At 71.0% G+C, this 43273-nt stretch carries 33 protein-coding genes; 18 read left to right on the top strand and 15 right to left on the bottom strand.

The window, feature by feature from the left end; all coding sequences use genetic code 11:
* Positions 1–161 precede the first annotated feature (161 nt).
* The gene (locus G3I71_RS41050) at positions 162–848 is read right to left on the bottom strand and encodes a DUF3987 domain-containing protein (protein WP_343243233.1); all 687 of its coding nucleotides are present in this window, start codon (positions 846–848) and stop codon (positions 162–164) included.
* A gap of 115 nt (positions 849–963) precedes the next feature.
* Here G3I71_RS41050 and G3I71_RS51795 point away from each other — a divergent pair, with 115 nt between their 5' ends.
* On the top strand, positions 964–1635 hold the full coding sequence (locus tag G3I71_RS51795; RefSeq protein WP_343243232.1) for a DUF6313 family protein: 672 nt from the start codon (positions 964–966) through the stop codon (positions 1633–1635).
* 680 nt (positions 1636–2315) lie between these two features.
* Positions 2316–2741 (top strand): CPCC family cysteine-rich protein, encoded by a 426-nt coding sequence (locus G3I71_RS41045; protein ID WP_343243231.1) that lies wholly within the window; start codon positions 2316–2318, stop codon positions 2739–2741.
* A gap of 99 nt (positions 2742–2840) precedes the next feature.
* Here G3I71_RS41045 and G3I71_RS41040 read toward each other — a convergent pair whose 3' ends face one another.
* Positions 2841–4364: a serine/threonine-protein kinase gene (locus G3I71_RS41040; protein WP_164323299.1), complete on the bottom strand. Its 1524-nt coding sequence runs from the start codon at positions 4362–4364 to the stop codon at positions 2841–2843.
* Positions 4365–4495: 131 nt separating this feature from the next.
* On the opposite strand from G3I71_RS41040, the gene G3I71_RS41035 reads away from it, so the two are divergent.
* Positions 4496–5287, top strand: coding sequence for a Mut7-C RNAse domain-containing protein (locus G3I71_RS41035; protein WP_164323297.1), 792 nt, complete (start codon positions 4496–4498; stop codon positions 5285–5287).
* Between the two features lie 198 nt (positions 5288–5485).
* Positions 5486–6538 carry a lysylphosphatidylglycerol synthase domain-containing protein gene (locus G3I71_RS41030; protein WP_164323294.1) on the top strand — a complete coding sequence of 351 codons (1053 nt, stop codon included), beginning with the start codon at positions 5486–5488 and terminating at the stop codon, positions 6536–6538.
* 184 nt (positions 6539–6722) lie between these two features.
* Here G3I71_RS41030 and G3I71_RS41025 read toward each other — a convergent pair whose 3' ends face one another.
* The 7 genes from G3I71_RS41025 to G3I71_RS40995 form a co-directional block, all read right to left on the bottom strand.
* Positions 6723–7856 carry a class I SAM-dependent methyltransferase gene (locus G3I71_RS41025; RefSeq protein ID WP_239149655.1) on the bottom strand — a complete coding sequence of 378 codons (1134 nt, stop codon included), beginning with the start codon at positions 7854–7856 and terminating at the stop codon, positions 6723–6725.
* 16 nt (positions 7857–7872) lie between these two features.
* Positions 7873–9078: a glycosyltransferase gene (locus tag G3I71_RS41020; protein ID WP_164323292.1), complete on the bottom strand. Its 1206-nt coding sequence runs from the start codon at positions 9076–9078 to the stop codon at positions 7873–7875.
* Positions 9075–9902, bottom strand: a complete 828-nt coding sequence (locus G3I71_RS41015) for an alpha/beta fold hydrolase (RefSeq protein WP_164323290.1) — start codon at positions 9900–9902, stop codon at positions 9075–9077. Before G3I71_RS41015 ends, G3I71_RS41020 begins: the two co-directional genes overlap by 4 nt.
* Positions 9903–9904: 2 nt before the next feature.
* Complete coding sequence (locus G3I71_RS41010; RefSeq protein WP_164323288.1) at positions 9905–10228, bottom strand: acyl carrier protein; 324 nt, start codon at positions 10226–10228, stop codon at positions 9905–9907.
* Positions 10225–15252 (bottom strand): type I polyketide synthase, encoded by a 5028-nt coding sequence (locus G3I71_RS41005; RefSeq protein ID WP_164323286.1) that lies wholly within the window; start codon positions 15250–15252, stop codon positions 10225–10227. Before G3I71_RS41005 ends, G3I71_RS41010 begins: the two co-directional genes overlap by 4 nt.
* A gap of 5 nt (positions 15253–15257) precedes the next feature.
* Positions 15258–22745, bottom strand: coding sequence for a type I polyketide synthase (locus G3I71_RS41000; RefSeq protein ID WP_164323284.1), 7488 nt, complete (start codon positions 22743–22745; stop codon positions 15258–15260).
* Between the two features lie 550 nt (positions 22746–23295).
* Positions 23296–24777, bottom strand: coding sequence for an MFS transporter (locus G3I71_RS40995; protein WP_164323282.1), 1482 nt, complete (start codon positions 24775–24777; stop codon positions 23296–23298).
* Between the two features lie 191 nt (positions 24778–24968).
* Here G3I71_RS40995 and G3I71_RS40990 point away from each other — a divergent pair, with 191 nt between their 5' ends.
* The gene (locus tag G3I71_RS40990; RefSeq protein WP_164323305.1) at positions 24969–25469 is read left to right on the top strand and encodes a MarR family transcriptional regulator; all 501 of its coding nucleotides are present in this window, start codon (positions 24969–24971) and stop codon (positions 25467–25469) included.
* A gap of 111 nt (positions 25470–25580) precedes the next feature.
* Positions 25581–26879 (top strand): beta-ketoacyl synthase, encoded by a 1299-nt coding sequence (locus G3I71_RS40985; protein ID WP_164323280.1) that lies wholly within the window; start codon positions 25581–25583, stop codon positions 26877–26879.
* Positions 26880–26946: 67 nt separating this feature from the next.
* On the opposite strand, the gene G3I71_RS40980 is transcribed toward G3I71_RS40985, so the two are convergent.
* Positions 26947–27981, bottom strand: coding sequence for a Ku protein (locus G3I71_RS40980; protein ID WP_164323278.1), 1035 nt, complete (start codon positions 27979–27981; stop codon positions 26947–26949).
* A gap of 14 nt (positions 27982–27995) precedes the next feature.
* Between G3I71_RS40980 and ligD the strand changes: the two genes are divergently transcribed.
* The gene (ligD, locus tag G3I71_RS40975) at positions 27996–28865 is read left to right on the top strand and encodes a non-homologous end-joining DNA ligase (RefSeq protein WP_164323276.1); all 870 of its coding nucleotides are present in this window, start codon (positions 27996–27998) and stop codon (positions 28863–28865) included.
* On the opposite strand, the gene G3I71_RS40970 is transcribed toward ligD, so the two are convergent.
* The 4 genes from G3I71_RS40970 to G3I71_RS40955 form a co-directional block, all read right to left on the bottom strand.
* Positions 28789–29310, bottom strand: a complete 522-nt coding sequence (locus G3I71_RS40970) for an SDR family oxidoreductase (RefSeq protein WP_164323250.1) — start codon at positions 29308–29310, stop codon at positions 28789–28791. The two genes, ligD and G3I71_RS40970, sit on opposite strands and share 77 nt — an antisense overlap.
* A gap of 9 nt (positions 29311–29319) precedes the next feature.
* On the bottom strand, positions 29320–30231 hold the full coding sequence (locus G3I71_RS40965) for a methyltransferase domain-containing protein (protein WP_343243230.1): 912 nt from the start codon (positions 30229–30231) through the stop codon (positions 29320–29322).
* 109 nt (positions 30232–30340) lie between these two features.
* Positions 30341–30838 (bottom strand): hypothetical protein, encoded by a 498-nt coding sequence (locus G3I71_RS40960; RefSeq protein WP_164323274.1) that lies wholly within the window; start codon positions 30836–30838, stop codon positions 30341–30343.
* A gap of 185 nt (positions 30839–31023) precedes the next feature.
* On the bottom strand, positions 31024–31827 hold the full coding sequence (locus G3I71_RS40955; RefSeq protein WP_164323272.1) for a nuclease-related domain-containing protein: 804 nt from the start codon (positions 31825–31827) through the stop codon (positions 31024–31026).
* A gap of 123 nt (positions 31828–31950) precedes the next feature.
* On the opposite strand from G3I71_RS40955, the gene G3I71_RS40950 reads away from it, so the two are divergent.
* The 7 genes from G3I71_RS40950 (at position 31951) to G3I71_RS40920 (ending at position 38842) form a co-directional block, all read left to right on the top strand.
* Positions 31951–32457: a dual specificity protein phosphatase family protein gene (locus tag G3I71_RS40950; RefSeq protein ID WP_203732711.1), complete on the top strand. Its 507-nt coding sequence runs from the start codon at positions 31951–31953 to the stop codon at positions 32455–32457.
* A gap of 103 nt (positions 32458–32560) precedes the next feature.
* Positions 32561–33352 carry a hypothetical protein gene (locus G3I71_RS40945; RefSeq protein WP_164323268.1) on the top strand — a complete coding sequence of 264 codons (792 nt, stop codon included), beginning with the start codon at positions 32561–32563 and terminating at the stop codon, positions 33350–33352.
* A complete protein-coding gene (locus G3I71_RS40940) occupies positions 33349–34635 on the top strand; it encodes a HAMP domain-containing sensor histidine kinase (RefSeq protein ID WP_164323266.1) in 1287 nt (428 codons plus the stop codon). Before G3I71_RS40945 ends, G3I71_RS40940 begins: the two co-directional genes overlap by 4 nt.
* A 67-nt stretch (positions 34636–34702) precedes the next feature.
* Positions 34703–35269: an SH3 domain-containing protein gene (locus tag G3I71_RS40935; protein ID WP_164323264.1), complete on the top strand. Its 567-nt coding sequence runs from the start codon at positions 34703–34705 to the stop codon at positions 35267–35269.
* Positions 35270–35337: 68 nt separating this feature from the next.
* Entirely contained in the window at positions 35338–36759 is a 1422-nt protein-coding gene (locus tag G3I71_RS40930) for an FtsW/RodA/SpoVE family cell cycle protein (RefSeq protein ID WP_203732709.1), read from the top strand.
* 35 nt (positions 36760–36794) lie between these two features.
* Entirely contained in the window at positions 36795–38252 is a 1458-nt protein-coding gene (locus tag G3I71_RS40925; RefSeq protein WP_164323262.1) for a penicillin-binding transpeptidase domain-containing protein, read from the top strand.
* 44 nt (positions 38253–38296) lie between these two features.
* Complete coding sequence (locus G3I71_RS40920; RefSeq protein ID WP_164323260.1) at positions 38297–38842, top strand: DUF3291 domain-containing protein; 546 nt, start codon at positions 38297–38299, stop codon at positions 38840–38842.
* Here G3I71_RS40920 and G3I71_RS40915 read toward each other — a convergent pair.
* Entirely contained in the window at positions 38823–39680 is an 858-nt protein-coding gene (locus G3I71_RS40915) for a hypothetical protein (RefSeq protein ID WP_164323258.1), read from the bottom strand. The two genes, G3I71_RS40920 and G3I71_RS40915, sit on opposite strands and share 20 nt — an antisense overlap.
* A gap of 179 nt (positions 39681–39859) precedes the next feature.
* On the opposite strand from G3I71_RS40915, the gene G3I71_RS40910 reads away from it, so the two are divergent.
* The 4 genes from G3I71_RS40910 to G3I71_RS40895 all read left to right on the top strand — a co-directional run bounded on the left by G3I71_RS40910 (position 39860) and on the right by G3I71_RS40895 (position 43149).
* A complete protein-coding gene (locus tag G3I71_RS40910; RefSeq protein WP_164323256.1) occupies positions 39860–40804 on the top strand; it encodes a diiron oxygenase in 945 nt (314 codons plus the stop codon).
* Positions 40805–40849: 45 nt separating this feature from the next.
* Positions 40850–41503 carry a TetR/AcrR family transcriptional regulator gene (locus tag G3I71_RS40905; RefSeq protein ID WP_164323255.1) on the top strand — a complete coding sequence of 218 codons (654 nt, stop codon included), beginning with the start codon at positions 40850–40852 and terminating at the stop codon, positions 41501–41503.
* A 4-nt stretch (positions 41504–41507) separates the two neighbouring features.
* Positions 41508–41828, top strand: coding sequence for a hypothetical protein (locus G3I71_RS40900; protein WP_164323253.1), 321 nt, complete (start codon positions 41508–41510; stop codon positions 41826–41828).
* A 103-nt stretch (positions 41829–41931) separates the two neighbouring features.
* Positions 41932–43149, top strand: a complete 1218-nt coding sequence (locus G3I71_RS40895) for a C40 family peptidase (RefSeq protein WP_164323251.1) — start codon at positions 41932–41934, stop codon at positions 43147–43149.
* The last annotated feature ends 124 nt before the right edge of the window (positions 43150–43273 follow it).

Below are 43273 nucleotides of genomic sequence, written 5' to 3'. Positions count from 1 at the left end.
CTTGGCGATCTGACCGACCGAACGGTCACCGCGCCGGCACAGCTCGACGATCTCAGCCTTGAACTCCGGCGTGAACGAACGGCGAGGCCGAGGCTTCTTCTTCCCCATGCTCTCCATGATGGACATCCTCCCGGGGCAGAACCCCTGATCTCGAATGTCCGTCAAAGCGGATCAAGCCCAGTCATGACTTCGCGCTTGCTGATCTCGGTCCACTCGTTGGCGCGCAGCAGCTCGTAGACGATGCGGGCACGGTTGGCGGTGTGGTCGGCGCCCATGAGGTCGAAGACGACCAGGGCGTGACCGGTGAAGTAGTCCGAGAGCTTCACCGCGTCGCGCATGGTGTCGGCGGTGATGGGCTGGGTGTGCCCGTTCTCGGTGTGCGTGGCGAGATGGAGCAGCCCGGCGAGGCGGCAGGTCGCGCCGCCCAGCTTCGCGGCCCAGTTCCCGATGTGTCCGAGGTCCCCACCGCGCTTGCGCAGCCGCGGTTCCTGCCGCCGCTCGTAGGCGACCAGCACATCGTTCGCCTCAGGTGAGAGCTGTAGGAGCGCCGGGTCTGTCCAATCCGCGAGGGACATGGTCAGCGCGATGACGCGTTCCTCGTAGGTGTCGGCCACCTCGTCGGGGATGGTGTCAGGCAGGATCTTGCGGTGCCCCACGAGGGAAGTCGGCAGCGAGTACAGGAACCGGGCCAACAGGCCCCTGTCCCCTGCTCCTTTGATGCGGCCGATGTCTTCCAGGACGGACGGCTGCGGCTCACGCGTGCAGCCCTCCGCAATGGTCTCCCACTCAAGCCAGGGCGGCGCCTGCCTACAGCCTGAGAGTACGAAGAGATAACTGAGCGAGGACACGGTTCCGTCCCAAGTTGACGACTACGCTTGCCGACTCGCCCGCAACCTACGGCAGAATCTGGTACCTAGAGAATGCGCGTCACCACTGGGCGCACGCTGGCACACAGGGGGAGCCTTGCCCGTTGGGCCCGTCCCGATCCCGGGTTACTTAAAGTTGCCATCCGCAAGCACGTCCCTAGCCAGACGGCTACGGCGTATCTGGCGCTCAAGCAAGGCACTGAAGGGTGTCAGCCAATGGGTCCTCGACGTCGGACTCCCCATCGGCACCGTGGTGGGGGTCCTATACGTCTTTGCCGCACGCGCGGAAAGCCCTAGCGAGGTCTACCATGCCTTCGCCCTATTGAGCCCTCCCCATCATGTCCTCCTATGGATCGCATCGGTCATCGGCTGGCTCCTCGTCCCCGCCATCATTGGTGGCATAGCTGGCCATGTGATCGCGAAGCGGATCGACCGCTCAAAGGCAGTGGCCAGCAATGCCGCCTTCACACAACGGCGCTTGGCTCAGCGACTGTCGCCTCCAAGACTCATCGAAGATCTCCGCCCACACTTTCATGGGACGCACGCGCAACAGGGCTTCGTTGATGCCTGGGTACGCGTCGCCCATCGCAACGACTGGGATCGGGCGCAAGATCACTGGGAACTCTTCGTCAAGTACGTCATGTCAACGGAGGAGTACGCCCTCCTGGACAGACACGAATGTCTGCGACAGGCCCAGAACACAGCGAAGATGGCGCTTCGGTTCGCGGCCCTGACTGGTCAGTGCCTCATCTGCGAGAGGAGACGCTGACATGCCCGGAGAAGACGCGCTGGAGATCGTCCGGGCTTCCCTGGCGCTGGCCATGCCTACTGCAAGCACAGATGGTCTCACCCGGGCCGCGGAGGCGGTGCTCCTTTGGGGGTCAGAGGATGCTGCCGACCATCTTGACGACAGTTTGAGTCGCCGGATGCTTGTCGACCTTTTTGACGCTGCTCGGGCTCAACCCAGCAACTTTCCAGCAGCGGAACCGGAACAGTTTGCGCGGGGGTGGGACCACAGCGTCGAATCCGTCGCTCAGTATCGGACATGGGCACACACGGACGACATGGCGGGCCTCGACCGCCGGGCTCGGCCGCCCGAGCCCGGCGACCCCGTTGTGCCGCACCCAGGAAATTAAGCACGGCGGCCCCCAGCACTCAGGAGAACTCAGGGTTCGCGATCGGCAAGCGACCGCGGATTGAGTGAGCGGCGAGTGAAGAGCAGCTGTTTCGCTCAGGCGCCTGGAGTTTTCGCAGTTCAGGGCCCTCACTGAGCGCAAAGGGAGCATGCCCTCCAAAACCGTGTGCGCAGGTTCGAATCCTGCCGGGGGCACCTTGAATGAGGTGCCTAAAGACCCCGCCATCAGCGCTTCAGCTGAGAACGGGGTCTTCGCGTATGCGCAGGCGGATGCCGTCGAAAGCAGCTCATGACAGTGATCACGTTGTCATGACATGTTGATCTTGCGAGGCTTCGCGGCAGCTCGCCGGGGGTTTTCAGACCGCCAACGAGAGGTCTCCTTGTACGTCATGACGCGTCGCGCAACGATGTCAGTCATGCCGGCTGAAGGGCAGCGAGTTTCTCCGTCCGTATCTGACGCCGAGGGTTCCCCTGTCGAGTGTCCGTGCTGCTGCTACCGGACTCTGCACGAGCGCGCCAACTTCGAGATCTGCGTGGAGTGCGGCTGGGAGGACGACGGACAGAGTGGCAGGGACGCTCACATTGTCCGGGGTGGCCCCAACGGTCTGCTGAGCCTGGCGCAAGCCAGACTTGAGTACCTGGCCGCGGCGGAAGACCCCCTCCACGAGTCATCTGCCGCGTGCGGCGGAGAAGGCATGTGGTGGGCAGCGGCTCAGGAGCAGCTCCGGAATCTGCTTTGAGCAGTACGTCTCGGCGTACGTCAACCACCGCTCGGGTGAAGGACAGTTGGGGCAGTGCGGTGGCCGGGTCGGCCCTCGGGTACCGCCTCGGTGCGGGGCTCAGGTCCGGGGCCGGAAGTGCGCCTCCGTCGACTGCTCGCCGGTGATCGTGGCCACGCAGCGCAGGACGCGCAGACCGTCGGCGTACTGGGTCTGGGTGGGCGGGAGCACGTCGATGGTCCAGTCGGCGGGGTCGATCTTGAGCGCGTCACCCTGTCTGGACTTGGCCAGGACCTCGGGGGAGCAGAGTTTCCGTACGTCCGGGTGGTTCTCCAGCTCCCGTTGGTTGTCGGTCATCCCGGTGGACGGGAGCGGGGCTATCGCGAAGGTCTCCCACGGGTGCTCGACCACGCAGTCGGAGCGGTTCACGCTGACGATGCCGACGTTGACGACCATGCCGCCCCAGCATTCGGCGGTGGTCGTGCAGCGGCCGCCCAGGCCGGCCACGTCGGTCGCCGGGCAGTTCTCGGTCGTCGTCGGTACGCCGTAACCGGCGTTCGTGGCCTGGGTCGCCCCACCCGCGCCGGAGGCGGAAGCGGAAGCGGAAGCGGAAGATCCGGTGGTGGGTGCCTCTGTCGTCGACGGCGGCAGGTACTGGTACGCCACCGTCCCGCCCGTGCCGACGACGACCACCGCGACGGCCGCGACGGACAGCCGCACGCTCACCTTCGTCCGGCGCGGGGAGGTCGCGGACGGCGGGACGGTGGTGGGCAGGGCCGTGGAGAGGGGGGCGGGAGCGGGGGCGGAGGTGGCGCCCGCCGAGTCCGTCAGGTCCACGGCGGCCAGCGCGTCCCTGAGCGCCTCCGCGCTCGGCAGACGGTCGGCGGGGTCCGGGGCCATGGCATGGCGGAGGACCTCGGTGAAGCGCGGGTTCACACCGGGGAGGTCCGGCAGGGGCCAGGTGTGCCGGACGACGACCTCCGCGATGCCGAGGCTGCCCTCCGCCGGGAAGTGCGGGGGTCTGCCGTGCACGAGGGCGTAGATCGTGGCGGCGAGGGAGTACACGTCACCGGCGGGGGTCGGCTCGGCCAGCCGGAACGCCTCCGGCGGGGCGTACGCGGGTGTCAACGCCTCCCGGGTGACCGACAGTTCCTGGCCGGGGCGGGGCATCGCGGCCAGCCCGAAGTCGGCGAGGCCGACGTTTCCGTAACGGTCGATCATGATGTTGCCCGGTTTGATGTCGCGGTGCAGGACGCCGCCGGCGTGGGCCGCGGCCAGCGCGTCGGCGATGCGTACGCCGATGTCGCGCGCCTCGGCGGGCGAGAGCGGGCCCTGCCGGTGGAGCCGGTCGCCGAGCGAACCGCCGGGGCACAGCTCCAGTACCATGTACGGGCGGCCGTTCTCGAGCACCCCCGCGTCGTACACCGCGACCACGTGCGGGTGGCCCGACAGTTGACCGGCCGCGGTGACCTCGCGCAGGAACCGCTGCCGGTCGCGGTCGGAGGCCAGAACACGGCTGTCCATCTTGAGGGCGACCTCGCGGCCCACGGCCAGTTGGCGGGCCCGGTACACGGTGGCGAACCCGCCCTGCCCGAGAACCTCGACGACCTCGTAACCGGGCACGCCCGTACGTTCGAACTGCATGCTGCCGTACTCCCCCACCAGCGAGGCCGACCGCCCCGGTCGGGGTACCGGACCGGGGTGTTGAGAGCGCTGAGAGTAGTGCACCGGAAATCGGCGGGCGTGCCCGGCCGGGGCGGTGACATGCTGGCCGGGTGAGCAGACCGGAGATCGTCATCAGTTTCGCCCCTGAGCTGCTGCTCTTCGTCCCGTCCGCGCGACGCGCCGGGCCGACGACCGTGGTCACGGACGGATCGTCCTCGCTCGGGCACGTGGTGGAGTCGCTGGGCGTACCGCTCACCGAGGCCGGACGGCTGCTGGTCGACGGCCGGGAGGTGACGGTGTCCCATGTGCCGGGCGCGGGCGAGACGGTGGAGGTCGGCGCCGTCGTCCGGCCGCAGTCGGTGCCGGGCGCGCCGCTGCGGTTCCTGCTCGACGTCCATCTGGGCACGCTCGCACGCCGGTTGCGGCTCCTGGGTGTCGACGCGGCGTACGAGAGCGAGGACATCGGCGACCCGGCGCTGGCCACGTTGTCGGCGGCCGAGCAGCGGGTGCTGCTCTCCCGGGACCGGGGTCTGCTGCGGCGCCGGGAGCTGTGGGCGGGCGCGTACATCTACAGCGACCGTCCGGACGACCAGCTCCGGGACGTCCTCGACCGGTTCGCGCCCGCGCTCGCCCCGTGGACCCGGTGCACCGCCTGCAACGGAATGCTGGAGCAGGCCGACAAGCAGACGGTCGGCGACCGGCTGGAGGACGGGACCCGGCGTACGTACGACGTCTACGCACAGTGTGTGGTGTGCGAACGTCTGTACTGGCGAGGTGCGCATCACGCGCGGTTGGAGGCGATCGTCGAGGGCGCGCTGAGCGAGTTCGGCGGCGAGGCCGGAACCCACGGCCGCACGAAGGCGTTGAACACCCGTAGTGAAAAGGACGTATTGACAGGTTGACAGGAGGCGACGAGGGGAGACTGACAGAAAGCTTCAGGCATCACCTGCGTCGCCCGTCCGCCCGCACCCCTTCTCTTCCTGGACACCACCCCGTCACGCGGACCGGGAACGCTCCTGCCGTCCCCCTTGCTTCGCTCTTCAATTCCCCCCGTCCGCCCCCGCAGCGCGTGGGCGCAACGTGGAAGGACGACGCGCGCTGTGTCCTCATTGCCGATAGTCCCCATCGCCCCGCCCGCTCCGACGGTCCAGCCCCCTCCCCAGGGCACCGCGGACTGTCCCGTCGCGGCTTCCCGCGCCTCCTTCTGTTCCCGGTTCCCCGCCGCCCGGCACGCTCGCCGGGTCCTGTGTCTGCTGCCGCTCCTGCTCATCGGAGTCTGGGCGGCGGACAACTGGCAGGTCCTGCACGACGGGGCCCTGCAGCTCACCACCGCCGACCCCGGGTGGCTGGCGATCGGGGCCGCGTTCACGTTCCTGTGCTGGGTGTCCGCCGCCTTCGCCCGGCAGGGGGCGATCCCGGAGCGCCTGCCGCCCGGGCTGCTGCTGGCCTCGCAGTTCGCCGCCGGCGCCGCCAACAACGTGCTGCCCGCCGGTCTCGGCGCCCACGCCGTCACCCTGCGCTTCCTGACCGGCCGTGGCATCCCGCTGGCCCGGGCCACCGCGTCCCTCGCCCTGTACTCGCTGGTCAAACCGGTGGCGAAGCTCCTGTTGATCCTCGCGCTCCTGGCGACCTTCCCGACCTCCCTGGGCACCGCCGACCTCCTCCCCGACCAGGGGACGCTGCTGCCCATCGCCCTGGGCGTGACCGGCACGGTGGTCGTCGTGACGCTGGTTGTGACCTTCGTACGTCCGCTGCGGCGCCCCCTGCTCGACGGTCTGCGCACCGCCCTGATCGACGCACGGCGGCTGCACACCCGGCCCGTCCGGGTCGCCGCGCTGTGGGGCGGCGCCGCGGGATTCTCGCTGTGCCAGGCGGCGGTGCTGGCCTCCGTCGGGGCCTCGCTCGGGCTGCCGATCGCCTGGCCGGACGTGGTCTTCGCCTACCTCGCCGCGAGCGCCGCGGTCGGCGCCGTACCCGCGCCGGCCGGGATCGGTCCCGTCGACGCGGCCCTGGTGTTCACGCTGGCCGCGATGGGCGCCCCGTTGTCCCTGGCCGCCGCGACCGTCGTCGGCTTCCGCGTCCTGACGGTCTGGCTGCCGCTGCTGCCGGGCGCCCTCGTGCTGTCGATGCTGGTGCGCGCCAAGGTGCTGTGACGCGCAGCAAGTGGTGCGGTGCGCCCAGGTTCCGTGATGCGCCGACATGTGGTGGCGCACGTCGTGTTCGGTCGGGTTCGCCTCGCGATGTCCGCGCCGGTCGTCCTTGCCGACCTGCTTCTCTGCCGGCGGTCCGGGGGCCGGTGCCGTGGCCGCTGGTGTTGCGGGCCCCCGGAAGCACGCGTCAGTCCCGCCGGGCCACCAGACGGTACGCGTTGGAGACGCCCAGGCGGTGGGAGACCGGCCGGACGGCGAAGCGGTCCAGCAGGGTGCCCAGGATCAGCGCCGGGACGCCGGCCAGCAGCAGAGCTCCGCGAAGTATGCGGCGCAGCGCGTTCGGGGGCTGCGGCAGCCACGGGAAGTTGTCGCGCGGGGCGGCGTTGTCGAGGGCCAGCCAGACGGCGGCGAGCAGGTCGACGGGGTCGTGCGGCTCGGCGTGCTGCTCCAGGACGACGGTGAAGCCGAGGTCGGTGAGCCGTTGCCGGAGGTTGTCGACGGGGACGAAGTGCAGGTGCTGGGGCTGGAGCCAGGGCAGCCACCAGCGGCCGAGCAGCCGGGCGTAACGGCTGTCGGGGTCGGGGACCTCGATCACCAGGTGTCCGCCGGGGCGGATGGCCTGCCGCGCGGCCTCCAGTTCGAGCGGGGGCTCGGTGCTGTGCTCCAGGTAGTGGAACATGCTGACGACGTCGTAACGGGCGGCCAGTTCGGGGGCCAGCTCGGTGAAGCTCCCCCGGTAGCCGCGCTCGACACGGCCCGCCCGCTCGGCGAGTTCGGCGCCGTCGGTGAAGTCGAGCCCGTCGAAGGTGGTGCCCGCGTGGACGACCCGGGCCGACTCGCAGAAGTGGCCGTGACCGGTGCCGACGTCGAGCCAGTTCTTGGGCGCGTCGTCGAAGGGGAGCAGGGCACGGGCCCGCTGCTCGTACATTTTCGTGCGGCTCGCGAAGGTGTTGCCGAGCTGCTTCTCGCCGAGTCCGTCGTAGAAGTCGCGGTAGTAGAACTCCAGCCCGGCGGCGCTGAGTCGGGGGTTCTGGAAGGTGTGCCGGCAGTCCTGGCAGCGGTCGAGCACGAACCGTCCGGGCTTGTGCTGGAGCAGGTCGGTGGTCCGCAGCCGGGTCTCCAGCCGGGCCGAGCCGCACCAGGGGCAACTGGTGCGCGGGGGTTCGAAGAAGCGGTCGAGGCCGAAGGCCAGGTCGGCCTGATAGGTGGGCCGGAGGGCGGCCACCTGCTCGGTACGGGTCGGAGCGGCCGGTTCCGCCGGTGTGCTGGTCTCGTGCTCGTGCTCGTGCTCGTGCTCGTGCTCGTGCTCGTCGTCACTCATACCGTCTCCTTCTCCTTCATGCCGTCTCCTTGGCGGGCGCGCCGATGGCGAGTTGCTCAAGACGGGTGGCCGCCGCGGCGGCACCTCCGGCTGCCCGGAACGCGGTACGGATCCGGCTCGCCGCCAGGCGGTAGTCGGGCTCGTGCAGTACGGCGTCGATCGCGGCACCCAGTTTCGGCGCGGTGACCCGCCCGAACCGCACCCGGATACCCGCCCCGGCCGCCACTACCTGCCCGGCGACGACGGGTTGGTCGTCACGGATGGGCGCGACGACGAGCGGTACCCCGTGCCAGAGCGCTTCGCACACGGTGTTGTGCCCGCCGTGGCAGACCACGGCGTCGACCTGTTCGAGGAGCGGGAGTTGAGGCACGGAGGGGGTGATCAGAACGCCTTTGTCGTGCTCCCCGCCCAGGGTGCTTCCGAGTACGCCCGCCGGGTCGACGATCACCGTCTGCATCCGGTCCGCCCGCTCGCGTACGGCGGCCTGACACTCGGTCAGGAAGCGTTCACCGACGTCGGTGTTGGCCGTACCGAGGGTGACGAGGACCGTGGCGCGGGCCGGGTCGAGCCAGTCCCAGGGGAAACCGGACGGTGCGGGCCGGTCGGCGACGGACGGGCCGACGTAGCGGATCTGGTCGCCTGTGCGGGCATCCGGGCCGACGAACTCCGGTGTGCTGAAGGCGAGTACGAGGTGCGGGGAGAACCGTGGGTCCGCGGTGCCCGCCGGGTCGCCGACGCGGTTTCGGAGGCCCGTGAGCAGCTCGTCCAGCCACTCGGCGACCTTGGGCATGCCGGAGAGTACGTCGGTGAACTCGGCCGAGGTGGTCGCCGAGGTCGCCCATGGCAGCCCCAGGCGCTCGGCGACGAGGCCACCGGCGAGGGCCTGTTGGTCGGCGACGACGACGTCCGGCCCGAACTCCCCCACGGCGGCGGCGACTCCGGGAGCCATCTCCTCGGCGAGCGGGGCGAGGAACCTCTCCCAGAGGAACTTCAGCGCCTCGGGCCCCCGCAGGTCCGGCGGCCGTACGCCGTCACCGGAGCCGGGGACGGGCCCGGCGCACGGAAAGACGGTGGCGTCCTCCCCTGCGAGCCGGTACACAAGTCCCGGATCGGCACATGCCCACGCCAACTCGTGTCCACGTGCGGCGAGTTCGGCGGCGACACCGACGGCCGGGTTGATGTGTCCGACGAGCGGCGGCACGACGAACAGGAACCGGCTCACCGCGCTTCCGCCCCCGCCAGCTGCACCGGAGCGGTCGCCCCGAGGATGAGCGACAGGATGTGCCCGCCGACCGTCCCCGACGCCTCGACGAGCACGGAGTGTTCGTGCCCCGGCACGACGACGGTCCGGCAGTCGGGCAGCACGGACTCCATCCAGGGCGCCAGTTCGGCGAGGTCCGAGTCACCCCCGTACACGCCAAGCACTGGGCAGCGTACGGAACTTATCTCGGCGTCACTCAGTACGCGGCTGGCCGGGATGTCCTGGGCGAGGGTGGTCTCGCGGGCCAGTCGGGCGGCGCCCTTGGCGAGGCGGGCGGTGTTCTGGCTGCGGTTGGCGGTGATCCAGGCGATGGCCTCGGCCTCGTTGTGGGCGAGTTCGTGCATGACCCGGCCGAGGATGCTGTCGAGTTTGCCCGCCCAGGCGGCGGTGGCCGGCTCCGACTCGATGAGGGAGACACTGGCGGCGCGCTCGGGGTGGCGGGCCGCGTATCCGAACGCGACTGTCCCGCCGTAGGAGTTGCCGACGAGATGGACCGGGCCGGTCACCTCCAGACGGTCGAGGAGGGCCTCCAGGTCGTCGATGTTGTCGTCGAGGGTGTAGCCGGTGGCGGGGCGGGTTGAGCGGCCGTGGCCGCGCAGGTCGAACATGACGACGTCGATGCCGGAGGCGGCGAACGCCGGTGCCACGGTGAAGTAGTAGCTGGCCAGACTGTCGGTGAGCAGGCCGTGCACGAGTACGGCGGTCGCGGTGACCGGCCGTCCGCCGCGCGGGCCGATGCGCTGGGCGTGCAGCCTGAGGCCGCCGCCGATGTCTACGATCGCCATGGTCAGCCCGCCTCCGCCGCTTTGAGACTGGCGACGACGTGCTCGACGAGCCGTCCGACGGTGAGTTCGATGATCTCGTCGAAGTCCATGTCGGCCAGGAACTCGGCGAAGTTGACCCGGTTGCCGTACTTCTCCTCCAGCAGCCCCGCCAGGGTCACCAGGTCGATGCTCTCCAGCTCCAGGTCCCGGTTGAAGGTGGTGTCCATACGGATCTCGACGTCGTCGAGGCCGTACTCGTCGAGGAGGACCGCGAGCATGCCCCTGATGTCGGCGAGCACCGCCTCCTCGCCAACGGTTCCGGTCGTGTGCCCGTTGAGGCTGGTCATCGCTCCAACTCCCCTTCTTGTGCTGTGACTTCTTCGGCCGGTCCGGTTGTCCAGGCCACGACGTACTCCCTGTCGGGCAGTCCGGCGGGATTGCCCGTCTGCTCGCAGTGCACGGTGTAGGCGGGTGCGAGCCGTCCGGAGACCGTGAGCCGGTCGCCCGCGTCCGTGGTCTCACGTACCGCGAAGTCCCTTGGCCGGCCACCGAATCCGGTGCCCTCCGCCTTCGCGACGGCTTCCTTGGCGGCCCAGAAACGGGTGAACCAGAGCGCCTCGGACTCCCCGCCGGCGGCCGACCTGGCCCGGAGCAGGGCGAGTTCGGCCGGACCGAGGGCGGTGGCCAGGGTCGAGGCGTCCCGCTCGACGACCTCCTCGATGTCGATCCCGGGCCCTGTACCCGGACCTCCGCCGAGGACGGAACCGGGCCGGGTCCGCCGTACGATCGCCACCCCTGCCTCGGCCCGGTGGGCGAGCGAGATGTCCAGCGGGGGCAGGGTCCGGCCGTGCGTCCCGGTGACGTACGGCCGCCCGGTCGCGTCGTTGTGCACCTGGATCTCGGCCGGGAACACGTCCCCCTCGCCCTCCCGTTCCCAGAGCCACCGCCGCACGGCGTCCTTGGCGGCGATCCGGCCGAGCAGCCACTGCCGGCGACCGCGCGGCGCGTGCCGCTCGTACTGCGAACGCTCCTCCCCTCCGAGGGAGTTGCGCATGATGAGGTCGCGCGAGGCGAGGTCGGGCCAGCGTTCGTGTAGCAGAACCCAGCCGTCCGGCCGAGCCTGGGAGAGGGTGTTGCGCTCGGGGAAGCGTTCGACGGGCCTGGTCTGCGGGTCGTTGTCGAAGCGCCGGTCGTACCAGCCGCCGATCACGGCCCAGATCTGGCCACCGACGGTCAGTTGGACGTCGGCTTCGAGGACGGTGTCGGTGAGCGAGGTGATCCGGACGAAGCAGTCGACGTCTGTGCCGGGTTCGGGGTGCGGCCCGTAGAACCTCATCTCCCGCATTCCGACCGGGAACACGACCGTCCGCTCGGTACGCGTCGCCATGATCCAGTACCCGAGGATCTGGCCGACGTTGTCGAGGAGTGAGCCCGGCGCGGGCGGGGTCGTGATGACTCCCCGTACGTGCGCCTCGCCCAGCGCGGTGAGTTCGGTGACCCCCTGGAACGCCGGGCCGTGGAACATCCAGCGTTCGGCGTAGAGCTGGGCGGCGGTGTGGTCGGGGGTGCGTTCGGTGGTGGCGTCGACGGGCCAGGGGGTGGGGTGGGCTGCCGACTCCGGGTAGGCGGTGGCGAGTTCGACGGTGGCTCGGGCTCGGGGGCCGAAGGAGACGGCACGGTGGGTGGGGGTCGCGGGGACGGGGGTGACTGTCACGTCCACGTCGCGGGGTGGGGTGGCGGTGAGCCACTGGTCGAAACGGGCACCGTGGACGGCGACGGCGACAGCTCGGGTTCCGGGGTCGGTCTGCTCCGCCGCTCGCCGGGCCTCATCCATCATGTGCTGCACGATCGTCGTCGCCGGGACCACCGGCCACCGGTCGGCCACGTCCGGCCAGCCGGGGCGCTGCGGGAAGAAGCAGTGGTCGAGGAGGTACGGCATGGTGTCCGGGGATACGCGGACCGTGGTGCGCCAAGGGGGTGGGGTGGCCTCGGCGGGCGGTGTCGGGGGGAGCGGTCGGGTGGTGAGGGCGGTCGATCGGTGGTGCGGGAGCGGGGACAGAGACTCGGGGGTGGCGAAGCCCGGGGCGAGGCCGCCCGGATCCTGCGTGGTACTCCCGGCGTAGGCCGCGGCGGAACCCGGGCGGCGACGGCCCGCACCGATCAGCTCGGCGGCGGTGTCCGCCGTCTCCCGTAGCAGGGCGCCGAGTTCGGCGGCGGCAGGGAAGCGGCCCGCGAGCGCGTCCAGCGATGACGTCAGCGCGGCGGCGCCCGGGAGGCCGGCGGCAGCGGGTATCTCCGTGACGCCCAACACCCCGGCGGCACGCCTCCGTCGGTCCGTCACCGGCGCCGAGGCGGGAACCGGCGACGGGACGGCGCCCGGCAGCGCGGCGGCGGCCGGTGCCCCGGTGGCCGCAGGCCCCGCGAGGTTCAGCCCCGAACTCAGTTCGGCGCGCAGTCGCGTGAGCGTCGGTTCGCCGAGGGAGACGAGGGCGCCGCCCAGGTCGAGGCGGACGGGCGGGCGGTTGGACGGCCGATCCCCCCGCACGGAGTTACCGGGGAGGGCCGGGTCCGCGGAGCGGTCGGGGGGACCGGCAGCGTGGTGAGCGGAGTCGGCGGTGGCGTTACTGGTGGCGGAGCGCGGCAGTGCCGGTGCCGTCGGCCTCCCCGACACCCACAACGCTGTTGCCACGCGGCGGAGTTGGGCGAGCCCGTCACGGTGCGGGGAGTTGGCGGCGACGACCAGATGATCGCGCCCCGCCAGCGTGTCGCCGATGAGGGAGCCGAGCTGGCCGGTGCCGACCTGGATGAAGGTCCGGTGTCCGGCCGCGTACATGGCCTCGACCAGTTGCCGGAAACGCACCGGTTCCAGCAGATGCCGTACGAACAGCTCACGCACCGCCGGTTCGGCCGCCGGGAAGGGCGCCGCCGTCGTCCCCGACCAGACCGGAACCATGGGCGGCTGGAGCCGGAAGAGGCTCGCGGCCTGCTGGATCGGGGCCAGGTAGGGCGCCAGCATCGGTGTGTGGAAGCCGGATTGGAAGGGCAGCACCTGGCTGAGCACACCCCGGGCACGGAACGCCCGGACGAACTCCTCGACCGCGGGAGCAGGGCCGCACACCATCGACTGACTCGGCGCGTTGTCGTGCGAGAGCACGATCCCGGCGTCAGCCCAGCCCTCCTCGGCGAGCGCCGCGAGGACCCGTTCGGCGGACGTGCCGAGTGCCCCGAACGCCAGCCCCGGCACGGTCACCGTGTCGGGGTCGAAGGTCGCCATGAAGGCGCCGACCTCGTCGCCGTCGTACAGTCCGGCGGCCGTCATCGCCGTCCACTCGCCGACGCTGTGTCCGGCCACCGCGTCGGGGACGACGCCCATGCGGCGCAGCGCACGGTCGAGCAGCAGCCCGACCCCGACGACCCCGAATCCGTGCCGGCCCACGTCCCCGACCTCGGCCCGTTCGCCGGTCGGGAGCACACCGTCCAGACCGAAGTGTGCGGCGATGTCGTCGACGCGGGGCTCGAAGTCACCTTCGAGGCCTGGGAAGACGAAGGCCAGACCTCCCAATTCCCCTTCCGCATAAGCCCGTAGCGGTTCCGGCCGGAACCAGACGTCGCTACGGCCCTGCCATGCCCGCCCCTTGGCGATCGCCCGGCGCGCCAGCGTGAGCCGCTTCGCGGTCGGGTCGACGATGCCGAGCCGGGCGGGCCCGGCCTGCGGATGTGTACGGGTGGCGTCGAGACCGGCGGCGAGTACGGCCGTGTCGTCCGTGTCAAGCAGAGCGGCGAGGGCCTCGGGGGTGTCGGCGGCGAGCAGGAGGACGCGCTCGGGCTCGACGACGGTCACCGTCCGCCCGGACGAAGGCCCGGACGAAGACTCAGGGGAAGGCCGGGGGGAAGTCGCCTTCCGCGTACGCGCCCCGGGCGCCTCCTCCAGCACCACATGGGCGTTGATCCCGCCGAACCCGAACGCGTTGACCGCCGCCCGCCGTACCGGCTGCCCGTCCGTCGTCTCCCAGGGCACCGCCCGGTCCAGCGGGCGGAAACGGGTGGCCGCGAGGGCCGGGTGCGGGTCGTCGCAGTGGAGGGTGGGCAGGAGCATGCCGTGGTGGACGGCGAGGGCGGCCTTGACCAGGCCCGCGACCCCGGCGGCGGGCATGGTGTGCCCGATCATCGACTTCACGGAGCCGATCACCGCCGGACCGCTGCCGCCCGCACCTTCGTTCTCCCTGGGCCCGAACACCTCGGCCAGTGTGGCCAGTTCGGCGGCGTCTCCGGCGGGGGTCGCCGTGCCGTGGGCCTCCAGGAGGCCGACCGAACCTGGCCGGGCGGGGTCGAGTCCGGCGGCCCGCCAGGCCTGGCGTACGGCGTGGGTCTGACCGCCGGGGTCGGGGTTGACGAGCCCGGCGGCGCGGCCGTCGCTGGCCACGCCGGTGCCCCGGATGACGGCGTAGATCCTGTCTCCGTCGCGCTCGGCGTCGGCGAGACGCTTGAGCACGACCACGCCGGTGCCCTCACCGATCAGGATGCCGTCGGCGTCCCGGTGGAAGGGGCGGATGCGCTGGCTGGGCGAGAGGGCGCGGAGTTGTGAGAAGACGCTCCACAGGGTGATGTCGTGGCAGTGGTGGACTCCCCCGGCCAGCATCAGGTCGCAGCGTCCGGACGCCAGTTCGTTCACCGCCTGGTCCACGGCCACCAGCGAGGAGGCGCAGGCCGCGTCCACGGTGTACGCGGGTCCACGCAGGTCGAGCCGGTTGGCGACCCGCGAGGCGGCGAGGTTGGGGACGAGCCCGATCGCCGACTCGGGGCTGTCGGGACCGAGCCGGTCCGTGAACGCCGTACGAACACGGTCGAGTTGGGCGGCATCCAGCTCCGGCATCAACTCGCCGAGCGTGCGGACCAGTTGGCCTGCCGTACGGACCCGCTGGTCGAGCCGGACGAGTCCGGGCGTGAGGTAGCCGCCCCGGCCGAGGACCACGCCGATGCGGTGCCGGTCGGGAAGGTGGTCGTCGCCACCCGCGTCGGCGAGGGCGGCGGCGGCCACGTTGAGGGCGATGAGCTGGTCGGGCTCGGTGCCGGAGACGGAGTTCGGCATGATCCCGAACCGGGTCACCTCCACCTCCGCCAGCTCGTCCACGAACCCGCCGCGCCGGCAGTACACCTGGTCGGCGACGGCACGGCCGCCGACGGAGTCGGGCCGGTAGTAGGCGTCCGCGTCCCAACGCCCGTCCGGCACTTCGGTGATGGCGTCCGTACCGGCGAGCAGGTTCCGCCAGTAGGAGTCGAGGTCGGCTGCGCCGGGGAGCAGCACCGACATGCCCACGATGGCCACGGGCGTCGACGTGCCACCCGCTGACCGTGTGTGACGATCAGTCATGCCGGTTACCAGCCCGACGAGGTGTAGACGACCGCGCCTGCCGACTCCTCGCCCCAGGCCAGTTCACGGAGCAGTGCGGCCGTGCCCTCCTCGGGGTCGATGAGCCTGACCCCGCGCCGGGCGTACTCGCGCCCGAGTTCGGGGGTCACCATGCCGGTGTGGCCGCCGGTCGGCGCCCACGGCCCCCAGTGCACGGTCAGGGCCCGCTGCCCGGTACGGGACGCCCAGGCGGCGCCGAGGCTCTGGAGGGCGTCGTTGGCGGCGGCGTAGTCGACCTGGCCCCGGTTGCCGAGGACGGCGGAGATGCTGCCGAACAGGACTGCGAAGGCAGGCCTGTTCGGGAGTTGCTCCAGTGCCGCGAGGAGTGTTTCGGCGCCGGTGGTCTTCGTCCCGTAGACGCGCTGGAAGGACTCGGCTGTCTTCTCGGCGATGAGCCGGTCCTCGATGACCCCGGCCGCGTAGACGACCCCGTCGAGGCGGCCGTGTTCGGCGTGGATCTCCTTTACGGCCTGGAGTGCCGCGTCCTGTTCCCTGAAGTCGACGGAGTGGTAGCGGGCCGGGCTGCCGAGGGCCCCCAGTTCGTTGAGGGTGGCAGTGATCTCCCGCTGAGCGAGCAGGAGTTCGGTCTCACGGCTGATCTCGGCGGGGGTCAGTCCGCCCCGGGCCGCGAGGGCCGCCCGCAGTTCGGTCCGGGTGCCGGCGGCTGCCGTGGCCGCGTCCTCCGGGCCCTCCGGTGCGGGTGTGCGGCCGAGCAGTTCGATCCGGCAGCGGGAGGCGGACGCCAGCGCGGCGGCGAACTTCGCGGTGATGCCCCGCGCCCCGCCGACCAGCAACACCACACTGTCCCGGTCCAGTCCGAGGGCTGCGGCCTCTGCGGCACCGTCCCCGGCCGGTCCCGCACCGGTGGTGCCGAGCGCGCCCAGCGGGGTTTCGACCAGCTCAAGTCCGTGGCGCCCAACGGCAGTTCGCAGGACGACCGGGGTGCGGTCGGAGGCGAGCAGCTCGCCGAGCAGCGCGTCGGCGACAGCGGCGGCACCTGTGTCATCGCCGGTGAGGTCGATGATCCGCGCGTCCGTCTCCGGGTACTCCCGGGCGACCGTCCGGAAGAGCCCGTGCAGGCCGGCCGACCTCAACTCGGCCTCGTCCGGGCCGCCTTCCTTGGCCACCCGTACGGCGAACAGCCAGCGTGGGCCGAGCCCGAGGGCCGCCTTGAACACGGGGAACGCGTCGGGCAGCACCGGCGGCCGGGACGAGGCCAGCGGGTCGAGGTACAGCACCCCGTCAACCGGCCCGTCCGCCTCGCTCAGCAGATGTTCGGGCCCGAGGACCACCGCGTCGGCGCCATGCCCGGCGAGCCGCGCCACGACCTCCTGGGCCACCGCAGCGCCGTCGTCGTCACCGAGAAGCGCGAACCGCTTTCCGGCCAGTACGGCGGCAGGGTCGACTGCCCCGGTCCCAGTCCCGGTCCCGTCCCCGGTTCCGCGCCCGTGCCCGTCCTGCTGCTCCAACAGCACTGGCCGCAACTGGAAGCGCTTCGGCGCCTCACCGATGACCTCCGTGGACACCTCGGCCGCCTCGGGCCGGAGGGACTGCGGTGCCGCTCCTTGTTCCACTGCGTGCTCCTCGGCTTCGCCCGGGCCGGTGAGCCGCACCGTGAGCCATGCCGTCACCGAGGCCGCCGTACGCGCCTTGGCGAGATCTTCCAACTCGGCATCACCGAGCACGGTGAGGTCACTGGCGCCCCCGACACCGAGCCGTTGCGCCAACTCACCAGCGATCTCAGCCCGCTTGATCGAGTCGATACTCAGATCGGCCTCCAGATCAAGATCCGGCTCGATCATGTCCACCGGATACCCGGTCCGCTCACTGATGATCTCCAGCACCACCCCCAGCACATCCGCCTCCGTGAACCCCACGGCAGCGGGGACGAGGACGGGAGCAGACGCGGGCTGGGACATGGCCGTGGTGAGCCGCGCCGCGAGCCACGCCGTCACCGAGGCCGCCGTACGCGCCTTGGCCAGTTCCTCCAACTCGGCATCACCGAGCACGGTGAGATCACCGCCACCCCCAACACCGAGCCGTTGCGCCAACTCACCAGCGATCTCAGCCCGCTTGATCGAGTCGATACTCAGATCGGCCTCCAGATCAAGATCCGGCTCGATCATGTCCACCGGATACCCGGTCCGCTCACTGATGATCTCCAGCACCACCCCCAGCACATCCGCCTCCGTGAACCCCACTGCAGCGGGGACGAGGACGGGAGCAGGCTCGGGCACGGCATAGAGCGCGGGCGGATAGGTGGGCGGCACGGCCACCCCCTGCTGATCCTGGGCCTGTTCCATCCGCAGGGGCTCCGGTGCCGACGGCCCGGGTATCCACTGTCCCGGTGCCGCGCCGAAGTACGTGAGGAGTACGTCCCGTTGGGCGGCGACCATCTCGCGGCTGGCGCGCAGGAACTCGGAGATCAGCGCGTCCCTGCCACCGGCCGGGGTGCCGTCCTGGTGATTCGCGGTCACTGTCGTCGTCTCCACTACGCGTCGGGCCGGTGCGAGCGCACCGGGGAGGAGGTCGCCGGCGGCGGTGCGGACCAGATGGCCGTCGACCGTCCAGCCGGGCCGCTTCGGTGCCTTGGTCCGGGTCGCGTCGACGGCGTCGCGCCCGTGGAACAGCCATCCGGTGCGCACCGGCAGTCCCGCGACGGCCAGTTGGGCCAGCGCGTCGAGCCAGCCGCGCAGTCCGCTGTCGGGCCGCGGTTCGCAGGCGACCGTGCGGTGGGGGCGGTCGCCGAGGATCTGGCCGACCAGCCGGGTCAGTACGGAACCGGGCCCGGCCTCGACGAAGATCCGGGCGCCCGCCTCGTACATGGCCTCGATCTGGGCGACGAATCCGACCGGGGCACCGATCTGGGCGGCGAGTTCGGCACGCACCGCGTCGGCGTCGGCGCCGTACGGGGCGGCTGTCCGGTTGGACCACACCGTGAACTCGGGTGCGCGTACCGGCTGTTGGGCCAGTGCCGTCGCGAACAGCTCCCCGGCGCCGGCGACCAGTGGGCTGTGGAAGGCGCAGGCGACAGGGATGCGCTTCGCGCCGAGCCCGGCCGCGCGCAGCAGCCGTACGGCCTCGTCGACCGCTTCCGTCGGGCCCGAAATCACCGTCTGCTCGGGCGAGTTGCGGTTGGCGACGACGACCGAGGCGGGTGCGTCGGCGGCGAGCAGGGCGGCCGTGACGTCCTCGGCGCCGGCTGACACCGCAGCCATGGTGCCCGGGTCGTCGCCGTTGGCCTCGCCTGCGGCCGAGAGGATCGCGGTCGCACGCTCGGCGCTCAGCGCGAGGAGTGCCTCCGGGTCGAGGGCACCGGCCGCGCTCAGGGCGACGAGTTCGCCGTAGCTGTGTCCGGCGGCCATGTCCGGGCGTACGCCTGCCGTGGTGAGGAGGGCGTGCGCGGCGAGGCCGGCGATCCCCAGGGCCGGTTGGGCGACGCGGGTGTCGGTGAGCGCGGTGTGCTGGCGGTCTCGGGTGGTGTCGTCGAAGGCGGTGGGCGGGTAGAGGAGGTCGGCGTGGTCGCTGCCGAGTTCCAGGTAGTACTGGAGTTCGGGGAGGGCGACGAACACGTCGGCGAGCATCCCGGTCCGCTGGCTGCCCTGCCCGGGGAAGAGGAAGGCGACCTGGCCCGAGGTCTCCTGCCGGCTCTGCCGGCCCTGTTGGTTCTGTTGGTTCTGTTGGTTCTGCTGGTTCTGCTGGTTCTGCGCCAGGTGGACGCCGGCTCGCGGGTCGTGCTCCCCCGCCAGTGCCCGCCGCAACTGCCCGACGAGCCCTGCCGTGTCCGTCGCCACGACCGCAACCTGCACGGGTTCGTGGCGGGCGTCGGAGCGGCGTGAGGCGGCGAGGGCGAGATCACGCAGCCGCCAGGAGGACTGCTCGTCCTGTGCCGCCTTCAGCACGTCCTCGATGGCCCGCCGGGCCCCGGCCGGATCGGCTGCCCGGAACGTGAACAGTTCGGCGGGCCAGGCGTCGAGCCCGTGCGCGGGCGGGGCGGAGTCGGCGTAGGCCTCCAGCACCACATGGAAGTTGGTGCCGCCGAAGCCGAACGCGCTGAGCCCCGCGAGTCGTTCGCGCGCCGGAGCCGCCCAGGGCCGCGCCTGCCCGTGGAACACGAACGGGCTGCTGCCGGCCTCCCAGGCGGAGTTGGGCTTGCTGACATGCAGGGTGGGCGGTTTGACGCCGGTGTGCAGGGCGAGCACGGTCTTGATGAGGCCGGCGAGTCCGGCGGCGCACTTGGTGTGCCCGATCTGTGACTTGACCGAACCGAGCGCGACGGCACCCGACTTGGCTCCCGCCTCGCTGAACACCTCGCTCAGGATGGCGAGTTCGGTACGGTCGCCGACCACGGTCCCGGTGCCGTGCGCCTCGACGAGACCGACCTGGGCGGGCGACACCCCGGCGTTGCGGTACGCCCGCTGCAGCGCGGCCCGCTGGCCCTCGGGCCGGGGAGCCGTCAGCCCGAGGGAACGCCCGTCGCTGGAACTGCCGACGCCCTTGATGACCCCGTAGATCCGGTCGCCGTCGCGCTCGGCGTCCGCCAGCCGCTTCAGCACGACACACGCGACGCCCTCCCCCAGCGCGATCCCGTCCGCCGAACTGTCGAAGGCACGGGACCGCCCGGTCGGGGACAGGGCGTGCACGGAGGAGAAGAGCACATAGTCGTTGATGCCGTTGTGCAGATCGGCGCCGCCGCACAGCACGACGTCGCTGGTCCCGCCCACCAGTTCCTTGCAGGCGACGTCGACGGCGGCCAGGGACGAGGCACACGCGGCGTCGACCGTGAAGTTGGCACCGCCGAGGTCGAGCCGGTTGGCGATCCGGCCGGAGATGACGTTGGAGAGCATCCCGGGGAAGGAGTCCTCGGTGAGCCTGGGCAGCTGATCCGCGAGCCCGTCCGGCACCTTGCCGTAGTACGAGGGCAGTACGGCGCGCAGCGTGCCCGCGTTGGACAGGTCACTGCCCGCCTCCGCGCCGAACACGACCGAGGTGCGCGAGCGGTCGAACTCCCGCCCCCGGTCCCCGTATCCGGCATGCGCCAGGGCCCGCCGGGCGGCTTCCAGCGCCAGCAGCTGGACGGGCTCGATGCTGCCGAGCGAGGTGGGCGGAATGCCGTACGACAGCGGGTCGAAGGGGATGCGGGGCAGGAAGCCGCCCCACTTGGACGGTGTGACGCCGCCGTCCCCGGCCTCCGCCGAATAGTGCACGGCGGGGTCCCAGCGGTCGGCCGGTACCTCCCCCACCGCGTCGTGACCGCCGAGGACGTTCGCCCAGAAGGCGGCGAGGTCGGGGGCGTCCGGAAACATGCAGGCCATGCCCACGACGGCGACGTCCAGAGGCGCGGGCGCCGGGACCTCTTCGGGCGGGTGCACGCCGAGCCGCTCCCGCAGCTCCGCCGCACGGCCGGTGAGGAAGTCGGCGGCGCCGCCTGCCACGGAGTGGTGCAGGGCGTCGATGGTCGTGGTCGCCGAGCGCAGCACGGCTACCTCCCCGGCCATGAACATGCCCTCGGCGAGCTGCCGTTGCTCGTCGACGGCCGCCAACTCGCCCTCGGTGTCCCGCTCGATGCCTTTGCTGGCGATCCGCAGCCGCCCGACGTTGAGCCGCTCCAGCCGCTCCCAGATCTGCCGATCCGGCACCCCGCTCGTCCTCAACTCCGCTTCGAACTCGCGGTAGTTGTCGCTGAACGGGCTGGGTACGCACCGGGTGGCATGACCGGGCGCCGTCTCCAGCAGCGCGGTACTGGTCGCGTCGACGACCTGTCGCTGGAAGAGCGGCTGGACCGCTCCGCAGGCCACGGCCTCCTCGGTGAACAGATAGGCGGTGCCCATGAGAACGCCTACGGATGCGCCGCGCGCGGTCAGCGGAGCGGCGAGGGCGGCGACCATCGCGGCCGACCGCTCGTCGTGGACACCACCCGCGAAGAACACCTCGATCCGCTCGGCGTCACTGTCCTTGGCCCCGGCCAAGTAGTCGTCGATGACGGCGAGTTGTGCCTCCCAGAGCGGAAAGCTGCCGCGCGGTCCTACATGCCCGCCGCACTCGGACCCCTCGAACACGAACCGGCGTGCCCCGGCCTCCAGGAACTGCTTCAGCAGCCCCGGTGAGGGCACATGCAGGAAGGTGCTGATCCCGGCCCGCTCCAACGCCTCGGCCTGGGCCGGACGGCCGCCCGCGATGATGGCATGCGTCGGCCGCAGCTCCCGTACGGCTTCGAGCTGGGCGTTTCGCAGCTCCTCGGGCGCGAATCCGAGCACGCCGACACCCCAGGGCCGGTCGCCTCCGACGGCTTCCCGGGTCTCGGCCAGCATGGTCCGGGTCTGCTCGCCACTGGCGAGGGCCAGCGCGACGAACGGCAGCGCACCACCCCCGGCGACGGCCGCGGCGAACCGTGCCTGGTCGCTGACGCGGGTCATCGGCCCCTGAGCGACGGGGAGTCGGGTGCCGAGGGCCCGGCTCATCGGCGACCCGGCGCGCAACGCACGTGCGGGCCCGAGGTCTCCTACGGCATCCCGTACGTCGCCTCGTACGCCATCCTGGACGACATCGCGCACCGCGTCCGTGAGGGCGCGGACCGTGCGGGTGGTGTCGCCCCAGCGGTCGGCGAAGCGGGCGGCGAGAAAGCCGTCCTGGCCGACCGGGAGGAGCTGGGTGCGCGGGTCCTGGGCGCCGAGCATCGCCGCGACCGCCGCCGGATCGCCGGCCGGGACGGACGGGGCGTCGGGGCCGCGCCGGTGCAGTACGCGGTGACCGGACACGACGACGGTCTCCGAGCCGTCCATCGAGCGCAGCGCGGCAGCCGTCGCCTCCGGCAGCGAGGACTCGGCGAGCAGAGCGAGCTGGCTGTCGAGCACGACGCCCGCAGCTCCCCCGGCGACGGCGGCGGCGGCCGTACGGGGGCCGATGCCGCCGCGGGCCCAGACGGGGAGGTCGATGCCTGGTTCGGCGAGGAGCCGTTGCAGCAGGACGAAGGTACTGAGGTCACCGATCCGGCCGCCGCCGTCGCTGCCCCGGGCGATCAGCCCGTGCGCACCGGAGCGGACGGCCGCGAGGGCCTCCGCCAGGTCGGTGACCTCGACGAGGACACGATGGCGGGCGGCGACCTCGGCGACCGACCAGAACGCGCCGGAGTCATCGACGACATCGGTCACGTGGGAGATATCGGAGGCGAGGATCACGGTGTCGGGGCCGCCGTCGCCGGCCAGGTCGGCGGGGGTGAGTCGGCAGTGGGGGCCGATCCGTACGCCGTAGCGGAAGTCGGGGGTGGAGGGGGTGGAGAGCTCGGCGAGGCGGCGTATTCGCGCCAGCGCGTCTCTGGCTCTCCGGTCGCCGAGGCCGAGGTCGAGTACCCCTAGGCCGCCTGCCCGGCTGACCGCGGCGGCGAGCCTGGCGTCGGGCTCGCCGAACGGGGTGACTCCAATGATCATGTCAACGGCGCGCACGGCAGACGTCATGATTCTCCGAAATATTCGGTGAAACTGCACGGTGGGGGTTTTGTGGCGCGGAGGCACTTGACTTCAGGGGGAAACGCTTCAGGGGGAATCCAACGGGAAGCTAGCGCCGACATTACTCACGAGTCAACATGGCGTGGAACATTCCGTATGCGGCCGATTCCATTCGGCCACCGCTGTCCAGCCACCACAAGTCCCGAAAAACCGTCCAATTTTAATCAGTATCGACATCACCGCAGACCCAGCGGCACACCGTAACCATGAGTGAGCTGTCAGAAACCCGGTTGAATTCACTTCCGGATCACGCCTCGGAAACACGGTGGGCAGGCTAAGGAAACCTTGTAAATTCTTCATGTCGGCATCCCGGCGGCCGAATCCGGCCATGCTTGAGAGAGCCCTTCGGCACGGCCTAAGGCCACTGCCGGGCGACACTGACAGACCATCTAATTCCACCGCCCCTTCCCGAACAAGGGGCAGGACACGACAGAACGAGCCGACCTCCCCGGCGGAAACCCGGGGAGGTCGGCTCGCCGCGAGGGCGGGGTGGTCGCTGTCAGCCCTTCGCCTCGGACACGTGGGACACCTCGGGAGCGAGGGCCTCCGGAGCCGCCTCGGCCGCCGAAGTCGCCTCCACCGGGCGGACCGGGATGAGGAAGGCGACGACCGCCGCCGCGAGGCCGACACCGCAGCCGAGCATCATGGCGGCCCGGAATCCGGCCTCGGAGGGCAGCGCGAAGCCACCGAAGTCGGTGGTCATCTGGGCCAGGACGACGCCGATGACGGCGGCCGAGACCGAGCTGCCGATCGCACGCATCAGGGTGTTGAAGCTGTTGGCGGAGGCGGTCTCGGACTGCGGGACCGCACTCATGATGAGCGCCGGCATGGCGCCGTAGGCGAAGCCGACACCCGTGCTGCAGACGATGGTGACCGCGAGCAGACCCCAGGCGGAGCCGGAGCCGACGAGCGGCAGGGAGATCCCGTACCCGACGGCGACGATCAGGCTGCCGACGGAGAGCGTGATCCTGGGGCCGGACTTGGCGGAGAGCATGGCGCCGAGCGGCGACATGAGCATCATCATCAGGCCGGCCGGAGCCATCCACAGCCCCATGGCCAGCATGGACTCGCCGAGCCCGTAGCCGGTCTCCTTGGGCAGCTGCAGCAGCTGGGGGATGACCAGGGACTGCGCGTACATCGCGAACCCGACGAGGATCGAGGCCGCGTTGGTCATCAGCACCTGCGGACGGGCGGTCACACGCAGGTCCACCAGCGGCTCGGCGTTGCGCAGCTCCCACCGGCCCCAGGCCAGCAGCACGATCACGGCGACGGCGAACAGCCCGAGGGTGGTGCCGCTGCCCCAGCCCCAGTCGGCGCCCTTCGACACCGCGAGGAGAAGGCAGATCAGCGCGATGCCGAGCCCGATCGCGCCGAGTACGTCGAAGCGCCCGGAGGCCGTGTTCTCGCGCCCGTCGGGCACGAAGACCGAGATCAGCGTGGCGACGGCGAGGGCCAGCGCGGCCACGACCCAGAACAGCACCCGCCAGCTGGCGTTCTCGGCGATCGCCGCGGAGAACGGCAGCCCGAGCGCGCCGCCGACCCCCATGGACGCGCTCATGACCGCGATGGACGAGCCGAGCTTCTCCGCCGGTACGACGTCACGCAGCAGGCTGATGCCCAGGGGTACGACGCCCATGCCCATGCCCTGCAGTCCGCGCCCGGCGATCATCGGGATCACGGAGGACGACAGCGCGCAGAGGACGGAGCCCAGGACGAGCGGCACGAGCGAGACGAGCAGCATGCGCTTCTTGCCGTACATGTCGCCGAGCCGCCCGGCGACCGGGGTCACGACGGACGCGGCCAGCAGGGTGGCGGTGATCACCCAGGAGGCGTTCGAGGCGGAGGTGTCGAACAGGCTCGGCAGCTCCCCGATCAGCGGGACCACGAGGGTCTGCGTGATCGCGGCCACGATGCCGGCGAAGGCGAGGATGCCGACGACTCTGCCGGGACCCGGCCCGGCGTCGGGCTTGGAACTGTCCACTGGGTTGCTCCCTCGCAAGCGATGTGCATGATGCACGAGATGTGCAGCATACACATAGCCGATCAACGCACTAACTTGGGAGCGGGTCCACCGAAGGGAAGACCCGCCCAGGAGCCGAAGGAAGCAGCCGCGTGGACAAGCCGACGAACGACCGCGTCGACAACGACAGCGACATCAACATCGACAACGACGTGGACAAACCCCTTGATCTGATCGAGTTCGAGACGATGCTCCTCGGTCGGCACATGCACCTGCGCTCACCGAGAGCGGGGGGCGCGCCAGAACGGCTCGACCGCAGTGCGTACACCCTCCTCTGCCGTATCCAGGTGGAGGGGCCGATGTCGATCGGCCAGCTCAGCGCCGCGTTCAGCCTCGACGCGTCCACGCTCAACCGGCAGACCGCAGCGATGGTCCGGGCCGGAGTCGTCGAACGCATCCCCGACCCCGAAGGCGGCATGGCGCGCAAGTTCGCGATGACGGAGAAGGGCGAGCACCGGCTGGCCGCCGACCGCGCGGCGAACCTGGAGGGCCTGGCCAAGGTGATGGCTGACTGGACGGCCGGGGAGGTCGCGGACTTCGCCGCCCAACTGAGCCGCCTCAACCGTGATGTGGAGCGACTGGACGGGCGTCCGTGGCCGCGCGACCGAGCAGCCGACGGGCCGGACAGCACCGACATCGCCCGCAGGCAGTGAACGTACGTTGACGATTGAAGCCTGAACCATCCCGGCATGAACTGCCCCTGACACGGGCAGAGTCGAGGTGCGCCGACCGTCCCGCGCCGCACTCCGGGAGGCAGCATCGTCATGCACCCCGAGCCGGATGTCCGCCAGCACCCCACCGTCGCCCGCCGGGTCGTCGTCACCGGTCTGGGCGCCATCACCCCGCTCGGCGTCGGAGTACCCGATCTCTGGCGAGGTCTCCTCGAAGGCCGTTGCGGAATAAGGGAGTTGACCGGCGAGGAGTTCACCGGCCTGCCCGTCCGCGTGGCGGGCACGGTCCCCGTGGACCCGGCCGGCCTGCTCCCCCGCGCCCAGGCACGCCGGATGAACCGGTCCGCGCAGTTCGGCGTACTGGCGGCGCGGGAGGCCTGGCTGGACGCGGGCTTCGACGGTTCGGGCACGGAGGCGAGCGGTCTGTCCCCCGAGCGCGTCGGGGTGTCGGTGGGCGCGATCCTCGGCGACGCGTCAGTCCTCGTCGGCGGCGACCGCAGGCTGCGCGAGAAGGGGCCCCGGGCGGTCTCGCCGCTCACCACCCCCATGACGGTGCCGTCGCAGGCGGCTTCCCAGATCTCGCTGGCCCTGCGCATCACGGGCGAGGCCCGCACGGTGACCAGCGCCTGCGCGTCGGGCACGGAGGCGATCGGCCAGGCAATCGACCGCATACGGTACGGCCACGTCGACGTCGCCCTCGCGGGAGGCGCCGAGGCTGTCGTCACCCCGGCGATCATGGCGTCGTTCGCCGCCATGCGCGCCCTGTCGACGCGCCCCGCCGGTGACCTGCCGTCCCGCCCCTTCGCCAGGGACCGGGACGGTTTCGTCAACGGCGAGGGCGCGGGTTTCCTGGTCCTGGAGTCCGAGGAGCACGCCCGGGCGAGGGGCGCCCGCGTCTACTGCGAGGCGGCCGGCTGGGGCCTGTCGGCCGATGCCCACCACATGGCGGCGCCCGACCCGTCCGGCACCGGAGTGGCGCTGGCCCTCCGCCGCGCCCTGCGCGACGCCGGAGGCCGCCCCGCCGACGTGGTCCACGTCAACGCCCACGCCACGGCCACGATCGACGGCGACCTGGCGGAGGCGAACGCCCTGCGGGCTGTACTGGGCGCCACCCCGGCCCCCGTCACGGCCCTGAAGGGCCACCTCGGCCACCTCCAGGGTGCCGCGGGCGGGGTGGAGGCGGTGGCGACGGTCCTGACCCTGCACCACGGCACGATCCCGCCGACGATCGGCTGCGCGGAGGGGGAACAGGACGAGGCGATCGCCCTGGACGTGGTGAGGGGCGACCCGCGCCCGCTGCCGGGCCACGGCGATCTGGCCCTCAGCAACTCGTTCGGGTTCGGCGGGCACAACGCGGTACTGGCGTTGCGGCGCGAGCGCTTCGCTGGATAGGCGGTTCGTTGGCTGCGGGCCAGTGGGGGCTTGTCGCGCAGTTCCCCGCGCCCCTATCGGGGCGCTGTCACGCCGAACGTTTGCGGGTGGCCGTCTTCTTGGCAGCCGCCTTCTTGGCCGGGGTCTTCTTGGCGGTGCTGGTCGACTTGTTGCCGGTGGTGGTCTTCTTCGCTGTGGAGGTCGACTTCTTCCCGGGCTCGGCCTTGGGGGTGGCCTTGGCAGGTGTACGACGTCCCCGCAGGGGTTGGACCTCGCCCTCCGCCGCCTTCTCCTGCTCGCCCCGCGACTCCTTCGCCTCCCGCACGCTCTTCTCCAGCGCGGCCATCAGGTCCAGCACCCTGCCGCCACCGCTCGGCGCCGGGGCGTGCGGCGCCTCCTCGCCGGCGGCCTTCGCGGCGATGAGTTCCTCGACGGCTTCGCGGTAGTCGTCGTGCAGGTCGGCGAGGTCGACCTCGCCGAGGGTGGCCATGAGGGCGTCGGCGAGATCGAGCTCCTGGTCCCGCACGGTGACGCCCGTATCCGGTGCGACCCCGTCCGTGGCCCGGATCTCGTCGGGCCAGAGCAGCCCGTGCATGGCGATGACGTCGTCGACGACCCGCAGCATGCCGAGCCGCTCCCGCCCCCGGAGCGCGAACTTGGCGATGGCGACCTTCTGGCTGCGCTTCAGGGCCTCGCGCAGCAGGATGTAGGGCTTGGCGGCCGGGACCCCGTTCGCGGACAGGTAATAGGCGGTGTCCATCTGAAGCGGATCAATACGATCACCGGGCACGAAGGCGACGATCTCGATGGTCCTGGCGGTGGGCAGGGGCAGCGACGCCAGATCGTCGTCGGTGATCGGAATCATCGACCCGTCGGCACCCTCGTACGCCTTGCCGATCTCGTCCCCCCGGACCTCCCGGTCCTCCATCTCGCACACCTTGCGATACCGGATGCGCCCGCCGTCCTCGACGTGGATCTGCCGGAAGGAGATCGAGTGGCTCTCGGTGGCGTTGACGAGCTTGATCGGGATGCTGACCAGCCCGAAGGAGATGGCGCCGTTCCAGATGGATCGCACGAGGGAACCTTCCTCCGGTCCTCCAGGGACGCTTTGCCCCGCTTTCATGGGATTCTCATCGTATGACGCCGATCACGGAGGTGGAGGGGCGAAGGGTGGTCCTCTCCAACCTGGAGAAGGTGATCCACCCGGCGACGGGCTTCACCAAGGGCGAGCTGCTCCACTACTACGCCACCACGGCGGACGTCCTCCTCCCCCACCTCCACGACCGCCCGGTCTCCTTCCTCCGCTACCCGGACGGCCCCGACGGCCAGGTCTTCTTCACCAAGAACGTGCCGCCGGGTACGCCCGACTGGGTCACGACGGCGGAGGTCCCTCGCTCGGAGGGCCCGGCACACATGGTCCTGATCCAGGACCTGCCCTCGCTGATGTGGGCGGCGAACCTGGTCACGGAGTTCCACACCCCGCAGTGGCTGATCGACGCCCCCGGCGAGGCCGACCGACTGGTCCTCGACCTTGACCCCGGCCATCCGGCGACGATCGTGGAGTGCTGCGAGGTGGCACTGTGGCTAAGGGACCGACTGGCAGCGGATGGGCTGGAGACCTACGCGAAGACGTCCGGCTCGAAGGGCCTGCACCTGCTGGCGACACCGGCGGCCCGGACCACGTCCGGCGAGATCACCGCGTACGCGAAGGCTCTGGCGGTCGAGGCGGAACACACCCTCCCCCACCTGGTCGTCCACCGCATGACCCGCAGCCTGCGCCCCGGAAAGGTCTTCGTCGACTACAGCCAGAACGCGGCCCGGAAGACGACGGCAACGCCGTACACGCTGAGGGCCCGCGCCGAGCCGACGGCGTCGACCCCGGTGACGTGGGAGGAGGTGGCGGGGTGCACCAGCCCGGCCCAACTCGCCTTCAGGGCAGGGGACATCGCGCCCCGCCTGGACTCGTACGGGGACCTGCTGTCCCCGCTCCTGCCACCGCCGCCGTGAGCGCGTGGGGGACATGGCTCGGCATCCGTCCGGCACTACCGCGTGGTGAAGGCGCCTCCGTTGACGTGGATGGTCTGGCCGGTGATGTGGCGGGCCCCGGTGAAGCGAGGAAGTAGGCCGTCTGCGCGATGTCGTCGACTGTTCCCGGGCGCTTGTTGTGCGCCTCCTCCGCGAGCGCGCGATGGCGTTCTTCGGTCAGTCCGCCTTGGAAGAAGTTCGTGTCGGCGACGAAGCCCGCAGAGATCACGTTGCAGGTGATGCCCTCGGGCGCGAGTCCGGCGGACAGCGAGGCGTTCCAGGCGGCCAGGGCCGTTTTGGCCGCGCCGTAGGAGCCGCCTCGGCACTCGGCACCGACCGAGCCGATGCTGATGACGCAGCCGCCGCCGGTGAGTTTGTCCTGGAGCGCGACGGTGGTCAGTACCGCGGTGAGCAAGTTCTGGGCCAAGCTGGTGTGCTACTGGGCCAGTTGCGCTTCCAGCGTCGACGGGTCGCCGGACACGGGCTCGGGCAGCCCTCCGGCGGCATTGACCAGGACGTCCAGGTCGCCGAGCTGGGCGGCGAGTGCCCTGACCCGCTCGGTCGAGGTGGCGTCGCAGACCACGCTCAAGGGAGGGGGGCAGCTGACCTGAAGCCGGAAGTGCAGCAGTCCGGTGGCGTCGGCGGACACGGGCTTGCCGTCGGGGTCGGTGACCGTGGTCACCGTCAGGTCGGCGGTCGTGGCCAGCTTCTCGAACTGGTCCCGGGTGTACCAGTGCAGGATCCACGGGCGCTCCACGACGCTGCTGTCCGAGCCGTGGTGGCGTTCGTAGCGCAGAAGCGTCGTCTGGGTCCGGGCTGTCTCGTCGCGCTGCTCGGCCACGATGGAAAACCGAAGCTCCGCCCCGTCGGGGGCCACAGCCGTGCGTACCTGGCCGATCTGGTCGGCCGGGGTCGGTGCGGGGGTGAACAGGGGTACCAGGGCGGTGCCGCCCTCCGCCAGGTGAGCGCGGATGGCGCGCAGGGCGGCCAGCGCCGCGTCGTCGTCGGGGAGCAGGGTGAAGGTCGGTCCGGCGAGGAAGATCGCCCGGTAGCGGCGGGGCAGGCTCAGAGCTTCCATACGCTGGTGGAACACGGTGGCACCGATGCCTTGTTCGGCTGCCCGGCGACGGAGGCGTTCGAGCATGTCCTCGGAGGAGTCGACGCCCTCCACGTCCAAGCCGCGTCGGCGCAGTTCGAGCAGCGGATCACCGTCTCCGCATCCAAGTTCCAGTGCCGGCACACCGGCTTGCCGGATGAAGTCCGCGTAGGGCTCGGGGTCCTGGGACGAGGATTTCAGCGGTCCGTAGAGGTCCGCGACGATACCGGTGTAGAAGTCAGCTGGGTCCACGGCCGCCACCCTACGCAGCCCGTCCCGCACGTTCACTCGAATATCCGGGGGGCGCTCACGATGAGTCCTCGTGTTCCGGACAGGCGACCGTGGAGCCCGTCGCGTCGCGTCACGAGTCGTCGGCGCCTGTCACCCAGGACCAGCGGTGCGAGATGTCTCCGTGGTCCCGATTGTCGACGCGGGTGACATCGGGCCCTCCCATGGTGACCGATCCCAGCCCGCTCAGCAGGGTCAGGTACGCGAAGAAGAGGGTCGCGCACACGGTGACACAGAAGGCGAAAAGGGGCCCGGATCCCTTGCCCGTCATGTGGATCACCTGCAGGAATCCGTAGCCACAGAGGATCGTCGCCAAGGCATAGACCTTCCACAACACCCCGTGCACTCGCTGCTGACGGCGCACTTCCGCGAACGACGGAAGGGCCACCAGGAGCCGCGCCCCGCAGTGGTCGCACGTCTCAACGGTTTCGTTCACCCGCTTGTCGAAACGCTCCAGACAACCGGTCATGGCGTTGCTGAGACAGATCGTCCGGGACGGCCTGTTGCCCGACTCCCTGCTGATGCTGTGCGTGATCCTGTACTCGAAACTCCCCGTCACCTCAGCGGCCACGGCTCCCCCTTCGCTTCCCCGTCACAACCCGGAAGATCACTTCCAAGGTCGGTCGCCACCGGTTACAGGATCTGGGCGACTGAGGCGAGATCAACCCTCAGTCAGAGGCGCCTTCCTTGTCCATCGATCCTGCCCGCATCACTTGATCCAGAACTTCATCAAGAACTTGATCCAAACGAAACGGCCTAGACCCGCCCCCAGGTCCCCCGGTCCCGAGCCACCGCGTGCAGTGCCTCCACGTCCGCCGGTTTCAGTACGCCCCCGAGGCGCACCAGCCCCGACAGATCCGTGTCCTGGAGCACCCTGACCTCCCGCAGCGGAACCGTGATCCGCAGGTCGGCCGGACCTGCCAGAGCCAGGACGGGGTGGACCTCGGCCGTCAGCGCGTACGAGGCCCGGTCGGCGTCCGAACGTACCCGGCGCAGTAGCGGGTCGGGGTCCCGGCGCCCCAGGGAGACCATCGGGTCGGCCACCAGTACCCGCTGTTTACGGGCGTACAGCGTGTGCACCGCGAACAGTCCCCCCGGGCCGATCACCAGGTGGTGGATCCGGTCGCCGCCGGGAAGCGGGAGCGAGTGCAGGGTGTGCCAGCCCGCGCCCTCCAGTGCCTCCAGGGCCTCACCCACCGCCTGTTCCGCCGTCAGGGCACGCCTTCGGGGGTCCGGGCGGAAACGGTGGGGTGGGCCCGGGTCGCGGTCCAGGGCGATCTGGAGGGCCTCGCCGGGACGGTTCGGGGCCAGGTCGTCGTCGGGGTGGAGGGAGAGGCGGGCCAGTTCCGCCGGGGTCGGGACCGGGGGCGGGCCCACCGTGACCGGGCCCGTCAGGAACGGGCCCAGGGCCTCCAGTACGTCCCCTCTGAGGTCGTCGCTCAGCAGGTTGACCCGGGACGACTCACGGTCGTACCAGGCGATGTTCCGCCCGTCCGTCAGGCACACGTACAACCGTTCGTGACCTTGGCGCCAGGCCGGTACGACGCGCAGTCCGCTCATCCACCATCACCCCTATCCCCGCATGGCCATGGGAACAGGCGGGGTGCTGCGGGGGCAAGGACCCGGTTACCTTTGAAGGGAGTTGGGGCGGAGTTGGGTGCCCGAGTGGGGGAGGCGGCGTAGTTGCGGACCCGCAGGAAGGAGCCCGACGTGCCGGCTCCGGGCAAGCCGTGGAGCGAGATCGTGCCCGGGCTGTGGATGGGCGGACACGAGTTCACTCGTCGCCCGGGGGAGATCGAGTTCGCCGTCGTGCACGATGAGTTCGACCTGGTCATGACCCTGCTCAAGCTGCCCGGGTACGGGCCCGATCCCGGCGTCGAGCATCACGTGTGGTCCATCCCGGACGGGCCGCTCGACGGGACCCAGCTCGCCGGCGTGATCCGGCTCGCCGAGGCCGTGTGCGCCGCGCTGGAGGACGGGCGCAGGGTGCTCGTGCGCTGTTACAGCGGCTACAACCGCTCGGGGCTCGTCGTCGCGCACGCCCTCGTCCTCGACGGGTACGACACCGAGGAGGCGATCCGGCTCATCAGGTCCCGCCGCTCCCCGTGGGCCCTGCACAACGAAAGGTTCGTGGAGTACCTGCGGACGGGCCTGTCCACGGCCCGGCTGCTGGAGGAACTGACGGAGTAACCCGCCCCGCAAATGCGACTTCCCTGCGAATAAGGTGTCGTGGAGGAAGCGGCTCATCCACCGTCGCCCGCCACATCCTCCCCGGCCCTCTCGCAGGAGTGCAGTGAATCCCAGCCGCACCTCCCGCGCTGCCCGCGCCCTGCGCGTCTCCCGCGCCGCCCTCGCCGTTCTCGCCCTCGCCACCGCCACCTCCGCCTGCGGTGACGCCGGTGGGCTGCGCGGGGCCGGGCCGACCGCCACCGCCGTCAGCCCCGCCCGGCTCTGGCCCGAGCTGCCCGCCGCCTCCAGCCCCGCCTGGGACTACGGCGAGGCCGAGACCGAGACCGTGAAGGGCGTCACCGCCCCCGGCGACGACATCCACAAGGTCGACCCGGTGGCCGTCGTACGGGCCGAGATCGCCAGGCACGCCGACACCTACACCGCCGACGGCTCCCCGTACGCCGGAACGGCCGCCGGAATGGCCGCCTGCGGCCGGAAGAGCCATACAGGTACCGACACCGGAACCGACACCGACACTGATACCGGCGGCGGTACCAGTGCCTGTCCCGTCCTCAAGGCCTACTACCGCGACCTCACCGGCGACGGCCGCGACGACATGGCCCTCGGCTTCCGGCTGCTGCCGGGCAACGGGACGGCCGTACGCGTGTACACCTTCCAGCGGCACAGGCTGGTGCAGATCATGGCGAACGACGACGCCGTGACCGCCGTGGAACTGGCCGGCCGGGCCGTGATCATCCGCTCGCCGTCGCAGATCCCGGGGTACGAGTACCGCACCCAGTGGACCTGGGACTCCGAGCAGAAGGCGATGCTGCTCACCCGGGACGAGTTCCTCCGTACCGGCAAACCCAAGCGCCTCTCCTCACCCCTGCCCTCCTCCTCCGAGAGTGCCCGGTGAGGGTCTCGCTGCCCGGGTGGGCAGGCACCCTCGCAGCCAAGGCCGCCCTGTTCATCACCGGGATGTGCTGCGCCCTCGCCGCCCTGCTCGGCGTCCTCGTGCATGTCTCGGTGACCCATCAGACCGTCGACCAGGCTCGCGACCGCGCCCTGTCCCGGCTGGTGGAGGCCACGGCGGCGTACGAGGCCGGGGACGCGCTGAGGCCGCACGCCGGTATCGATCCCGAGGGGCTGCCGAAGGCGCTGCGGACGCTCGCCGCGGCCGGGGAGCGCGGCACGATGGTGACCGACCACGACGGGGTGCCGACGATGTGGGCGGCCGGTCCCGCGGACGGCGGGCACGCACTCGCCGTCGCCCTCGACTACTCGCAGAGCGCCCGTACGATCGACGGCCTCGACCGGGCCATCCTGTGGTCGTCGGGCCTCGCCATCGGCGCGACACTGCTGGTCGGCGCGTTCGCGGTGACCCGGGTGACCCGTCGGCTGCACGCGACCGCCCAGGTGGCCCGCCGGATCAGCGCCGGCGACCTGGACGCCCGCGTCGACGACGCCCGTACGCAGGACCCGAACCGCTCGCCGGACGAGGTCGCCGCCGTCGCCGCCGCCCTCGACACCATGGCCGCCTCGCTGCAACGGAAACTGCTCAGCGAACAGCGCTTCACCGCCGACGTGGCCCACGAGCTGCGCACCCCGCTCACCGGGCTGCACGCGGCAGCCGAACTGCTGCCTGCCGGGCGGCCGACCGAGCTGGTCAGGGACCGGGTCGCCGCGCTGCGGACACTCACCGAGGACCTGCTCGAAATCTCCCGGCTGGACACGGGCAAGGAGCGGCTGGAGGTCGACACCGAGGCGCTCGGCGCCCTCGCCGAACGGGTCGTGCGGGCTTCCGGAGCCACCGGAGCCGACACGGAGACACTCGTCGTCCGTGACGCCCTCGTCGACACCGACCGGCGTCGGCTCGAACGGGTGCTCGGGAACCTGGTCGCCAACGCCCACCGGCACGGCCGTACGCCCGTCACGCTGACCGTCGACGGTCCGGTCGTGACCGTGCGGGACCACGGTGACGGCTTTCCGGAGTACCTGGTGGAGCACGGGCCGCAGCGGTTCCGTACGGAGGGCGGGGCGACCGGGCACGGGCTCGGGCTGACGATCGCGTTGGGCCAGGCGGAGGTACTGGGCGCCCGGCTGACTTTCGCCAACGTGCCGGAGAGTGACGGCGGTGGCGCTCTGGCAACGCTCACGCTGGCCGAATCACGGGGGCCCGCCACCAACGGCCCAGCGTGACGGGCGCCTTACACGACGCACTCCTAGCGTGGCGGTTAGTCAGCTCTGTCCTGCCAAAGGAGCCCACATGTCACCGCGGACCACCCTGACCCGCCTCGGCATAGCCGCCGCCACCACCGCACTCTCCGTCGGCGCCGTCACCCCGGCACTCGCGAGCCCCGCCGACGACGACTGGGGCAGCAGCTGGAACCAGCAGCAACAGAACAGCCAGAGCAGCCAGAACAATCAGAGTAGCCAAAGCAATCAGAGCAACCAGAACAGTCAGAACAACGACGGCGGCGGGCAGCAGCAGAGCAACAACAGCTGGAACCAGCAGAACAACAACCAACAAAGCAACAACCAGCAGAGCAACAACAGCAGCTGGGGCCAGCACAACACCAGCAGCAACAGCAACACCGTCCTCTACAAGGGGATCGTCACCGCCAACGGCGGACTGCGGCTGCGCAGCGCGCCGAACCGGGGCAGCGCGATCATCCGGGTCGTCCCGAAGGGCGCGATCGTCAACATCTTCTGCAAGACCGGCGGCGAGAACGTCGACGGCAACTCGCTCTGGTACCTCCTGACGGACGGCACCTGGGCCTGGGGCGCCGCCCGCTACATCGACAACATCGGCGCCGCACCGCGCTTCTGCTGACCCTGGTCGTGCCCTTTACCCGGCACAGCGTCACGCAACATTCCATTCATTTTGGGTAGATTCCGGGCATGACGAAGCCCGGAACCACCGTGGCGGCGGAGTACGGGGAATCCCCGAAGCCCTGGCTCTCGGAGCCCGCGGATCCCTCCGCTCCCGCCCCGCGCGTCCCCCGGCGCCGTGGCATCGAGCTGGCCCTCATCGTCGTAGCCGTCCTCCTCTCTGTGTACGGCTACTGCGATGTGGGCCTCGCGAAGAACGGCACGGTCCCGCCCGGCGCCGCCGGTTACGGCGCCGGGCTCGGCGTGCTCGCGCTTCTCGCCCATCTCGCGGTGCGCAGGCGCGCCCCCTGCGCCGACCCGCTCCTGCTGCCCATCGCCGTGCTGCTCAACGGCCTCGGCCTGGTCCTCATCTACCGGCTCGACCTGGAGACGCCGGGGCACCGGGCGGCCCCCGCCCAACTCGTCTGGTCCACGGTGGGCGTGGCGCTGTTCATCGTGGTCGTCGTCCTGCTGCGCGACCACCGGGTCCTCCAGCGGTACGCGTACGTCTGTGTGGCCGCCGCCCTCGTCCTGCTGATCCTCCCGATCTTCTTCCCGGCGGTGAACGGGGCCCGTATCTGGGTCCGGGTCGCCGGATTCTCCTTCCAGCCGGGCGAGTTCGCGAAGGTGCTGCTGGCGGTGTTCTTCGCCGCGTACCTGGCCGCGAACCGGGGCGCGCTCGCGTACACCGGCCGCCAGATCTGGCGGCTGCGCCGGCTCCAGCTCCCCACCGGGCGGGTCCTCGGCCCGATCGTCGCGATCTGGCTGCTCAGCGTCGGCGTACTGGTCCTGGAGCGCGATCTCGGCACCTCGCTCCTCTTCTTCGGCCTCTTCGTGGTTCTCCTGTACGTGGCCACGGGCCGCACCGGCTGGATCGCGGTCGGTCTGCTGCTGGCCGCGCTGGGCGCCTTCGCCGTCGGCACCCTCGAACCGCACGTCCACAGCCGCGTCGAGGACTGGCTGCACCCGTTCGCGACGATCGAGGCCGGCCAGGGTCCCAACCAGTTGTCCCAGTCGCTGTTCGCGTTCGCGGCGGGCGGCATGCTCGGCACCGGTCTGGGGCTCGGCCACTCGATCCTGATCGGCTTCGCCGCCAAGTCGGACTTCATCCTGGCGACGGCGGGCGAGGAACTCGGGCTGGCCGGTCTCTCCGCGATCGTCATCCTCTACGCCCTCCTCGTGGAGCGCGGCTACCGGGCGGGCCTCTCACTGCGCGACCCCTTCGGCCGGCTGCTCGCCGTCGGCCTCGCCTCGATCGTGGCGCTCCAGGTGTTCGTGATCGCGGGCGGGGTGTCGGGCCTGATCCCGCTCACCGGTATGGCGATGCCGTTCCTGGCGCAGGGGGGCTCGTCCGTCGTCACCAACTGGATCATCGTGGCGCTGCTGATCCGGATCAGCGACTCGGCCCGGCGACAGCACACAGAGAACAACGACGGGCGGCCCACACCATGACGAGACAACCCGAACGGGCAAGAAAACCAAGGCAGATGACGCGCTGCATCAAGCACGCCGCCCTCTTCTGCGCCCTGTTGCTCCTCGCCCTCCTCGTCAACTTCACCCGCGTCCAGGTCGTCCAGGCCCAGCGCTACGACGACAACTCGGCCAACCGCCGCCAGGTGATCGCCCGTTACGGCCAGCCGCGCGGTGCCATCCTGGTCGGCCGACGGCCGGTCACCGGGTCCACGGACACCGGGGAGCAGCTCCGGTACGAACGGACGTACAAGAACGGCCCGTTGTACGCCCCGGTCACCGGCTTCGCCTCCCAGGTGTACGGCACGACGTTCCTGGAGCACGCGGAGGACGGCATCCTCTCGGGCAGCGATCCGCTTCTCTCCCCGTTCCCCCTGTGGAACGACGTGACGCGCGCGCAGAACCCGGGCGGCGACGTGGTGACCACCATCGACCCGGCCGCCCAGCAGGCCGCCTACGAGGGGCTCGGCGGGCGCAAGGGTGCGGTGGCGGCCGTGGAGCCGTCGACCGGGCGCGTCCTCGCGCTGGTCTCCGCGCCGTCGTACGACCCGGCGGCACTGTCCGGCAACGGGCTTGCCGTGGAACGGAGTTGGCGGCGGCTGAACGGCGATCCGGACAAGCCGATGCTCAACCGGGCGGTGCGGCAGACGTATCCGCCGGGTTCGACGTTCAAGGTGGTCACGGCGGCGGCGGCCCTCGACGCGGGGGTCGTCACCGATCTGGACGAGCCGACCCGCTCCCCCGACCCGTACCGCTTGCCGGGTACGTCCACGGTGCTGACGAACGAGGGCGACGGATGTGCGGACGTCTCGTTGCGGGCCGCGTTCACCTGGTCGTGCAACACGGTCTTCGCCAAGCTGGGTGTGGACGTGGGCGTCGCCGACCTGGCGACCACGGCGGACGGGTTCGGCTTCAACGACGCGGGGCTGCGCATCCCCTTCTCGGTCGCGCGGAGCACCTTCGACCGCCACGTCGACAAGGCACAGCTGGCGCTGTCCGCGATCGGCCAGTACAACACCCGGGCCACGCCGTTGCAGATGGCGATGGTCGCGGCGGCGGTCGCAGGCGGCGGCCAGGTGCCCTCCCCCTATCTGGTGGAGCGGACAACCACCGCGCACGGCACGACAGTCGCGGCCTCGGGTGTACGGAGCCGGCTCCGGGCGATGAGTCCGTCGACCGCCGTACGGATGCGCGAGCTGATGCGGGACGTCGTGGAGCGGGGCACCGGCACGAACGCGGCGATCCCCGGCGCCACGGTCGGCGGCAAGACCGGCACCGCCCAGCACGGCATCGGCAACTCCGGTACGCCGTACGCCTGGTTCATCTCCTGGGCGCAGGGCGAACGGGACGTCGAGCCGACGGTGGCCGTCGCGGTGGTGGTCGAGGACGCCTCCGCCGACCGTACGGACATCAGCGGGGGCGGGACGGCGGCGCCGATCGCGCGGGCGGTGATGGAGGCGGTGCTCGGCAGGTGAGAAAAGGGGGTGCGCGGACCGGACCTCCGACCTACCGTGCGGCCATGACGCCATCATCCGACGCCACGTACGAACTCGCCCAGGTCAACATCGGCCGCCTCAAGGCCCCTCTGGATTCAGCTCAGTTGAAGCCGTTCGCCGACGGCCTCGACCCCGTGAACGCCGTAGCCGACGCCTCGGACGGATTCGTCTGGAGGCTGCAGGGCGAGACGGGCGACGCGACCGACACGCGCATGTTCGACGACGAGTGGATCCTGGTGAACATGTCGGTGTGGCGGGACATGGACGCCCTCACGGCGTTCATGTACCAGGGCCGGCACCGGGAGTTGCTGGCGCGCCGCCGGGAGTTCTTCGAGCGGCTTGCAGAGGCGGTCACGACCCTGTGGTGGGTGCCGGCGGGACACCGGCCGACGGTGGAGGAGGCGGAGACCCGACTCCTCCATCTGCGTGCGCACGGACCGACGGAGTACGCGTTCACCCTGCGTACGTCATTCCCGCCAGGCCCGTCGAGCCCGCTGGCGGACCCGGTGTCGGACCTCGTACCGGACCCGGACCCGGTGCCGGAGTCGCTCAGCCGATCGGTTTCCTGATCTCGTCGCGGATCTTGACGGCGGTCTCGGCAGCCGCCGCCAGGTCCACCTGGGCGGGCTTCTTCGTGACCGTGTCGGCGGTGATCTCGGCGATGGAGGCACCGGTGTTGCCGTCCACCCAGCCGCAGATGGGGATGGTGAGCTCCGTACCGCCCTGGGTCTGGACGAGCACCTCGCAGGTGACGGTGACGTCGGAGCCGGCCGGCTTGAAGTCCTTGGGCTTGACGGCGACCTTGGCTCCGCTGCCGCCTGCCGCGCCCTTCATCATGTTGTCGCGGGCCAGGCCGGTGTTCTTGAACCGTCCGTACATGCCGGAGATCACCAGCGTGCCCTTGGCCTGGTCGCCGCCGAGGCTGTACTGACCGACCACGGCCTTGGTGTCCCGGGCGTCCCAGGCGCCGTCGGCCTCGTCCTCGATGGCCTTGCCCTCGGAGCCGGAGAGGTCACCGGCGAGCTCGTACTTCTCGTCGAGGACCTTCTGCGGCAGCGTCAGCTTGTACTCGGCGTCGGGAAAACCGGTGTCGGACTTCACGCCGATCCAGTAGAGGCCGGCCACGCCCACCACCGCCAGCACGACGACACCGCCGATGATGCCGAGGATCAGCCCGAGCCGGCTCTTCTTGGGCGGCGGCGCCATCGGGGCGCCCCAGGCGGCGGGGCCGGGCGCACCGTAGGGCTGCTGCTGCCCGTAGGGGAACGGGGGCGGCTGCTGCTGGCCGTACGGGCCCGGCTGCTGTGGGCCCTGGTACGGCGGCGGAGGCGGCTGCTGCCCGTAGGGCCCCGAAGGGGGCGGGCCGAAGGGGTCGTCGGGCGGCCGGGGCGGCGGAGTCGTGGACACGCCAGCACGCTACTCCACTCGGGTGACCGCGTAAGCCGTGCGTAAGGCTGCGCGCAGTTCCGCACACAGATCTACGCATAGCTCTACGCACAGTTCTGCGCACAGTTCTGCGCACAGCTCGACGCGTAAGTAGCCCCCAGGGGATTGACCGAGTTGCTGACAAGCGGTCTCATAAGAGGGTGACGACAGTGACGGAAGCCGAGATACTCCGCGACGCGCTCGGCGTGCTCAAGGACCGGGAGCAGGTCGCCGAACGGCTGCTCGACGCGTCCGCCAAGCACTCCTTCGACCCGGACAAGGAACTGGACTGGGACGCCCCCTTCGAGGACGGCAAGTGGTTCTGGCCGCCCGAGCTGGTCTCCCTCTACGGCACTCCGCTGTGGAAGCGGATGAGCGAGGAGCAGCGCATCCTGCTCTCCCGGCACGAGGCGGCGGCGCTCGCCTCGCTCGGCATCTGGTTCGAGATCATCCTGATGCAGCTCCTCGTACGGCACATCTACGACAAGGCGGCGACGAGCGCGCACGTCCGTTACGCCCTGACGGAGATCGAGGACGAGTGCCGTCACTCGAAGATGTTCGCCCGGCTGATCAGCCGCGGCGGCACCCCGTACTACCCGGTCAGCCGGACGCACCAGAACCTGGGCCGCTTCTTCAAGACGGTGTCCACCACCCCCGGTTCCTTCACTGCGACCCTGCTCGGCGAGGAGGTCCTCGACTGGATGCAGCGCCTGACGTTCCCGGACGAGCGCGTCCAGCCACTGATCAGGGGCGTGACGAGGATCCATGTGGTCGAGGAGGCCCGCCACGTCCGCTACGCCCGTGAGGAACTCCGCCGCCAGATGGTGACGGCCCCCAGGTGGTCCCAGGAGTACACCCGCGTCACATCCGGCGAGTTCGCCCGGATCTTCTCGGTCGCCTTCGTCAATCCGGACGTCTACGCGAACGTCGGCCTGGACAAGGCGGAGGCGATGGCGCAGGTCCGGGCGAGCGGGCACCGGCGGGAGGTGATGCAGACGGGGGCACGGCGGCTCACCGACTTCCTGGACGACATCGGGGTGTTGCGGGGAGTGGGGCGGCGACTGTGGGTCGCGTCCGGGTTGCTGGCACCCACCAGCCCCGCGTAACCGCTGCGGGCATGCGTGCCTGCGGCACCCGATTACGCTGCCCCCATGACCTCCACTCCCGCATACCGACGACTGGGCGTCGAGGAACGGAGACACCAACTGCTCGAAGCCGCCCTCTCCCTCTTCGCGCACCGCCCCCCGGAGGACGTCTCGCTCGACGACGTGGCGGAGGCGGCCGGCGTCTCCCGCCCCCTCGTGTACCGCTACTTCCCCGGCGGCAAGCAGCAGCTGTACGAGGGCGCGCTCCGCTCCGCCGCCGAGGAACTGGAACTCTGCTTCGACGAACCCCCCGAGGGCCCGCTCGCCCAGCGCCTCTCCCGCGCCCTGGACCGCTATCTCGCCTTCGTCGACGAGCACGACGCCGGCTTCAGCGCCCTCCTCCAGGGCGGCAGCGTCGTCGAGACGTCCCGTACGACGGCCATAGTCGACCGGGTCCGCCGTACCGCCGCCGAGCACATCCTCAGCCATCTCGGGGTCGCGGAACCCGGCCCCCGGCTGCGGATGACCGTACGGATGTGGATCACCTCGGTCGAGGCGGCCTCGCTGATCTGGCTGGACGAGGGCAAGGTGCCGCCGGTCGGCGAGCTGCGGGACTGGCTGGTGGAGCAGTTCGCGGCGTCGCTCGGCGTGACCGCAGGACGCGACCCGCAGACCGCGGCGGTCGTACGCGACGCGCTGGGCCCGGATACCGGAAACTGATCCCGTGAAGAGCCAAGACACCGCCTTCGAGGGCGGCCCCCTGGACGGCCGCGTGCTGCCCATCCTGCTCGGGCCGACCGGCCACCCGCCGAAGACGTACAAGGTCCCGGTACCGGACGCGGCCGGCGGCCCCCCGACCGTACTGGTCTACCGCCGCGCCCCCAAGGGCCGGCCGGGAAAGCTGGGCCTCCACCCGGGCTGGAAGTACACGTACGACCCCGAGGGCGACAAGACCGGCGACGGCAGGCTCCGCTGGCCGTGGTCGAAACCGGCCACACCACCAGCCGCCACGCCGCAGGGCAAGCCGGACGACACCGACGGGTGACGGGGTTGGGCCGAACCGCGCACGCTCGGCGCGCGGACCTCGCGCCCGCGTCACAAGCTCGCGGTGCGGAGCGGAAGGGCTGCTCCGCACCGGAGGTGATGACGTGTCAGGAAGGCTTCTGCGTCTGGTCTGTACGGCGGCCATGGCGGTCGGCACACTCCTCGCACCCGTCCCCGCACTGGCCGTACCGGACCCCGGTCCCTCAGCGACCCGGTCCCCCAGCGAGCCCTCCGCGGAAGGGGAGCCCTCCGTCGCCGCTCTCCTGACAGACCTTCAGCGGCTGTACCGGGACGCCGAGCGGGCCACCGGGACCTACGACGCCACCGCCGGGCGGCTGAAGCGGCAGCGGGCCGAGGTACGGCGGCTGGACGGACAGCTCGTGCGCGCCCGCCTCTCCCTGCACGAGCGACGCGGCGCCCTCGGCCGGCTCGCCCGGCAGCAGTACCAGAGCAGCACCGGCATCTCACCGTACGTACAGCTGCTGCTGGCCCGCGATCCACAGCACGCCCTCGAACAGGGCCATGTGATCCGGCAGTTGGCGCTGGAGCGGGCCGAGACGGTGGGCCGACTGGTCGGCGGCGAGCGGCGCACCGACGGTCTGGCGCGCGCGGCCCGTGCCGCCCTGGACGAGCAACTCACCCTCGCCGAACAGCAGAAGCGGGACCGGGACACCGTACGGACGCGGCTGCGGGAGGTCGAGGAGCTGCTCGCCACCCTGAGCACCGAACAGCTCGCCGAACTGGCCGAGTTGGAGCGCGGCGAAGTGACCGGGAAGCAGCGGGAGTTCATCACCTCGGGCGCGCTCAGCACCGACCGGAAGCCGTCCGAGGAGGGTGAGCGGGCACTGCGGCAGGCCGTGGCACAGCTCGGGAAGCCGTACGAGTGGGGTGCCGAGGGGCCGGCGTCGTTCGACTGCTCGGGGCTGACCTCGCAGGCCTGGGAGGAGGCGGGGCGGCCCATTCCCCGGACCAGCCAGGAGCAGTGGGCGCGGCTGCCGCACATCCCGCTGGCCGAGCTGCGCCCCGGTGACCTGGTCGTCTACTTCCCCGGGGCGACGCATGTGGCCCTCTATCTCGGGGGCGGGATGGTCGTGCAGGCGCCGCGTCCCGGCGCGAAGGTGAAGGTGTCGCCGGTCGCGGCCAACCCGGTGCTGGGCGCCGTACGGCCGGACCCGGACGGGGAGCCCCTGCGGCGGTACACACCGCCGAAGCTCCCCGCCGACGCCACGGCGGGATCGGACGAGGGGTACTCCCTCGCGACCGAGCCCACGCGGACCACCGACACCGCCGCCGACTACGCGCCCGTGAGCGAACCCAGGTAGGCGGCCGTCTTCTCGGGCTCGGAGAAGCAGGCCCACGGCCCAACAGGCGTTCTACCAGCGGTTTCCCTCCAACTGGCGTGCCCGTAAGGGGCCGTGGGCCGTCTGTGGGCCGTCAGGTCGGGCG

The sequence above is a fragment of the Streptomyces sp. SID12501 genome, from assembly GCF_010550245.1.
Taxonomy (GTDB): domain Bacteria; phylum Actinomycetota; class Actinomycetes; order Streptomycetales; family Streptomycetaceae; genus Streptomyces.
Note: the sequence above shows the minus strand (reverse complement) of the source record. Positions and strands in the feature narration are given on the sequence as shown.

What these genes read in the sequence shown, in the direction of transcription:
- G3I71_RS40930 (WP_203732709.1), top strand. Translation starts at nt 35,338, where the DNA reads ATGACGAAGCCCGGAACCACCGTGGCGGCGGAGTACGGGGAATCCCCG.
- G3I71_RS41000 (WP_164323284.1), bottom strand. Translation starts at nt 22,745, where the DNA reads ATGACGTCTGCCGTGCGCGCCGTTGACATGATCATTGGAGTCACCCCG.
- G3I71_RS40935 (WP_164323264.1), top strand. Translation starts at nt 34,703, where the DNA reads ATGTCACCGCGGACCACCCTGACCCGCCTCGGCATAGCCGCCGCCACC.
- G3I71_RS41010 (WP_164323288.1), bottom strand. Translation starts at nt 10,228, where the DNA reads ATGACCAGCCTCAACGGGCACACGACCGGAACCGTTGGCGAGGAGGCG.
- G3I71_RS41040 (WP_164323299.1), bottom strand. Translation starts at nt 4,364, where the DNA reads ATGCAGTTCGAACGTACGGGCGTGCCCGGTTACGAGGTCGTCGAGGTT.
- G3I71_RS40925 (WP_164323262.1), top strand. Translation starts at nt 36,795, where the DNA reads ATGACGCGCTGCATCAAGCACGCCGCCCTCTTCTGCGCCCTGTTGCTC.
- G3I71_RS40955 (WP_164323272.1), bottom strand. Translation starts at nt 31,827, where the DNA reads ATGAGCGGACTGCGCGTCGTACCGGCCTGGCGCCAAGGTCACGAACGG.
- G3I71_RS41025 (WP_239149655.1), bottom strand. Translation starts at nt 7,856, where the DNA reads ATGAGTGACGACGAGCACGAGCACGAGCACGAGCACGAGCACGAGCAC.
- G3I71_RS40980 (WP_164323278.1), bottom strand. Translation starts at nt 27,981, where the DNA reads ATGAAAGCGGGGCAAAGCGTCCCTGGAGGACCGGAGGAAGGTTCCCTC.
- G3I71_RS41005 (WP_164323286.1), bottom strand. Translation starts at nt 15,252, where the DNA reads ATGACTGATCGTCACACACGGTCAGCGGGTGGCACGTCGACGCCCGTG.
- G3I71_RS41045 (WP_343243231.1), top strand. Translation starts at nt 2,316, where the DNA reads ATGTTGATCTTGCGAGGCTTCGCGGCAGCTCGCCGGGGGTTTTCAGAC.
- ligD (WP_164323276.1), top strand. Translation starts at nt 27,996, where the DNA reads ATGACGCCGATCACGGAGGTGGAGGGGCGAAGGGTGGTCCTCTCCAAC.
- G3I71_RS40905 (WP_164323255.1), top strand. Translation starts at nt 40,850, where the DNA reads ATGACCTCCACTCCCGCATACCGACGACTGGGCGTCGAGGAACGGAGA.
- G3I71_RS40985 (WP_164323280.1), top strand. Translation starts at nt 25,581, where the DNA reads ATGCACCCCGAGCCGGATGTCCGCCAGCACCCCACCGTCGCCCGCCGG.
- G3I71_RS41015 (WP_164323290.1), bottom strand. Translation starts at nt 9,902, where the DNA reads ATGGCGATCGTAGACATCGGCGGCGGCCTCAGGCTGCACGCCCAGCGC.
- G3I71_RS40920 (WP_164323260.1), top strand. Translation starts at nt 38,297, where the DNA reads ATGACGCCATCATCCGACGCCACGTACGAACTCGCCCAGGTCAACATC.